The sequence below is a fragment of the Streptomyces sp. NPDC088124 genome, assembly GCF_040685895.1.
Classification (GTDB): domain Bacteria; phylum Actinomycetota; class Actinomycetes; order Streptomycetales; family Streptomycetaceae; genus Streptomyces.
Window position 1 is genome coordinate 1 of record NZ_JBFBJB010000004.1, and the last position, 57,339, is coordinate 57,339.

The following is a 57,339-nucleotide window of genomic DNA, read 5'->3' on the forward strand; positions in this document are numbered from 1 at the left end:
CCCGTCCAGGCGCCCGTTGCCCGGACCTCCTGGGTCCGGGCGGCGCGCCTCTCGTACCAACCTGCGTACAGCGGCCCACAGGGCTACTCGGCGGACGTGCCGCCCGACTTCGCCACCGGCTTGCGCAGCGCGATGTTCAGCTCGCGCAGCCGCGACTCGTCCAGCTGCGTCGGCGCGCCCATCATCAGGTCCTGCGCGTTGCCGTTGAGCGGGAAGGCGATCGTCTCGCGGATGTTCGGCTCGTCCGCCAGCAGCATGACGATCCGGTCCACGCCCGGGGCGATGCCGCCGTGCGGCGGGGCGCCGAGGCGGAATGCCTTGAGCATGCCCGCGAACTCGTGCTCCACCGTCTCCCGGTCGTACCCCGCGATCTCGAACGCCTTGAGCATCAGCTCCGGTTCGTGGTTACGGATCGCGCCGGACGACAGCTCGATGCCGTTGCAGACGATGTCGTACTGCCACGCCAGAATGTCCAGCGGGTCCTTCGACTCCAGGTCGTCCAGGCCGCCCTGGGGCATCGAGAACGGGTTGTGCGAGAAGTCGATCTTCCCCGTCTCCTCGTCCTTCTCGTACATCGGGAAGTCGACGATCCAGCAGAACCGGAAGACGCCCTCGTCGAAGTGGCCGGCGCGCTTCGCGGCCTCGACCCGTACCGCGCCCATGATCTTGGAGACCTCGTCGAAGGCGCCCGCGCCGAAGAAGACCGCGTGTCCCGGGACCAGCGCCAGCCGCTCCGTGAGGACCTTGACGTCCGTCTCCGTCAGGAACTTGGCGATCGGGCCCGCCAGCGCGCCGTCCTCGCCGACCCGGACCCAGGCCAGGCCCTTCGCGCCGTGCTCGACCGCGTACTCACCGAGGCCGTCGAAGAACTTCCGCGACTGCCCGGCCGTGTCCGGCACCGGCAGCGCCCGTACGTGCTTGCCCGCGAACGCCTTGAACTCGGAGCCCTCGAAGACGTCGGAGATGTCGACCAGTTCGAGGTTGGCCCGCAGGTCGGGCTTGTCGTTGCCGTATTTCAGCATCGACTCGCGGAACGGGATGCGCGGGAACGGCGAGGTGACATGACGGCCGCCGCCGAACTCCTCGAACAGCTCCGTCATCAGCTTCTCGATCGGCCGGAAGACGTCCTCCTGCTCGACGAAGCTCATCTCGACATCGAGCTGGTAGAACTCGCCGGGCGAGCGGTCCGCGCGCGCGTCCTCGTCGCGGAAGCAGGGCGCGATCTGGAAGTAGCGGTCGAAGCCCGAGATCATCAGGAGCTGCTTGAACTGCTGCGGCGCCTGGGGCAGCGCGTAGAACTTGCCCGGGTTCAGCCGCGAGGGGACGACGAAGTCGCGGGCGCCCTCGGGGGACGTCGCGGTGAGGATCGGCGTCGCCATCTCGTTGAAGCCGAGGGCGGTCATCTTGTGCCGGATCGCGGAGACCACGGCCGTGCGCAGCAGGATGTTGCGGTGCATGCGCTCGCGGCGCAGGTCGAGGAAGCGGTACTCCAGGCGCCGCTCCTCGTTGACCCCGTCCTCCGCGTTGACCGTGAACGGCAGCGGCCCGGCCGCGCCGAGGATCTCGACCTCGGAGACCTCGATCTCGATCTCGCCGGTCGGCAGCTCCGGGTTCACGTTCTCGGCACCGCGCGCGGAGACCGTGCCGTCGATACGGACGACGGTCTCCTTCGTGAGCTTCGACAGCTCGTCGTTGGCGGGCGTGCCCGGGCGGGCGACGAGCTGCACCAGACCGTAGTGGTCACGGAGATCGATGAAGAGGATGCCGCCCAGGTCTCGGCGATTGTGCAGCCAGCCGCTCAGCCGGACGTCGGCGCCGACGTCGGAGGCGCGGAGCTCGCCGCAGGTGTGGGACCTGTACCGGTGCATCGTCGTTTCATCCAGTCTTGGCAGTCGGAGTGGGCAGAGGCGGAGCGGGACCCCCGTGGCGTGCGCGACGCATGCGGGAGACATGCGCATGATGCGCCGGGCGCCACCGGTTGGCCAAACCGGTTTGGCCGAAACGGTTCGGGAAAACCGGTTCGGAAAAACCCGCTGGGCCATAACAGGCTACCGCCCGTGTCCGACACCGCCCTCAGTGGCGTTCGCTCCGCACATATTCATAAAGTGGGGCAATGCGAACCGAGGATGTCCTGGCCGCGATCGGGACCGGCCTGTGGCGCTGGGACCTCGCGTCCGGGGCGGTCACCCTCGACGCCCAGGCCGCCCGGCTCTTCGGCTGGCCCGCGGAGCCCCTGAAGACCACGAGGGCCGCGGTCCGCGCCCGCCTCCACCCCGTCGACTGGAACGAGATCGAGGGCGTCGTACGCCTCGCCGTCGCCGAGTCCACCCCCGCCGAGGTCCGGCTGCGCGTCATGGACGGCCGGAGCCGGGTGGTCCGTACGGTACGGAGCCGGGCCAGGCCCGTCGTCACCAGCCGCCCCGGCGGGGACGAGGAACTCGAACTGTTCGGTACGGTCCAGGAGGTCACCGAGCCGCGCCCGGGCACCGCCGGCGGCAGCCCGATCACCGGCGACTGGCGCCGCTCCCGCGAGGCGTTCCTGCTGGACGCGGGGCGGGCGCTGGCCGAGGCGCGCTCCACCACCGAGGTCCTGCGGGTCGCCGCGTCCCTCTCCATGCCCGGTTTCTCGCCGGACGGGCTCGCGGTCTTCGGCGTCTCCGGCAGCCGCTCCGGCGGTCCCTCGGGCCGGCGGCTGCGGATCATCGGGCACCACGGGCACGACGCCGCGGCCGTGGTCCCGTTCGAGGAGATGTCGCTCGACACCGACTATCCCGCCGCCGAGGCCATCAGGACCGGCCGCGCCATCTATCTGCCGACACCGGAGTCGTACGCGGACCGGTACCCCGCCACCTGGCAGTACGTGCGGCGCTTCGGCCGCCACTCCTGGGCGTTCATCCCGCTGATCGTGGCGGGCCGCACCCTCGGCACGTGGATGGCCGCCTTCACACACCGTGTCGTCTTCTCGCCGGACGAGCGCTCCGTACTGACGACGGTCGCGCGGATGCTGGCGCAGGCCCTGGCCCGCGCCGAGGCCACCGAGTCCGAGCACGAGCTGTCGATCGGCCTCCAGCGCTCGATGATGCCGCGGCTGGGACCGGACATCCCGGGGATGTCGATCGCGGCGCGTTACGTGCCGACCGGCGGCGGCCTCCAGGTGGGCGGCGACTGGTACGACATGATCCCGCTGCCGGACGGACAGCGCGACGACCGGTCGGGCGGACGGTTCGCCCTGGTCATCGGCGATGTGCAGGGCCATGACGTGCATGCGGCCGGGCTGATGGGACAGCTCAGGATCGCGCTGCGGGCGTACGCCGCGGAGGGGCACGGCCCCGACGCGGTGCTCTCTCGGGCCTCCCGCTTCCTGGCCGGGCTCCAGCACTACCCGGGGCCGGACGGCGGCGGCCCCCCGCACGGCACGGCCGGCGAGCCGGGCGGGCCGGCCGGGATCTTCGCGGGGGACGCGGAGTACGGCGGCGTCCCCGACGCCCTGCCCGGGCCGCGCTTCGCGACCTGCCTCTACCTGGAGGTCGACCCGGAGACGGGCACCCTCGACATCGCCCGCGCGGGCCACCCGGACCCGGTGATCCGCACGGCCGACGGCACCGCCGTCATCCGGCAGACCGCGGGCGGGCTGCCCCTCGGGATCGAGGCCGACTCCGACTATCCGACGACCCGGCTCCAGCTCGGCCCCGGTGAGCTGCTGATGCTCTGCACGGACGGGCTGATCGAGACGGGCGGGCACGACCTCGCGACGGGGTGGGCGCGGCTGCGCCAGGTACTGGAGCGGCCGACCGACGCCGCCGTGGCGGACGACGGCGCGGTGACGGACGACGGCCCGGTGACGGACGACGGCCCGGTGACGGACGACACGGACGACACCGCCGTGGCGGACGGCGGCGCCGAGCTGGAGCGGCTGGCCGACGCGCTGGTGCGGGCCGTGCACGGCCCGACCTCGCACCACACGACCGGACCGCTCGCCGACCGCCGCGAGGACGACATCGCGCTCCTGCTGCTCGCCCGGGACCGGGCGGCGCCGTCCTCCCGTACCGCCAGGACGCCCGCCCGCAGGACCGCGCTGACCATCGCGCAGGCGGAACCGGAGCGGATCGGGGACGCCCGGCGCCAGCTCCGTGACCTGCTGCACGACTGGGCGGACGCCGAGCAGGTGGACTCGGCGGAGCTGATGGTCTCCGAGATACTGACCAACGTGCTCGTCCACACGGACGGTGACGCGCTGCTGGTGACGGAGGCGCGGGGCGAGCGCGGAGCGCGCCGGCTGCGCATCGAGGTCGCGGACACCAGCGACGACCTGCCGCACCGCAGACGCCCCGGCGAGCTGGCGTCCAGCGGGCGCGGGCTGGTGCTGATGGAGATCCTGGCGGACGCGTGGGGGGTCGACCCGCGGGGCGAGGGGAAGTGCATCTGGTTCGAGCTCTACGAAGACGGCGGCGCGGACGGCGGAGGCGGCGCGGAGGAGCCGGAGGAGCCCGCGGCGTAACGTTCCCGCGCCTCGGAGAGGACCCCGAACGCGGCGGCCGTCAGCGGTACGGCGAGCAGCATGCCCAGAATCCCGGCGACGCTCGCGCCCGCCGTGATCGCCAGCATCACCACGGCGGGATGCATCTGCACCGTACGGCTCTGGATCATCGGCTGGAGCAGATGCCCCTCCAGCACCTGCACGGCGAGCACCACCCCGAGCGCCCACAGCCCGATCACCCACCCCCGGTCGACGACGGCGACCAGCACGGCGACGGCACCGGAGATCGCGGCGCCGAGGTACGGGATGTACGCGCCGACGAAGACCAGCGCCCCGAGCCCGACCGCGCCGGGCACCCGCAGGATCAGCAGGCCGACGGTGATGCAGACCGCGTCGATGAACGCGATCAGGGTCGTCCCGCGCATGAAGCCCTGGACGGCCCCGAAGGCGCGGCGCGCCATCACCTCCAGGGCCCGCCCGCCCGTGCCCGGGACGAACGCCCGCAGCGCGCGGGCGGCGCGGGACGCGTCCCGCAGGAAGAAGAAGACCAGCAGCAGCGCGAGGACCGCGGTGGCGATCAGCTCCCCGACGACGCTGATCCCGGTGAGGACACCGGAGGCGGCGGTGGCGCCGAACTTCCCGACGAGGTCCTTGGCGTTCTTCGCCAGATCCGCCAGCGAGGTCCCGGCGGCCCCGCCGAAGTGCCTGCTGATCTGCTCGCCGGCCTGGCGCAGCGAGGCGACGATCTGGTCCCCGGTGTCGACGAGCGCGCTGACGACGATGTACGCGGCGCCGCCGACCACGGCCACGATGGCGACACAGGTCAGGCCGGCGGCGAGCGACGCGTTCAGCCGCATCGCGACGAGCCGGCGGTAGAGGGGGCCGAGCAGGGCGGTGCCGAGCAGGGCGAGCAGGACGGGGGTGACGGCCGTCTTGAAGGTGACGCACAGCCAGATCGCGACGGCCCCGACCCCCGAGACCAGCAGCGCCACCCCGCACCACGCGGCGAGGCGCCGGGCGCTCTCGGGGAGGAGGGGTTTCGGCGGCGTCGGCACCCACCCAGCCGACCACGGCCGCCCGGTCCTGTCCTGCGCTGCCCCGCCGCCCGGGTGACGCGCCGTCACCCGGGCCGGCGAGGCGCCGCGGGCCGGGCCCTGCGGGCTTACACCTGCGGGCTTGCGCCTACGTGCTTACGCCTACTTGCTTACGCCTTCGCGGCGGGGACCACACCCAGGCGGCCCGCCTGGAAGTCCTCGAAGGCCTGCTTCAGTTCGGCGTGACTGTTCATCACGAACGGCCCGTAGTGCGCCATCGGCTCCCGGATCGGCTGCCCGCCGAGGAGCACGACCTCCAGGTCCGGCGTGTGCCCGTCCTGCGTCGTGTCGGCCCGTACGGTGAGCGAGCCGCCCGCGCCGAAGATCGCCGTCTGGCCCGTACCGACCGGCCGCCGCTCGGTGCCGACCGCGCCGCGGCCGGCCAGGACGTACGCGAGGCCGTTGAAGTCCTCGCGCCACGGCAGCGTCACCTCGGCGCCGGGGCGCAGCGTGGCGTGGACCATCGTGATCGGGGTGTGGGTGACGCCGGGGCCCTCGTGGCCGTCGAGCGCGCCCGCGATCACGCGCAGGAGCGCGCCGCCGTCGGGTGACGTCAGCAGCTGGACCTGGCCGCCGCGGATGTCCTGGTAGCGCGGGTCCATCATCTTGTCGGACGCCGGGAGGTTCACCCAGAGCTGGAGGCCGTGGAAGAGCCCGCCGGAGGTGACGAGGGACTCCGGCGGCGCCTCGATGTGCAGCAGCCCGGAGCCCGCGGTCATCCACTGGGTGTCGCCGTTCCGGATGGTCCCGCCGCCACCGTTGCTGTCCTGGTGTACGAACGTGCCGTCGATCAGGTACGTGACCGTCTCGAAGCCGCGGTGCGGGTGCCAGGGGGTGCCCTTCGGCTCTCCCGGGGCGTACTCCACCTCACCCATCTGGTCCATCATGATGAACGGGTCGAGGTGCTTGTAGGCGATCCCGGCGAACGCGCGGCGCACCGGGAAGCCCTCGCCCTCGAAACCGCTCGGCGCGGTCGTCACGGTCAGCACGGGGCGGGCCACGGCGTCGGCCGGAGCCGCCACCCGGGGCAGGGTCAGCGGGTTTTCGACGGTCACTGCGGGCATGACGGCCTCCTCAGGCTCTCGCTCCCAATTTAGTTGAACAGTGAACATCTGGCAAGCCGCGACGTATTCCCGGCCGCCTCCGGGGAGCGCGCCGACGTCAGCACGAAGGGCCCGTACCGATGCGGTACGGGCCCTGATTCCAGTCCGGGGAGCGGCGCTCAGCCGCGCGACGCACGGCCGCGCGGCGCTCAGCCGTACATGCGGCGCATCGCGAAGTCCACCATCTGCTCGACCGCCTTCGCGTCGAACACCATCCGGTGCTCACCCTCCATGTCGAGCACGAAGCCGTACCCCGTGGGCAGCAGGTCGATCACCTCCGCGCCGGTGATCACGAAGTACTTCGACTCCTTGCCCGCGTACCGCCGCAGCTCCTTGAGCGTGCTGAACATGGGGATCACCGGCTGCTGCGTGTTGTGCAGCGCCAGGAACCCGGGGTTGTCGCCCCGCGGGCAGTACACCTTCGACGTCGCGAAGATCTGCTGGAAGTCCTCGGCCTGGAGCGACCCCGTCGTGAACGCCCGCACGGCGTCACCGAGCGACGGAGGCGACGGTTCCGGATACAGCGGCTGCTCGCCGTACCCGCCCGCGCCCGCGCCGCCCATCGGCTGCTGCTGCGGGTGCGCGTACTGCTGCTGAGCGCCCATGTTCTGGTCGTAGCCGTACATGGACGCAAGAGTACTGAGGAATGGCGCCACCGGGGGCCCCGTCTACCGCGTCACATTGGCCCGCCGGCCCCCGGTACGGGGTTGCATCTTATTACCGATGGGTAGCATCATCGATAGCTACCAACCGGTACTGGCACACGCATGAGGGATCTGCCTCCTGCCTTCCCGATCCTTACGGAGTCGTCGCCATGGGGCACTACAAGTCGAATCTCCGCGACATCGAGTTCAACCTCTTCGAGGTCCTCGGGCGCGACAAGCTGTACGGGACCGGCCCGTTCGCCGAGATGGACGTCGAGACCGCCAAGAGCATCCTCGAAGAGGTCACCCGCCTCGCGGAGAACGACCTCGCGGAGTCGTTCGCCGAGGCCGACCGCACCCCGCCGGTGTTCGACCCGGAGACCAACACCGCGCCGGTCCCGGCCGCCTTCCGGAAGAGCTACCAGGCGTACATGGACTCCGAGTACTGGCGGCTCGGCCTCCCGGAGGAGATCGGCGGCACAACCTCCCCGCGCTCCCTGATCTGGGCCTACGCGGAGCTGCTGCTCGGCGCCAACCCGGCCGTCTGGATGTACTCCTCGGGCCCGGCCTTCGCCGGCATCCTCTTCGAGGAGGGCAACGAGGCCCAGAAGAAGGCCGCCGCGATCGCCGTCGAGCGGCAGTGGGGCTCCACGATGGTCCTCACCGAGCCGGACGCGGGCTCGGACGTCGGCGCGGGCCGCACGAAGGCCGTCGAGCAGGAGGACGGCAGCTGGCACATCGAGGGCGTGAAGCGCTTCATCACCTCCGGTGAGCACGACATGTCGGAGAACATCCTCCACTACGTCCTCGCCCGCCCCGAGGGAGCCGGACCGGGCACCAAGGGGCTGTCGCTCTTCCTCGTACCGAAGTACGAGTTCGACTGGGAGACCGGCGAACTGGGCGAGCGCAACGGCGTCTACGCCACGAACGTCGAGCACAAGATGGGCCTCAAGGCGTCCAACACCTGCGAGCTGACCTTCGGCGACCGCCACCCCGCCAAGGGCTGGCTGATCGGCGACAAGCACGAGGGCATCCGCCAGATGTTCCGCATCATCGAGTTCGCGCGGATGATGGTCGGCACGAAGGCGATCGCCACCCTCTCCACCGGTTACCTGAACGCCCTGGAGTACGCCAAGGAGCGCGTCCAGGGCCCCGACCTGGCGCAGTTCATGGACAAGGCCGCGCCCAAGGTCACCATCACGCACCACCCCGACGTACGCCGCTCGCTGATGACGCAGAAGGCGTACGCGGAAGGCATGCGCGCCCTGGTGATGTACACCGCCTCGGTGCAGGACGAGATCGCGCTCAAGGAGGCCGAGGGCGAGCCCGCCAAGGCGCTGCACGGCCTCAACGACCTGCTGCTGCCGATCGTGAAGGGGTACGGCTCCGAGCGGTCGTACGAGCAGCTCGCGCAGTCCCTCCAGATCTTCGGCGGCTCCGGGTACCTCCAGGAGTACCCGGTCGAGCAGTACATCCGCGACGCCAAGATCGACACCCTCTACGAGGGGACGACGGCGATCCAGGGCCAGGACTACTTCTTCCGGAAGATCGTCCGCGACCAGGGCCAGGCGCTGAACACCCTCTCCGAGGAGATCAAGACGTTCCTCGCGGTCGGCACGGGCGGTACGGAGCTGGCCCCGGCCCGCGAGGCGCTCGCCAAGGCCGCCGCCGACCTGGAGGCGATCGTCGGCGCCATGCTGGCCGATCTCACGGCGACGGACAAGGACGTCAGGAACATCTACAAGGTGGGCCTCAACACCACGCGCCTGCTGATGGCTTCGGGCGACGTCGTCGTCGGCTACCTGCTGCTGCGCGGCGCCGCCGTGGCCGTGGAGAAGCTGGAGACGGCCTCCTCCAAGGACGTCGCGTTCTACCAGGGCAAGATCGCGGCGGCGAAGTTCTTCGCGGCGAACGTGCTGCCGGGCGTCGCGACCGAGCGGGCGCTCGCCGAGTCCGTGGACAACTCGCTGATGGAGCTGGACGAAGCGGCGTTCTGAGCGGCTCCGCCACCCGGCCCCGGCAGGGCACCTCGTCGCGCGCCGCGCGGGAGGTGCCCTGCCGCACATGGTGCGAGAGGTGCCCTGCCGCACGTGGTGCGAGGGGTGCCCCGCGCGTGCGCAACGGGAGGCGCCCGGCGGGAGGCGCCTCCCGCGGCACTGGCAGGGCCGGTTGTCGGACCCCGTCGTTAGGGTTGAGGGCATGAGCACTTCCTCCCGCTTCGACCGCGGCCACACCGACGACCTCATGTCCTACCTCGCGGCCAGCCCGTCGCCGTACCACGCGGTGGCGAACGCCGCGGCGCGCCTGGAGAAGGCGGGCTTCCGCCAGGTGCGGGAGACGGACGCCTGGGACGGGGCGAAGGGCGGCCGGTTCGTGGTGCGCGGCGGCGCGCTCATCGCCTGGTTCGTCCCGGAGGGCGCCGAGCCGCACACCCCGTTCCGGATCGTCGGCGCGCATACGGACTCGCCCAACCTGCGGGTGAAGCCCCTGCCGGACACCGGCTCGTACGGCTGGCGCCAGATCGCGGTGGAGGTGTACGGCGGGACGCTGCTCAACACCTGGCTCGACCGCGATCTGGGGCTCGCGGGCCGGGTCAGCCTGCGCGACGGCTCGCACCGGCTGGTCAATGTCGACCGCGCGCTGCTGCGCGTCCCGCAACTCGCCGTCCACCTCGACCGCTCGGTCAACACGGACGGCCTGAAGCTGGACAGACAGCGGCACATGCAGCCGATCTGGGGCCTCGGGGAGGCCCAGGAGGGCGATCTGATCCGCTTCGTCGCGCGCGAAGTGGGCGTGACGGCCGAGGAGATCACCGGCTGGGACCTGATGCCGGGCGCCATCGAGCCGCCGTCGTACCTCGGCCGGGACCGCGAGCTGGTGGCCGGCCCCCGGATGGACAACCTGCTGTCGGTGCACGCGGGCACGGCGGCGCTGGCCGCGGTCTCGTCGGAGGCCGGCGCCGGCTCCGGCAAGCCGCTGCCGTACATCCCGGTGCTCGCCGCCTTCGACCACGAGGAGAACGGCTCGCAGTCGGACACCGGCGCCGAGGGCCCCCTGCTCGGCACGGTCCTGGAGCGTTCGGTGCTCGCCCGCGGGGGGACGTACGAGGACCGCGCGCGGGCCTTCGCCGGCACGGTCTGCCTGTCGTCGGACACCGGCCACGCCGTCCACCCCAACTACGCCGAGCGCCACGACCCGACGCACCACCCGCGCGCCAACGGCGGCCCGATCCTCAAGGTCAACGTGAACATGCGGTACGCGACGGACGGCAGCGGCCGGGCCGTGTTCGCCGCCGCGTGCGAGAAGGCGGGCGTGCCCTGGCAGTCGTTCGTCTCCAACAACGCCATGCCGTGCGGTACGACGATCGGCCCGATCACCGCCGCCCGCCACGGCATCCAGACCGTCGACATCGGTGTGGCCATCCTGTCGATGCACAGCGCGCGCGAGCTGTGCGGCGCGGACGACCCGTACCACCTGGCGAACGCGCTGGTGGCCTTCCTGGAGGGCTGAGCCCCGGTACGCGATCCGGGGACGTACGCGCCGCGGGAGTGGCCGCGCCGGTCAGGGGTACCCGAGTGGGCGAAGGAAACCCGGCACGACACGACTCCTGTGAAGAGGCGGGACCCATGGGCATAGGCGGATGCATCACACTCATCGCGGTCGGCGCGATCCTGACCTTCGCGACCGACTGGGAACTCGACAGCGTCAACCTGGACCTGGTCGGCGTGATCATGATGGTGGTCGGCATCATCGGCACCGCCGTCATGACCAGCATCGCCCGCCGCCGCAGGGCGGTCGTCACCCCGGTCGCCCCGACCGTCGTGGACCGGGACGACCGCTTCTGACCGGCCCCGCCGCGTCGCGGGGACCGACGCGTCGCGGGGGCCGACGCGTCGCGGGGGCCGACCGGCCTACGCGTCGAGTCCGGCGAGGACAAGCCCGAGACGGTTCGTCCCCGTGTCGTCGATCACGACCGGAACACCCCAGTCCTGCTGGTGGACATGGCAGGCCGGGTACTCGTTCAGCGGGTCGTCGTCGCAGGAGGCCGCCATCGCGGAGACGTGCAGCACCCCCTCCGGGACGCCGTCGGCCAGCACCAGATCGCGGCTGAGGTCCGTACCGGCGCCGCCGCCCTCCAGCAGCAGTTCCGGCGGGGTCGCCGAGACCAGCAGCCGGGTGGACGGGCCGTAACGGGTGTCGAGCTTCTGCCCGTTCGGCGCCGTGAAGACGACGTCCAGCCGCAGCGCGCCCGGCGCGACCTCGGTCGCCGCCCGCTGCGTACGGTGCGCGACGGACTCCACACGCACCGCCTCCTCGGGCAGCCGCAGCCGCGTCAGCCGGTGCCGCGCGGACTCGACCACCACGATGTCCTCGCCCACCAGGACGGCGTCGCTCGGCTCGCGCAGATCGGTGGCGAGCGTGGTCACCTCGCCGGTCACGCGGTCGTAGCGGCGCAGCGCGTGGTTGTACGTGTCGCAGACCGCGACCGAGCCGTCGGGCAGGGCGGTGACCCCCAGCGGGTGCTGGAGCAGGGCCTGGGCGGCGGCGCCGTCGCGGTGCCCGAAGTCGAAGAGCCCGGTGCCGACGGCCGTACGGACGACGAACCCGGCCCCGGCAGCGGCGGCGGCCCCGTTGTTGGCCCCGCCGTCCGTCTCGCGCTTCCGTTCCACCCACCGCAGCGCGCTGGTCTCGGAGTCCGCGATCCACAGCCGGTCCCCGGCCGCCGCGAGCCCGGACGGCTGCGCGAACCACGCCTCGGCGGCGTCCCCGTCCACCAGCCCCTCGTTGGTCGTACCGGCCGCGGCCTCGACGGTCCCGGTGGCCGGGTCGTACGTCCAGAGCTGGTGGACCCCGGCCATCGCGATCCACACCCGGTCCGCCCACCAGGCGACGTCCCACGGCGAGGAGAGGGCCACCTCCAGGGCGGGACCCGAGGTCGGCGCCCCCTGCCACCACTGCCGGCCGGTTCCGGCCACGGTCTCGATCGCGCCGCTGACCGGGTCGTACGTACGCAGCGCGTGGTTCACGGTGTCCGCGACGATCACCCGGCCGTCGGGCAGCAGCGCCAGCCCCTGCGGTTCGCTGAAGGTGTCCGGGCCGAAGCCGCGCTGCCCGCTCCCGATCCGCCGGACGACCGTCTCCCCGTCCGCGTCCAGCTCCACGAGCTGGTGCCGGGTCGAGTCCGAGACGAGCAGACGGCCGCCGGGCAGCTCCACCGCCTTCCCCGGGAAGCGCAGATCGCTCGCGACGGGCTCCGGCGGCACGTAGGGCCCGTCACCGCGCCGCAGCGTCCCCTTCGCGGCGTGCTCGGCCTCCAGCTCCGCCACCAGCTTCGCGAGGGCGTGCGCGTGCCCTTCCCCGGCGTGCTGGGCGACGACGTACCCCTCGGGGTCGATCACGACGAGCGTGGGCCAGGCCCGTACGGCGTACTGCTTCCAGGTCGCCAGCTCGGGATCGTCGAGCACCGGGTGGTGCACCTCGTACCGCTCGACGGCGTCGACCACGGCCTGGTGCTCGGCCTCGTGCACGAACTTCGGCGAGTGGACACCGATGATCACCACGGTGTCCCGGTGCTTCTCCTCCAGCTCCCGCAGCTCGTCGAGGACATGGAGACAGTTGATGCAGCAGAACGTCCAGAAGTCGAGGATGACGATGCGTCCGCGCAGGTCGGCGAGGGTGTAGGAGGTGTCACCCGTATTGAGCCAGCCGCCCTTGCCGATCAGCTCGGGGGCGCGCACGCGGGCGCGACGGGAGGGGGCGGGGATCGCGTCGTTCATGGTTCAAGGGTGCCACTTCCCCAGGGGTCACCTACGCACCACCCGTACGGGATCAGCGGTGCGGCGGGGTCTCCAGCCCGAGGCGGCGGTCCTTGAGCGCCGGGAACTGCTCGCGCGTCCGGGCGACCTTCGCCGGGTCCACCTCCACGGCCAGCACCTCCTCCGCCGCGCCCGCCTCCGCGAGCACCTCGCCCCAGGGGTCCACGACGATGCTGTGCCCCGACTGCTCCACCCCGGCGTGCGTACCGGCGCTCGCGCAGGCCAGGACGTACGCCTGGTTCTCCACGGCGCGCGCCTGCGCGAGCAGCGTCCAGTGCGGGCGCCGGCGCGCGGGCCAGCCGGCCGATACGACGAGCAGTTCGGCGCCCGCCCCGATCAGTCCGCGGAACAGTTCGGGGAAGCGGAGGTCGTAGCAGGTGGCGAGGCCGAGGGTGGTCTCCGGCAGCGGTACGGTGACGAGTTCGCCGCCCGCCTCCATCAGCGCCGCCTCGCCCTGGTCGAAGCCGAACCGGTGGATCTTGCGGTACGTACGGACGAGTTCACCGGCGGGGGAGATGACGAGCGAGGTGTTGAAGAGCCCGGCGTCCGCCGCCTCCACCACGGAACCGGCGTGCAGCCAGACCCCCGCGTCACGCGCCGCGCCGGACATCGCCGCGAAGGTCGGCCCGTCCGCCGGCTCCGCCTCCGCCGCGAAGGACTCGTACGCGAACGCACCGACCGTCCAGAGCTCCGGGAGGACCACGAGATCAGCGCCACGCTGTTCCCGTACCAGCGCGGCGGCGCGCTGCCTGCGGGAATCGACCGATTCGTCCGGGTCTACTGCGATCTGGATGAGCGAAGCGCGCACAGTACCACCGTCCTGGCATTCGGGCCGTCAACACGGGCCCTACGATCGTCACACGAAAGCACTGCCGGGGTGCCATCGGGCAGCGTAACTTAGCTGCCGAACCTCCCACGCAGCCCGCAGCCGCCGCCCGCCAGCAAGCAAGCCAGCCCGCGTACCGCAGAACCGCCGAGGGGTCCCGTGACCGTCCATCCCAGCCTTCAGACCTACGCCGATGCCTGGACCCACTCCATCGAGGCCATTAGCGAGCTGGTGCAGCCACTCGTCGAGGGCGAATGGAACCGGCGCACCCCGTGCCCCGGCTGGTCCGTGCGGGACATCGTCTCGCATGTCATCGGCCTGGACTGCGAGATGCTCGGGGACCCACGGCCGATCCACTCGCTGCCGCGCGACCTCTACCACGTACGGGACGACCACACCCGCTACATGGAGATGCAGGTCGATGTACGGCGCCACCACACCGCGCCGGAGATGACCGCCGAGCTGGAGTACACGATCATCCGCCGCAACCGGCAGCTGCGGAACGAGAACCGCGCGCCCGAGACCATGGTCCGCGCGCCGCTCGGCACCGAGCAGACCCTGGAGACCGCCATGCGGATGCGGGCGTTCGACATCTGGGTGCACGAGCAGGATCTGCGTTCCGCGCTCAACAGGCCCGGGAACCTGGACTCCCCCGGCGCCCTGGTCGCCCGTGACGTCCTGCTGTCCGCGCTGCCGAAGGTCATCGCCAAGGACGCGGGCGCGCCGCCCCATTCGGCGGTCGTCATCGATGTGAGCGGCCCGGTGGAGTTCCTCCGTACGGTCCGGGTGAACGCGGAGGGCCGCGGCTCGATCGACGGTTCGCCCTCGCTCGGCCCCGTCGTCACGCTCGCGACGGACTGGGAGTCGTACTTCCGGCTGGCGTGCGGACGGGTGCGGCCGGCGGCGATCGAGGACCGGCTGAAGCTGGACGGCGATCAGGAGCTGGCGGAGGCGATCCTGCGCAACTTCGCCGTCACCCCCTGACCGCTCGCGTCAGACAGGAACGTGCACGGCCTCCACCCGGCTCGCCACCAGCCGCTCGCGCTCGCGCCGCGCGCTGCGCGAGCGCAGCCGCAGGATCTGCGCGATCCCGATCGTCTGGAGGACGAAGACGGACGAGAACGCGATCCGGTAGTTGTCGTCGGTGGCGTCCAGCAGGACACCGACCGCGAAGAGCGTCGTCATCGAGGCCGTGAAACCACCCATGTTGACGATTCCGGAGGCCGTGCCCTGACGCTCGGGCGGGTTCGCGGGCCGGGCGAAGTCGAAGCCGATCATCGACGCGGGCCCGCAGGCGCCGAGGACCGCGCAGAGCGTGATCAGCAGCCACAGGGGGGCGCGCTCGCCGGGGTACGCGACGACCGCCACCCAGACCAGCGCGGTCGCCCCGACCGTGCCGAGGGCGAGCGGCAGCCTGGCCGCGTGGTGCCGGGCGATGACCTGCCCGTACACCAGCCCGACGACCATGTTGGAGAGCACGACCAGGGTGAGCAGCTCCCCCGCGGAGGCGCGCGACATGCCCTGCGCCTCGACGAGGAACGGCATCCCCCAGAGCAGCAGGAAGAACATCGCGGGGAACTGGGTGGTGAAGTGCACCCACAGCCCCAGCCGGGTGCCGGGCTCGCGCCAGGCCGCGGCGATCTGCTTCCGTACGTAGGTCGCGCCCGCGTGCTCGGCGGGCGGCGGCTCGTGCCCCTCCGGGTGGTCCTTGAGGAAGAACACGAGCAGAACGAAGACGACCACCCCGGCCAGCGCGCTGCCGGCGAACGTCACGGTCCAGCCGAGGGCGCCCAGGGCGCGCGAGATGAAGATGGTCGAGACGAGGTTGCCCGCCATCCCGAACAACGCGGCCACCTGCGCGATCATCGGTACGCGGCGGGCCGGGAACCAGCGGGTGCCGAGCCGCAGCACGCTGATGAACGTCATCGCGTCGCCGCAGCCGAGGAGGGCGCGGGCGGCGAGCGCCGTGCCGTACGAGGGGGAGAGCGCGAAACCGATCTGCCCGGCGGTGAAGAGCACGACGCCGAGGGCGAGCACCTTCTTCGTGCCGAGCCGGTCGACCATCAGGCCGACCGGTATCTGCATGCCCGCGTACACGAGCACCTGGAGGATCGAGAAGGTCGACAGGGCCGAGGCGTTGATGTGGAAGCGCTCGACGGCGTCGAGACCGGCCACGCCCAGGCTCGTACGGAAGATGACGGCGACGAAGTAGACGGCGACGCCGATGCCCCACATCCAGGTGGCGCGCCGGCCGCCGGGCGGATCTCCCGGCAGGGTCACGGAGACGGCGCTCACCAGTCGTCACCCCGGACCAGCACCTTGACGCGGCTGACGTGGCGGCGCACACAGGCGGCGGCGACATCGGCGTCGCCCGCCCGGATGGCTTCGAGCAGCTCGGCGTGCTCGGTGACGTTCTTGGCGATCCGGTCCGGATGCGCCTCCATCACGGCGACGCCCATCCGCAGCTGCCGGTCCCTGAGCTGGTCGTACAGCTTGGAGAGGATCTGGTTGCCCGCGTTGCGCACGATCTCGGCGTGGAAGCACCGGTCGGACACGGCGACGGCCCCGAGGTCCCCCTCCTCGGCCCGCTGCCGCTGCTCGTCCAGCAGCTCCTCCAGCCGCGCCAGGAACACCGCGGACGCCGGCACGGCCTTCCGTACGGCGTGCTCCTCGACCAGCAGCCGGGTCTCGACGACATCCGCGATCTCCTGTGCGGAGACGGCGAGGACGAGCGCGCCCTTCTTCGGATAGAGCTTGATCAGCCCCTCGACCTCCAGCTTGAGCAGCGCCTCGCGCACGGGCGTACGGGACACCCCGACGGCCTCGGCCAGCTCCCCTTCGGTGAGCAGTGTCCCGCCCTCGTAGCGGCGGTCGAGCACGGCTTCCTTCACATGGCTGTAGACACGGTCGGCGGCAGGCGGTTGTTTCAGCGGGGCGGCGGCAGCGGGCGGCATGCGCACATCATAGATACAACAGAGGTGCAACAGAAAACCCATTCCGCCATACGGACTCACACCCCCGCCACAACACGACCCCGCGCCCCCGCACGCCGGAGGAGCCCCTGCCCCCAAAGCCGGACAGCCTGCTCATAGGTTGATCCCATGGGACTCTTCGACAAGCTGACCGGAACCAAGCGCCCCGCCGACGGCGTCCCCCCGCATTCCGCCGCCGACCTCCACGCGGCTCTGCTCGCCCTCAACCACCCCGACGTCCCGTACGTCATCCGGGACGGCCACGAGGAGGGCGCCGACCTGCTGGCCGAGTGGCGCGTCCTGGACCCGGCGTGGCAGAGCTTCTTCGTCCGCACCCAGGTGAGCCGCGTCTTCCAGGTCCGCATGCGCCTGGTCCCGGAGAAGCCCGAAGTCCGCTCGCTCGACCAGCAGTACGAGGTCACCTGGGCCGGCGACACCCCCACCCTGACCCTCGCGGCCGGGGCCCGGCGCGGCCAGATGCAGACGGTCTCGAAGCGCTGGACGCTCGGCGGGAACAAAGACAACGCCCCCGCAGCGACCGAGACGTTCAGCTTCAACAGCGCCGACCTGAAGACCCCCCTGCAGGAAACCGTCCTGGGCGCGGGGTGGACCTGGCGCGGAGTCATCACCGGCAGGCTGTGAGGGCGCCGCCCGGTTGCAGCAGAAAAGGGCGCCCCTCGCCGAGGAGCACCCCTTCCGACCAGCGGCTGCGGTGGGTGCGGGATGTGAACCCAAGCTCCGAACCTTCCTAGGAAGGCGTTGATTGACGGACTGTCATCTGAGAAGGTTCACCCATGAGCAGAACGCCGCCGGGCACGGTAGGGCCCGGCCCAAAGCTCATCTACACGACGCCGCTGGAACGGTGGTCGTAGTGCCGACCATCAGCATCATCACGCCGGTCTATGACGGCGGCCACCAGTACTTGCTCGACGCGCACGCGTCCCTCTCGCAGCAGGAAATGCCACCGGGCTGGACGTGGGAGTGGATCGTCCAGGAGGACGGACGGACCCGCCGCCCCGGCGCACTCCTTCCCGCGGACGAGCGCATAAGGTACGCCGTCGGTACCCGCGGAGGAGCCGCCGTCGCTCGCACTCTTGGGCTGGCCCGAGCCACCGGTACTCTCGTGCGCGCGCTGGACGCCGACGACCTGCTTACCACCGGGGCGCTCGCGCGTGATATCAGCGAGCTGAAAGAACACCCGGACGCCGGATGGTGCATCTCCGGCTGTCTGGATCTACTGCCGGACGGGCGCCTGGCCGGCGGCCCGTATGACCCACCACCCGGCCCCCTCACCTACGAGTCGCTGCGCACCGCGTACGAAGAGGATCGCTTTCCCGTGGTGGGTACCCACCTGACTGCCCGCACCGGCCTCGTCCGAGCAGTGGGAGGGTGGCCGCCGCTACCGGCGCTTGAGGCTCTGGCTCTCGTGCTCGTATGCGCTGCCGTGGCTCCCGGTCGCATGCTCGGAACCCCCGGAGGCGTGTACCGGAAGCATGCCGCACAGACAACGGCGCAGCCTGAGTACCGCCACGAGGAAGAGTTCGCGACCCTTCGAGCAGCCATCATCTCTCGGCTCGACTCCCAACAGTTCGTGGGGTGGCAATGGCCCCGTTCCCAGAAGGACTGACGCCAGGGCGGACGATTTCCATCATGACGCCGATCCACTCCGCCCGAGTGGTGCACCTCCCGAGCGCATACGAGTCGCTCACTCACCGGACGCTGCCTGTCGGCCGGGCGTGGGAATGGCTCATCCAGGAGGATGGAGACGGCGTCAACGCTCAGGCGCGGGTACCGCGCGATCCGCGGATCCGAGTGGCGGCTCCCGACAGGGCGGCCCACATGTCGCCCGCACCGTCGCACTCGGAAGGTTCACCGGCGACCGGCTCCCCAGTGCCGGGAGCGCAGGCAACTCCTGGTACTCCAGCCGTAGATCGTGCTCTCGCTGGTCCGGGCGAGTGCGTAGGCGCCTGCGCCACCAGGTCCTGGGCGAAGTCGAGCGGTGTCCGGTTTTCGCCGATCCCGCTGCTTTGATGTGAGCCAGGGCAGTTGGGGCGTCGGTGCTCGGTGGTGCGCTGAGGCTGTGGTGGAGTCAGCCCAGCACTCCGGTGAGAGCGCGGGCGAGTACGGTGGCGAACCGGTCGCGGGAGGTACGTTCGAGCTGGGTGGCGGCAAGTACTGCGGCGATGCGGGGGTGGGTGCCGGCGTCGGCCACGTGACGCAGGTAGGAGGACTGGCGTTGGGCACCGGGGTCCGATGCAGCCAGTTCATTCTGGACGAACAGCGCGGTCAGCGCGTTCAGTACGGCGAATGCCTCGAGTTTGTGGGCGGGCTCGGCAGGGTGGTCGGCGAGTACGTCGAGTAGGTGCTCAAGCAGGTCGATGCCGTGCGGGCCGAGGCTGGGACGCGTAACGACCAGGACCGGCAGCCAGGGGTGGCGCCGCATGATCCTTCGGGCCTGGTGAGCGATCTCCAGGAGGTCCGCCTGCCAGTCGCCGCTCGGGGCGGGCAGGCGGTATTCGCGGGCGGTGCTGTCGATCATCAGGTCGAGCAGGTCGTCGCGGGTGGCGACGTAGCGGTAGAGCGAGGCGGCGCCGGTGCCCAGGGCCGCGGCGAGTCGGCGCATGGAGACGGCGTCGAGGCCCTCCTGGTCGGCCAGTTCCACTGCGGCGGCGGTGATTTCGGCCCGGCTGCGCTCGGCAGGGCGTCCGACCGGCGCCTGTTCCGGCCGCAGCCAGATCACTGGTTCCTGCTGTCCCGCCACTGTCACCTCCCGCGTTGCTCTCACCTTACCGTTCCGAGTACGGTGTTCGCGAACGATGTTTGCGATCGAGGAGAGGGAGTCGCAATGCCGCGCTTCGCCTACAACGACACAATCCAGATCGCCTTCGAAGACCTCGGCGGGGCGGGCGGCGACCCGCTGCTGCTGGTGATGGGACTGGGAACCTCGCGATTCTGGTGGCCGGACGCACTGGTGGACGAACTGGTCCACCGCGGCTTCCACGTCGTGGCCTACGACCAGCGCGACGCCGGCCAGTCCACACACCTGCCCGACCGCCGTGAAGGCCCACCGGTCGCAGCCCTACTCCGCCACGCACCCCCGGCCTACAGCGCCGAGGACCTGACCGACGATGCGGTCGCCGTACTCGACGCCCTCGGCTGGGAGCGCGCCCACCTTTTCGGCCACTCCATGGGCGGGCTCGTGGCACAGCGCACCGCGATCCGCCATCCCCGACGCGTGCACACTCTCACCACATCCTCGGCAGTGCCCAGCGACGTGAAGGGACTAGGTGTCCTGCGCTACCTGCGCTTGGCAACCGTGGCCCGTTTCGCCAGGTTGCATTACCCCGAGACCCCGCAGGGCAACCTGGCCCTGGCCCTGGCCATCGCCCGCATGACAGCCGCACCCGGCCAGCACATCGACGAGCACGACGTGCGTGAGTTCGTGGACAAAGAGGCCGCGCACCGGGTCGCCGGCTTCCGCGACCAGAAGGCACAGAGCCGCCAGATCGGTGCGAAGTGGCGCGGCGGCCCGCTCGCAAGAATCACCGCACCGACCCTGGTGCTGCACGGATCGGGAGACCCGCTGCTGCGCGTGTCCGCCGCACGCGACATCGCCGCCGCGATCCCCGGCGCCCGCCTCCGCACCCTGCCAGGCGTCGGCCACTTCCTCATCGGCGACATCTGGGCCACTTACGCCGACGAACTGCGTGCGCTCGCCGACCACGTCGACCACCAGCCACCCACTGTCTGTGAAGACTGAAGATCATGCGGTGGCCGCGGGTCACAACGCAGACCCTGCCCGCTGGCGGGAGGCGTTCGAGGTCCTGATGGGCCGGACAGCCGGCCGTTACACACGCGCCGAACCGCGCCGCCGTGTGCGGGACTTGGCGCTCGGGCTGCTGTCGGACCTGCCGCGCAAGAACTGCTGGAGCATCGCCGAGTGGGCCGGGAATACCCGTCCGGACGGCATGCAGCACCTGCTCGGCCGGACCAGGTGGGCTGCCGACGCTCTGCACGACGAGGACGCGGTGCTCGTCGTCGACAAGACCGGGGACGTGAAGAAGGGCACGCACACCATCGGTGTCCAGCGCCAGTACACCGGCACCGCCGGGAGGACCGAAAACGCCCAGGTCGCCGTCTACCCCGTCTACGCAAGCCGCCACGGACACGCGGCGGTGGACCGTGAGCTGTATGTCCCACGCTCGTGGACCACCGACCCCGACCGCTTATGTCCTCGCCGTCGCACGCTCCCACGAAGTCACCACCGGTGCCGGCAAGTTCCGCGCGGATACCCCAGCCGCGAAGGTACCGAAGCGGGCCTGGCAGAAGCTGTCGGCCGGGGCCGGCGCCAAAGGACACCGCTTCTACGACTGGGCCGTCATCGGCCTCGCCGAATCCCGGTCCGGCAGTCACCGCCTGCTGATCCGCCGCAACCGCACCACAGGTGAATTCGCCTACTACCGCTGCTGGTCACCGTCCCCGGTGCCCCCTGGCTACGCTGATGCGGGTCGCCGGATCGAGATGGCGAGTGGAGGAGACATTCCAGGCCGGAAAGGGTCTCGCGGGACTGGATGAGCACCAGGTCCGCCGCTTCACCTCGTGGTCCCGCTGGGCCACCCCGGCCATGCTCGCCCATGTCTTCCCCGCCGTCGTCCGCGCTGACAAACACGCCAGCCATCCCGCTCCGGACGGGCCGATCCCGCTCGCCTGCAACGAGATCCAGCAACTGACCGGCTCACCGTTAAGGTGCCGCTCATGTTCTTCCGCTGGGACTGGCTCCGGCCCGTACTGACCGCGCCGATCATGCCGACTCTCGGTATCCCCACCCTGACCCGACGCGGACGCGGCACCGTGAAGGTCTTCGCCTACGGGATCGGCAACGGCGTCGTCGAGGGGGCCGCCGAGCTGGCAGCCAAACTCGCCTCCGTACACGACGCGGCCAGCGCCCGAGTCGTACGCCCCCTCGGCCCCGACTCCACGCACCCGCGCGGCACCCGCGTCCAGCTGAAGGACTTCACCGCCGCCCCCTGCCCCGCCCCAGACGGCCCGGTCCGCCCCATCACCGACTGGCTGACCGCCGTGCAGGAGACCTTCGCCCCCTTCGCCAAAGACATGGCCGCCGACGGCCTGGCCTTCCTCCACACCCAGATGCAGGCGGGTAGGTGCGGCCCAGTTCTCGCCGCCGCCGTCGAGGACCGCATCGTGGGCGCCATCGGCCCCATGGAAGTACGCCCCGACGCGGCCGGATGCCCCCAGCTCATGCCCCAGTACTTCGCCGTCCTGCCCGAGGCACGAGGCCAGGGCCTGGGACGCGTCCTGTGGCGGGCCGCAATGCACTGGGGCCAATCCTGCGGCGCGGCCTACCAACTCCTCCAGACCGAGGTCGACGGCCCCTCCGACAGACTGTGCCAGTCCGAAGGACTGACCTCCCTCGGCTTCAGCCACAGCACACGGGCATAGCCACCAAGGTGCTTCGGCCCGTGCGCCGAGCAGGCTGCCGACCAGCAGGTTGACCGCGACGGGCCGGCGTGTGGGTATTTCGGCGGCCGAGACCGCGGCGAGGCGACCGAGCGCAGCGCGACCAGGACCATGACCAAGCCCATCGCTTGTTCGGGATGACGTCCGAGAGCGCGTTGAACCCGAACAGGCCGATCAACAGAGGCAGGCAAAACTCCGCGATACCCAACCCGATCATCCCGCCCGGAACGCCGACGCGAGAAGGCAGAAGGGGTGCCCCTGGTCGGAACACCCCTTCTGATCAGCACGTTCTCTGTCCTGTGCGGTGGGTGTGGGATTTGAACCCACGGTGACATCGCTGCCACGACGGTTTTCAAGACCGTCTGCATCCGTGAACGTCCGACTCTCTGACCTGCCCAGTTGCCGGGACTGCACCCCAGGGGTACTTCGCTGGCCCACACATGGCCCATGGCCTCTAATGGGCTACGCCCATAGCCGGCTGCAAAGAGTTCTATCGGCCGCCCCTCGCCCCCGGCGAAGCCCAGCGTCCCCGGTCACCCACACGGGCGAGAACGTTCACCGCAGGAACGCTTCCGCTTCCACCGGGCCTTCTCACAGACCGGTTCGGTGGATGTATGAGATGACGGTCAAGGTCTCCTCCTCGATGGTCCACGGCGAAGTGCAGTAGAGAACTCCTCCGGTCGCCGTCACAGGTTCGACGGAGCGATCCAGTTCGATGGAGTGGACGATCACAAGGGCGTTCTCTGGCGCGAACCTGCGCTGCCATTCGACCTCGGCCCGGGTCAGGATGATCTGGCTGCCGTCGGACGTGGTCCCCTTCACCTCTACGTGAAGCTTCTCGTCCCCTCGTGTCAGGTGCAGGTCGTACGGCTTGCTGGCGCCGACGTCCTTCACGGTCCATCCCTGGGCTTCGAAGTGCTCCGTGGCGAGCAGGACGCTGCGGTCCTCGATGGCCTTACGCTCGGCGGCGGTCATGAGGAACCCTTGACCGCCCCTGCGGGCGCTCCTGCGGTTCGCGGCGGTCGCCGCGCTCTGCGTTGCTTCTCGGACCTCCACCGGTAGGTCGCCGGGAATGTGGGTGGCGTCGTCCGCTGCCTTGTACAGGAGGCCTAGGAGCCGCGCCATGAAGAGCAAGTCTTGGCTCAGGACATCCGAGTTGGGGATGGCATCGCGTCGGTACTCGATGGCCAGGACGGTCCCGGGCTCGTAGCCCTTGCCGAGCTTCGTGCGAGCGTTGAGACGGATCTCCCTCAGCAAGTCAGCGCGCTCGCTGGCAAGGTGCTCGATGAGTGGGCGAGCCCAGTCGATGCGCTTCTTCAGGGCGGCGGGCTCTCGGGGCTTGAGCTCGCCAGCAATCCACTCGGTGGTGCCTTGCATGAGCGAGAGGTAGACGCGTTCACCGTCGGCGCTGAACAGATAGACGATGTACCAGCCGTCGGTCGCGCTCGGGGTTCTGCTCTTCGAATAGACGCGGGTCCATGCGACTTCAGACCTCTGGCCTGCCCCGTCCTTGCCCTCGACTCCGACATCGTCGAGAGGTATCTCAATGGCTACGGCGAGAGCCTCGGCATGCTCACGCAGCCAATCACGGATCTCGGTACGAACGACGACGCCACGGCGCTGCATGTCCTTGGTGTTCTTCGCCTGCCACACCTTCTGGAGGCCGAGCACCTCACTCAAGAGTTCATCCACGCCCGAACAGTAGCTACGCGCACTGACATCGGGCTGCGCAAGTCGATCTCGGATGCACTGCACCCCCGGCCGGGTGGGTGGTGGGTATGGACAGCGCGCTGCTGGCGCCGCGCGGCGTTTCCGCCGGCTGCCCTGGAGTGGCATCGGCGACAGCGGGGCGCTGTTCATGGAGTTTAACGGCCCAGTCCCTGGATCCGCTGGGCCGTCGTGCTGCCGAGACGCTTGCGTAGGCCGCTACGAGGCGAGATCAGCCCCGGAGTCGTTCTGCCCATCGATCTTTTTCTTGTCGGGAAGGTCAGGCGCTGGAACGGGGTCAAAATCCATCTCATCCACACGAACCCGCGCCCAGAACTGGCCGTCCAACGAGAACTTCGGTCGCGCATCGTCAGATGAGACAGGAACGAGACGGGTAGAGATCCATTCGCCCTTGACCGGTGCGGGCAATTCGAGCGCGCGGGCCGCGTGGGGGTGTGATCCTTGGTGCCCCAGCACGACGATGCCTCGTTGACGCAGCTGTATCCGTGCGTCGCGGGCTCGCTTCGGCGAGTCGTCCTGCTGAGCGACGGTCAACACCGTTTGGCGGCCGATGAGCCGATCCTGCACCTCAAGGAATAGCTGGTTCACCCGCTGCTGTCCCGATGAGGCTCGCCCAGGCCGTTTTGCACTGAGGATCCGCTTGCGTGTTTCGGGTTCCAGGTGAAGGAGCAAGTTCGTCGGAAGGTCTCTCTGGAGCCCACCCCAGAGCCAGTAGACATCGGACTTCGTGCTGGGATCGATCCTGCGCTTATTGTCTCGATTATAGGCGCGGACGAGTTCGCCATTCGCATCCGGCGCCTGCCTCCAGCGCAGGCGCTCATCGGTAACCCGAACTATGCCTGCGGCCCACTCGCTCTTGTCGTCGTTCATCCAGGTCAGGACTGCAACGTGGTTGGCACGGCCGCCACGGTCGCCGTGAGCAGCGCACAGATACATCTCCATCGGGATTTCCCAACCGCCGAGATCCTTGGAGAACTTGCAGTCGATGTCGAGCTCGGCGATGGACCAGTCGAGGTCCGCGCCGTTGTTGATGTCGAATTCCTTGGTGAGGTTCACCTCGACGGCCGTCCCGAGATACGTCTTCTCGGTCTTCGTCAGGTGCTGGTACGCCCAGCGCCCCGTCCGCCGGCCGTCAAGCAATTCGTCAAGGGAGTCACGTAGTGCCCATCGGAAGCGCTCCCGCGCCTCCGGCTGGTTGTGGAACCACTCCACAAACGGGGCAAGGTCATCGGGTACGGACTGCGTAAGCCCGGACTGGATCTGCCACTCGCGCGGCACCCTGCCCATGTCCCCGCGCGGGGGATCCCATGTGCGGAACGTATTGCGGCGCGAGTGCTTAGCCGCCAACGCTCGCGACTCCTGCATACCGGCCTGAGCGGCATCCTGCGGGAACGGCAAACCCATTTGTATCGTCACGCGTTGAAGTCTGACAGCAGGCACCAAGCCAAGTTCGACGAACCCCCACCACGGTCGGCACGATCGTCAAACAGCGGCAGGCGCATCCTGGACCGACCGGCGAACCGTCCACGTGTTAAGTCCCTGCAGGGCGTCCTCGCTGGGTTTGTCCCAGCCGAATGCGGCGCTGAGGATGTGCATGGCTAGCCGCGGGGGCACGGCATTGCCGATCTGCTGACCGACGTCACGTCCGGACCACGGGTAGTTGGTCGGAAATGTCTGAAGACGTCCCGCTTCGGAGAAAGAGAAGCGGTCGAGTTCGGAGCCGTCCAGGCCGACCACGCGGTTGCGGGAGATCTTCCCTGTGACCGTGGCGGACGGCTCTTCGGACCGCCTGCGGCCCCGGGCCTTCGGGTCGCCCCCAGTGCCATAGTTGGAGATGACCTCGAAAGCGGTCGGTCGGCTGACCACGTCGGCCATCGTCCGCCACGGCAACAGACTCGCGTCCCCGGAGTCTCGGGCTACGCCTTTGCGGTAGGTGCGGTGTGTCGCTGTTGGAAGCTTCACCCGGTCCTTGCCGTATCGGGCGACCAGGACTGCCCGCCGACGGGTCTGCGGTACGCCGAACGCTTCGGTGTGCAGAATGTCGCAGTCGACCTTGTAGCCCTCCCTTTCCAAGGCCTTCCCGTACTCCTTCCAGACCGGAAGTACGGCGGGCACCTGCTCAAGGACGATCGCCCGGTAGGGGCGGTCGAGCTTGTCGATGGCGTCGAGCGCCCAAATGAGAGGTTGCAGGACGAGGCCTGTCCGCTCGTCGTCCAGCTTGGCAAGGTCCTTCTCGATCTCTTCGCGGTCCTCGCGGGCAACGAGACGATCGACGAACCTCAGGACTTCTTCGAGGGCTCGGCGGCCCACGCCTGTTCCCGCGACGGTGAAGGTCTGGCAGGGAGGACCGCCGGCCAACACGTCAGCCTCGGGAAAGTCGGACGGCCCATACATGCGAACATCGCCCTCGGCGGTCGCCAGACCTGCGGCCCGGCGGGTAGTGCATGCCGCCGAGTCCCATTCGATGCCCACCGTAGGAACACCAAGCGTCTCCGCTGCCACGTCGAGCCCGCCGGGGCCGGCGAAGAGGTCCACGATTTTGGTGGGCTGCACTCGGGTCTCCAGATGTGTCGTTACGGGGCGACGGTGCTCCGAGCTCGGTGAGCCCGGTTGCCCGCTCTGACTGTCGCTTGCCGGCGACCATGCAGCGTACCGCGAGGCACGGACAGGAAAGCCTCATGCTCTCGTGGGGTCACCCCGCCGTGCCCCCGGTGCTCTCGTGGGGTCACCCCGCCGTGCCCCCGGGCTCCCGCGCAACGACGAGGACCCGTCCCCTGTTGCTGTTCTACCCACTCGCTTTCCAACTGTCCGCGCGGCCGTACGAGGGCGTTCGTAGGGGTTCGCGGGGCTGGTCAGAGGGGGTGCGCGTACGGTGGCGGCCGTCGGCGCACTGGAAAAAGATCAGGACAACGAGCGGCTCAGAGTCGAGGTCTCACGAGAGGGGACTGCTCATGATTCAAGCTGTGGCTGAGCCGGTGCGTCGCTCGGGCGCCGGGGCGCTACGACCTGTGGTGCCGTCTCAGGAGTCACGGGTGTCCATCCACCTGCAGTGGATTCGACCAGTTCCAGGAAGTCCTTGTGTGCTCGCTTGGTGGAATCAAGCACCTCGTGCCATGTTTTTCGAGTCACGTTGGGGTCGTTCTCAAGCGATGAGATTGATACCTCGTCGAGGCGGTCAATGCTATCGACCACAAAGGTCAGCCTACGGTAGGGAAACTGGCGTCCCAGCTCGGGGTTATCGTCGAGGAACTTGCGCAATGAATGGAGATATCGCATTGCGTTCAGGAATTCTGCGTCGGTCAGCTTATAGCCGAGCCTCTTGATTTCTACGATCCAGAGAACCCCTGAGTCGTGAAGCAGCACAAAATCAGGCTCTTTCGCCTTCCGTTCGATCGCTGTGGTGTTGATTTCGATGCTGTACTTCTTGGCGTACCAAGCTTCGAAACTCGCTCTGACTCGTTTTAGGGACTCGTTCATGCCCAGCGGCGTCCACTCGGGAGCCAGGAGCCACGGCGCCTGCTCGATTAGCTCTTGGAGTGGCCTCTCCAGAGTTCTTCCATCGGAAATCAGCGCCTCCAGCTTTGCCACAACCTCCAGCCGTTCGGCTGCTACCTGACCCAGAGAATACATTTCCGCTATGTGTGCCTTCTGGAAGAGGTCCATGACGGCATCCACGGTGGTTTCGGTCGTGTCGGCCACTTCCCGGAGTGCCTGGAGAAGGCTTCGATGTGGGCCGAGGGACATTGCTAGATTGCTGATACGTTCCACATGTTCAGGATTTCGGAGTGAGTCATTGTCCGTATCTCTAACGAGGAGAGCAGCCGCTTCTTTAACGGAGTCTCTGTAAACCGGGTCTGCTGGCGCTGCTTCGATCAATCTCTGTTCCAGGCTTGACGTTTCCATGAAGAAGCGTGTCTTTGCGCGCCGAATATGTTCTTCGCTGCGCTTCGCGAGCTCCTTCATCAGCGCCTGACCCCACTGGCTCAGAGCTTCTCCTAGGTCAGAAGACCAGATGATGTCTTGCCTATCAGATCTGACTAGATCCTCGTCCTCATCCAGCCATTCGGCGTGGAGCTCACCCACAATGGAGCTTCGCAGTTTGAACTCTCCGGTGAATCCCGTGGCAATTCCGAAATCCATCGTTTGTGCCACGAACTTTCCGCGTGCGTAGATTCGCACGCCAGCCATGTTGGAATCCTTGTAGGATTTCTCGCTGTATGCGACGTATCCGGTTACCGGGAGGAAGGATGATTCGAATGGTACGGGTCTATCGGTGAGCTCAATCCTAGTTCCCTCCAGTAGATCAATCTTGAGTTGTCCAAGTGTAAACTGATCGGTCAAAGATGAAGAATTTTTCACACATACTCGCCAGTCGGCACGTTCAAGGCCGAATCGTGCAGCGAGTTGCCTATTCAGCTCTTCCTTGCTGGGGACGCGCTTACGCGAGAAGTTCCTCAACTTGATCGTGGTTCCGTGGTCCTCAGACCATGTGCCGTCCAGCTCACCAATCTCGGGATGATAGTTCTTTTCCGTGTCTGCAAGCATGTCGGTAAGGTTGAGGATTAAATGCGAGGTGCGATATCCGTTCTCGGTCTTTTCGCCACCAGCAGAGACGACCTCCACAGTTTTGCAGATGCCGAATGGGGCGAGTTTTCCGATGCCCTTTCTGCCCATCACGGGGCGGTTCTTGCCTCGGGATTTATCGCTACCCGTTCGGGTGCGCCTGTCTGCGCCAACGGTCAGGTAGTGCTGATTAATCTCGGAAGGGGTCATCCCGTGGCCATTGTCGGAAATTGTGATTTCGTATTGCGCGGAGAGGTTGGGCGCCTTGGGGTCGAAGAGGAAAGCTCCCCAAGGCACTGTGACAGTGACGTCTTCTGCATCCGCGTCGTACGAGTTGGCAATGAGTTCAGCCAAGACGGCCGAAACGCGGTCGTAGAGTTTGATGCCGAGCTTGTCGATCGTGAGCCGGCTGATGCGCATCGTGTAGACGTGTGCAGACTCGCTGCTGGGTGAGTCCGCTGCTGACTGCTCAGGCCCGGCGAGGGCGGGCATGGGAAGCTGTTCCGGCTGGTTCGACGGGTCCGACATCAAGTCCCCCTGGTCCGGCGGCAGTGAATCAGACATTCTGCATGATGTGTCGTCAGCTTGACTAGGGTGCATGCGGGTTGCAGGGGGCGCGAACCATGGTCATGAGGCGCAACGTTGAGCTAACATCCAGCCGTGACGAAGCCAACTGCCATCGACCTCTTCGCAGGAGCCGGCGGAGCCACCCAGGGCCTCGTGGGGGCTGGCTTCTCTGTCCTAGGCGCGGTCGAGAACGACTCTGATGCGGCTGCAACACACGCCAAGAACCATCCAGGTTCCCATCTGTGGGAAGCGGATATACGCTCGCTACAGGCTTCCGCAATGCGTAGGCAGTTGGGGTTGGCCCCGGGCGAATTGACACTGTTGAAGACGTGTCCCCCTTGTCAGGGATTTTCGTCGCTTGCGTCTGGCAAGGGGCTGACTGACCATGAGCGTAACGATCTCGTTTTGCATACAGTCAGATTCGTGCGCGCGCTAATGCCGCAGTCCGTTCTATTGGAAAATGTTCCCGGACTAGGGAAAGATACGCGTCTCCAAAGCGTGCGGGATTCGCTTCGATCTCTTGGTTACGTCTCGATGGTTTACCGGTTCGAGGCATCCGATTTTGCTGTGCCGCAACGTAGGCGTCGTCTAATCATGCTCGCTGTCAGAGGGAAGAGACGGATCCTCCCTCAAGATATTACCGAGGTAATTCCCGACCTGCGCGGTTCTGTGTCGGTCAGGGTCGCATTCTCCGAACTGGAAGCGGCTAAGAGGGTGGATGACCCCCTTGATCGCTATCGGAAAAGTTCTGACAAGGTTAGGCGTCGCATTGAGTCGATCCCTATTGGCGGGGGGCGCCTAGACCTGCCGGAGGAGCATCAGCTCGATTGCCACAAGAAGGTTGGCGCGAAGCATGCCACCGCTTCGTACGGCCGCATAAAGTGGGATTCTCCTGCGTCAACGATGACCACCCGCTGTACTACTCCCGCTTGCGGTACGTTCGTTCATCCGGAACAGCATCGCGGCATCACGCTGAGGGAAGCTGCTACATTGCAGACCTTTCCGACGGACTATGACTTTCAAGGCGACTACGGGTCAATTGAGCGACAGATCGGAAATGCCGTGCCTGTCCGTATGGCAACCGTTCTTGGAATGGCTGTGCGGCGGACGCTGAATATTTAATCCGAGCCAATTGCCGTGCAGAAATATCCAGCAGGTAGGTGAAATCACGACCGGTGAGTCCTTGCTTGGAGGTCGCGCCCGTCTTCCGTGTGTACGGTTCAGGAAGGGAGGAACCCTGGCTTCTCCCTTCCTAGATCTTGCAGGTGGTTCAGGTAGTCCTGGGCAGCCGGTTCGGTGCTGTAGCGCTGCCTCATAACGGCTGCGAGTTCTCGACTGGTCATGATCAGGGACGGGACGGACTGACGCTCGCCCTGAAGAGCGCGTCCGCCGTGGATAAGGGCTTGTTCGAGGTCGCCCTCTCGCGCTGCGGTGACCCCCAGAGTTACCCGTGCTTCGGCGTTCCGCATGGGTGACCGCTCTGTGCCGTCGAAGTCAGTTCCCGCACGCAGAACCTCATCCGCGAGTGTCCGCGCAAGTTGGTTCTCCCCCACCAGTCGGTAGCAGTCCATCGCGTAGAAGTCGAACTTCGCGGGGTCGACAACAAAGTGATTGTCTAGGTTCTCGGGATACGGCATTCCCTCAAGCAGTTGGCGCCCCTTGTCGAGGGCCACCTCAACCTGCCGGCGGTCCCCGAGTCGCGCCCATGCCTTGGCTTCCTGCCCGGCGAGCTGTACGGCGACGCCATGGTGTGTTGCGGTCTCTGCCCCGGCTTGCGCTGCCGCGATGACCCCGCGGTAGTCGCCGGTCGTGAGGGCGAACCATGCCCGCATCTCGTGTGCCCACCCCGCCACCTCGGAGTGGTCGGACTCGGTCGCGAGCGAGAGAGCGGCACGCCGCGTTGACTCAGCCGCGTGGCGGTCACCCGTGTCGTACTCGACACAGCCGACCAACAATGCGAGCCAACCCGACAGCGCGAGCACCTCGCGATGCTGGGCAAGCGTGAGGCTCTTCGTGTGCAGGTCGACAACGCGGCGAAGCCACTGCCGACCCTCGATAAGAAGTTGGGCACTGGGCATGAACGGGTACTCGGAGCAGAGGCGGTCCGTGGTGATCCTTAGCGCATCGAGCGTCGCGCTGTCGACATCGGACCGGTTCAGGCGGCTCACGATCTCTAGAGTCTCCATCCCGCTCGCGGCCAAGATCTCCTTGTCCCCGTCCCGGCGGGACGGGGCAGGGAAGAGCGCGTGCGTCACCGTGCCGAACGTGGCCGCGATGATCGGTTGGTAGAAGTCGTTCGGTGCCTGGCCGGACTCCCAGCGCTTCCACTGGCGAATCATGCTGTCCTCTGCCGGCAGCTCCGTGGGGGCGTGCGCACGCAGGGCCCGGACCGCGTCACGCTGTGACCAGTCACGCGCCTGTCGTTCGGCGGCAATACGTCGCGCCCATGCGGGCCTGTCGTCAGTCATGCGCCCTCCGATGAGTGCCTCTACTCCGAGTCTCGCGCGCGGGCCAGGGGGACAGGGAAGGGGACAGGGGGGTGTCACCGGACATGTCCCTACCTCCCTTTCGCCGTCCCCTGGCTGTCACTTACCTCACACACTCCGTTACTCCCATGCTGGTTGCAGATCAAGCGCCACCTGGTACGGAGCGGCTTTCCAGCGCTTCGAGTCGTTCGGACAACGCTTTGAGTTGGGAGCGGATTTCCTTGATGTCATCACGTACGTCGCCGCCCGGGGTAGACCCGTCACTGACGAAGTTGCCCAGGTTCCCCGCCGACACGATCAACCCCTCGGTACGGAGTGCGGCTAGCCCGTTCTGGATGGTCTGGCTGGCGTACCCGAAGCGGTCCATCAGCTCTCGCTGAGTGGGGAGCTTCTCCCCCGGCTTCATCTTCTTGATGTCGTCGCGGAGCGCGTCCGCGACCTGCACCGCCTTCGGCTTGGGCCCTCCTGTGACAGTCATGCCTTGAGGGTACTCACCACAGCGAACTAGTACGCATCACCTCGCATGGGTTGTGCACCACAGCAGACTAGTGCAAGCTAGTCATCAAGCGATCGCCCCGATCTAAAGAGGGGAGTCGCTTGACCTGCACTAACGCCCGGAGGAAAGCCCGCAGGGGTGAGTACGAGGGAAGCGGTCGTTCCTTGACAACTGAATCGTGTGCCGCTCCAGCCACCTGCACTCGGGTGGTCGATGGGGCCGCCTCCAGCCCGGGATGTTTACGGACTAGGGAGGCCGTCTCCGGCCCTGACAAGGGCTCGGGAGACCGCCGGAGTGATCCGGCCGCACGCTGCCGCGTCGTGGGTTACGTGGTCCGGGGCAACCAACCTCCCCGGGGCATCAAAAGGGGCGCTGTCCACCGAGTCACCCGGGGGTGGGCAGGGGCCGCACAGTCTGCGCGGCCAGTGGTCACCCGGCATCACCAGCTTTTTCACCTGGAGGTTCGCATGATCCGCCGACATACGCCGGCGCCGTCGTGGATCGACACGGCGGCGCCGGTACGCCTTACCGCATGACCAGCCGCGTAGGACTGCCCCGGGCCTGATGTCCGGGGCGTCTGGCGTGGTTCGACCTGTCTCCGCGGCGCTCCGAGCGCTTCGGCCGGTTGCCTGATCCACCTGGACGCGTGCCGGGTGGTGAGGGGGAGCCGGAGAGGACTCCGTGCACCACGCAGAACGGCCCCGTCCCGGCGTTGCACCGCCGGAAACGGGGCCTGAGACCGCACCCCTATACGCGTAGGAGGGCGATCCTGTGATGGATCGTAGTCACGTACAGCCCCTGTCCGCACCGGCGGCCGATGACAAGCCGCCGCTTCCCGTACGTCGGCCCGGGGCGAGCAATCCCCCCAAGCCCCGCGCGGCGTTCTCCGTGCTGCTGGCCGGGTGGTCGCTGTGACGGACGCCGAACGCGCTGAGCTGGCCCGCAAGGTCGCGGAAGCCAACCGCCGTAGCCGCAACAACGCCGGGAAGAACGGCTGACGCTCAACTGCCCCGATGGTCGCAGGCCGGGTTCGACTCCCTGCCGGGGCACTCCACCCACGAACGGCGAACGGCCCCGGGTTGCCTCCCGGGGCCGTTCTTCGGGCCGTTCCACCTGCTAGGGAGAGCACGACCCATGAGAATCATCGTTGCCGGTCACACGGCCGTTACGCCGGATGAGTTCGTAGAACTGGCGCTCGGTACGCCCCTCGATCTGTGGTTGGGGGTGGAGGGCGAGAGCGAGATGGAGCGGGCCGCGCGTATGGACGCGGCGCGGGACATCCTCGCGGAGGAGCCCGGCCTGCTCGACCGGGTGTCGCAGGTCGCCGCGCAGGCGATCGAGGCGTACGCCCCGGAGCTGTTCCGCCCGGTCCCGCTCTCCGTCTCCCGGGCCGCCGCCCGGCGCCGGACACGTGCCGGCGGGGAGGTAGCGGCATGAGCGACCTGGAATCGAGCCTCACGGCCGCGCACGCGGAGGTGAAGGCGGAGATCGCCCGGACCGACTCCAAGACGTCGTTACTGCTCGCCTTCGTCGGCGCGCTGCTGGCCGGTGTGTGGACGGTCGCCAAGGATGTCCACCTCCCCGTGGCCGCGCTTGTGGTCGGCGGCGCGGGTGTCGCGCTGCTGATCGCTGTGGCAGCGGTGTTGCTGCGCGCGGTCCGCCCGAACATGTCCGGCGCGGCCGTCGCCGGTTTCCCGCTGTGGGCGACGCTCACGGCCGAGGAGATCCGGGAGCGGCTGGTCGAGGACCGACGCGGGGAGGACATCGCGAACCTCTCCCGGATCGCCGTCCGTAAGTTCGCCGGTCTGCGGTGCGCGGTCGATCTGACGCGCGCGGCCGGTGTGCTGCTGATCGTGGCCGCTGTGATCGCGGTGGGGGGTGCGTTGTGAGCGAGGCTCTGACGGCTCTGGCCGCTGCTGTTCCGCTCGCGGCTGGCTGGTCTCTGCACAGCACGTTCCTGCGCCGCCGCATTGAGACCGCGCGGCGCGACCCGCTGACCGGGCTGCCGACGCGGGACGCGTTCACCGAGTGCGCGACGCGGATCCTGGCCGGTGGCCCGAGCGCGGTGTACCTGATCGATCTGGACCGGTTCAAGGAAATCAACGACGCTCACGGCCACGCGGCCGGGGACGCGGTCATCCGCGCCACCGGCGGGCGGCTCGATGCGTGGGCCCGGTTCAACGAAGGGCTGGCGGGGCGGTTCGGCGGGGATGAGTTCGCCGCCGTCGCCCCCGCCCGCAGCCTCCCCGAACTCCACTGGACGCTGCGCGAGCTGACCCGCTCGCTCACCGGCCCGGTCGATGTCGACGGCCACCAGCTGGCGGTCGGCGCGTCCATCGGTGCCATCAGGGCCACCACCGCCACGGGCGCCGAGGGTCTGTCCGTGTTGCTGCGGGCGGCGGATGAGGCGATGTACGGGGCGAAGCAGACCGGCGGCGGATGGCAGATCGCCACTGACCCCACCCCGGCGTGCGGGACGGCGAACGGCCGTCGCGACGGCCGGCCGGGCACCACCCACACGCGGACGGAGGACCTGGCATGACTGCCACCCTGGTACTGAATGATCTGGCGGTTCCGCTGCGGGCGCTGCGGATGCTGGCGGTCGACTTCCCCGACCTGCCCGCCGTCGAAGCGCAGATGTCGCCCATCTACCCAAACCGGCTCGACCTCGGCCTGCATGACGACCTGGCCGCGTTCGAGATGTGGCGGACGGCCCTCGGTATCCCGGGCGAGGTGGTCACCTTCCACCAGGAGCCCGGCGGCACCTCCATGTGGCTGAACTGTCGCACCGAGTACGCGGGGGCGGACCTGCATCTGACCGGCTTCGGCCGTCTGCCGCAGACCGCCCTCACGTTGAACGAGGTGGGGTCATGAGCGAGACCGTCGCGCGGCGGGAGGTCCCGCCGCTGACCGGCCCGGAGCAGGGCCTGATGGGTCTGGCCGCGCTGGCGGCGGCCGGGGTCGGCGCTCTGGGGCTCGCGTCGTCGTTCAGCGCGGTGTCCGAGGCGGCGGCCCGGTGGGACTTCGCCTCGCCGTGGATGCTGCCGATCGGGATCGACATCGCGATCCCGGTGTTCACCGCCGCCAACCTCCTGCTGATCCGCATGGACATGCCCCTCGCCTGGGTGCGGTTCGTGCCCTGGATCCTCACGGGGGTGACGTGCTGGCTGAACATCGCGGCCGGTACCTCGCTGTCCGCGAAGGTCGCGCACGCGACGATGCCGCTGCTGTGGGTGGTGTTCTCCGAGATCATCGCGCACGTCTACGCGGTGCGGATCGGCGCGGCCACCGGCAAGCGGATGGAGAAGATCCGCCGCTCCCGCTGGCTCCTCGCCTTCCCCTCTACCTTCGCCCTGTGGCGCCGGATGACCCTGTGGGAGATCACCTCCTACGGTGACGCGCTGGCCCGCGAGCGGGAACGCCAGTTGGCACGGGCCGACCTGCGCGAGCGGCACGGCCGCCGCTGGCGGTCGAAGACGCCCCGCCGCGAACGCGTCCTGCTGAAGTTGGGCGAACTCACCCCCACCGACACCACCCCGACCACCCCAGGAGCAAACCAGGATGAAACATTCCTGGCTACCGTAAATCAGTCGGGGTCTGACCTGGGAGAGTCGACCCCCGCATCCACCGCCCCCACGGGCGAACCGCCCGCCGCCGAGTCGACCGACCCCACCCCGGCAGTCGAGCCGGTGACACCGGTCGACGCGGCGCCCGTAGTCGAGTCTCCCGGGCCGGTTGAGTCGCCCCCGGCGACCCGACCGGAGAAGCCCGCCCCCGCCCGACCCGCGCGCCGAGCGTCGACCGGCCGCGTTCCCGAGTCGGCCCGTACTCCCCGCCCGATCCGCACCCGGGATCAGCTTCTGATTGAGGCCCGGACCGCGACAGCCGGTTGGCCGGATGCCGAGTTGACCGGTGAGGCGATCCGGAAGGCGGTCCGTACGTCGTCCGCGAACGGCCGGATGCTGCGGGACGCGCTGCGTGCCGAGCGCGGCGAGCCGGATCCGGGTACTGAGGCGACGGCCGCGTAATGGCCGGCCGGTTCTGGGACCCGGACGGGACCCGGCACGGCGGTATCCCCACCTACCCGTTCCGCCTCGCCCCGGAGGGACTGGCCACGCGCCGTCAACTCCGCGCGGCGGGACTGCGGCCGGGCGGCCAGGACATCGCCGCCCAACTCCTCTGGTACTCCAGCCGCTACCGCCGCAAGGGCCGTTCCCCGGTCCGCGTCGCCTACCTCTACCGCATCGACCGCGCCCTACCGGTCCGGCCGATGACACCCGCGAAGTGGGCCGCGCTCGCCAAAGCAAACACCGCCCGACGCATCTGCACCGAGTGCCGCACGGACGCCGGATACGTCGTCCCGACCTCGCTCGGCATGTGCGTGACCTGCCACGACTCCGAGGAACGGCGCGCTGCGTGATCCGGAGGGGGACAAAACGTACCCCTCGGCAAAGAGGTACGGACTGTACCCCTTACCTCCCAGTAGAGCCCTCACCATCTGTGCACCGGGTCCGGCCGTCCGACCTTCCACAGCAAGCCGGCCGGACCCTTCGACTCCCGAAGGAGTAGGTACATCGTGACCGAGAATCCTGTGTTCGGGCCCCCGGAACCGCCGGAGAGCCCCGACGGACCGACAGCGGACGTGCTGCCGTTCCAGCTCAAGAAAGACACCAACCCGCCGCCCGCCGTCGAAGCGGCGGCCGTGGGAGTGGTGAAGCCGGGCGAGTGGGAGGCCGAACTCCCCGACGACGATCCCGAAACCGAGGGCCTGACCGAGGGCGCCCCGGTCGATCCGCCGCGCGAGGTCTACCCGCCCTCGGTGGCGGAGTGGATGGAGGCCAAGGACAAGACCCGTCTGCCGGTGCTGCCGAACTGGGTCAAGCTCCCCGACCAGCGCCGTGCCGTACGCAAGTGGGCGCTGCGGCACTACTCGGCGGTGGCCGGCTACCACGCGGTGCGCCTGCCCTGCATCTACACGCCCAAGGTCCTTTGGTACTCGCCCCGCGGTGCGTGGCGGTGGTCGGCGGCGGTGGGCCGGTGGGTGTTCGACGCGGAGGGCAAGGGCCTGCGGCTGGCCGCCGTGGCAGCCGAGGACGCGGGCGAGTACCTGAAGCTCTCCCGTCAGCGCAACGACCGCGTGCGCCTGCGCGGGATCGTGGCCACGCTGGCCGGGTTCGTCGGTCTGGCCGCCGCCCTGACCCTGTATGTCATGGCGCCGTCCTGGCTGCTCATGCTGGCCATGGCCACGCTGACGACCACGCTGGGTGTGGTCGGGGCGCCGGCGGACCGGCCGCTCATCGACATGGCAAAGGTGACGTTCCGCAAACGGCGCCTGTCCTCCGACATCGTCATCCGCGCCCACGAAGCAGCCAAGCTCACCAGCAAAGACCAGTCCATCGCCTTCCCCCAGCCGATCGGCCGGGACGGCGACGGGTGGCGCGTGGTGGTGGATCTGCCCTACGGCAAGACGTTCGAGGACGCGCTGAACGCCCACGGCCGGCTCGCCTCCGGCATGGACATTGCCCCCACTCAGCTCTTCCTCGACAAGGACGAGACGAGCGGCCGGCGGGTGTCGTACTGGATCGCCGACCGTGACCCCCTCGCCGTCCCATCGGGGAAGTCCCCGCTGCTGGGAGCGACACGGGTGGACTTCTGGAAGCCGTTCCCCTGGGGCGTGGATGAGCGGGGCAACCCGGTCATGGCCACGATGCTGTGGCTGTCCCTCCTGGTCGGCGCCGTGCCCCGGCAGGGCAAGACGTTCTCCGCGCGGACGATCGCGCTGGCCGCCGCGCTGGACCCGTACGTCAGGTTGTACGTGTTCGACGGGAAGGCATCGCCGGACTGGCGCAAGTTCGCCCTGGTCGCCCACCGGATCGGGTTCGGGATCGTCCCGAAGAACGGGTTCGACCCCGTCGGGCATCTGCTCACCTCACTGCGGGAGTTGAAGGCGGACGTCGAGGACCGCTACCACCGGCTCTCGGAACTGCCGCTGCACATCTGCCCGGAGGGCAAGCTCACCCCGGAGATCAGCCGGGACCGCAAGCTGAACATGCCCCTCACCCTGTTCGTCGTGGATGAGGTGCAGGAGTACTTGCAGCACCCGGAGCACGGCAAGGAGATCCTGTCCCTGCTGGTCTACCTCGCCCGGGTCGCCCCGGCCGTCGGCGTGAGCGTGATGACGTCGACGCAGAAGCCGGACGACAAGGCGTGCCCCTCCGAGCTGCGTGACCAGCACCAGGCCCGGTTCGCGCTGCGGGTGGGCGCCTACCAGGTCTCGGACACCATCCTCGGCGCCGGCTCCTACAGCGAAGGCTTGGACGCGTCCAAGCTGCTCAAGTCCCACAAGGGTGTGGGGCTGCTCAAGGGCATGTCGGACGACTCCGGGATCGTGCGGACCTACCTGGCCGACGGCCGCGACGCGGAGCGCATCCTCACCCGCGCCGCCGCGCTGCGCGAGGCCGAGGGCACGCTGTCCGGCGACGCGGCCGGCGAGGCCCCGGCGCCGGAGACGTCCGCGACGGTCCTGGACGACGTGGCGGCCGTCCTCGGCAAGGGCGAGGCCAAGGTGTGGTCCGAGACCATCGTGGACCGCCTCGCCGACCTGCGCCCGGACGTCTACGGGCCGTGGGCCGAACTGGAGCCCAAGCCCAAGGCCGAAGCGCTCACCGCCGCGCTCAAGCCGTTCGGCGTGGCCACCGACCAGATCAGCCGGCGCATCGAGGGCAAGCAGGTCAACAAGCGCGGCATCAAGCGCGATGACCTCGCCGCCGCGATTACGCAGCGCAACGAAAAGCGGGACGCCGGATAGGTCCTCGCGACCCGCTACCGGTAGCGGCACCCGTCGCTACCGGTAGCGACCCTGCTAGCGACCCAAACCACGCTTGATCAGGTCGCTAGCGGCTAGCGGCCCACCTGCGGAAACCCTTCAAACACCCCCTGGAAGGCACCTGATGAGCCTTGTCCTCGTTGCTGTCGCCTGCCTGTTCATCGTCACGTTCGGTTACATCGTCAAGTGCTGGTTGAGCCCGTTCGGGGACTGCCGCCGCTGCGACGGCATGGGCCACGACCTCACCACCGACCGCAAGGGACGACCCAAGCGCGGCCGGGACTGCCGCCGCTGCGACGCCACCGGCAAGCGCATACGCGCCGGCCGCTGGATCTACCACCGCGCCGCACGCACCTACCGCGCCGGCACCCGCTGACCAACCCTCGGAGACGCCCGTGACCCTGACCATCCCGCTCGTACTGCTCCTCGCCGCCGTCCTCGCCCTGCTGCTGCGCTTCCGCGCGCTCGGTGCCGGGGCGGCCGTCGCCGCCGCGCTCTTCGGCTTCTACCTCGCCGGCACCACAGCGAGCGACACCGTCAACGAACTCGTCACCGCCGTCACCGGCGCACTCACCGGTATCGGCCGATAGAACCGGGAGACCAGCACGTGAACGAACCCACCGCACACCGTCCCGTGCCCGTGGACATCCACCACCCCACCCCGATCACCGGCACGCACACCGCGCCGCTCGTACCCGTACAGCCCGACACCGTGCCCACCGTGGCGAGCATCGTCCTGCCCGACGGCCGCATCGTCACCGGCTACGCGATCGAACCGACCAAGACCGCACCGGCCACGGCCAAACCGGCCGTATCTCGTACCGCGCTGAACGTCGCGCTCGGCGGGATCGGGTTCCTCGCGGTCAGCTGTGGGCTGCTCATGCTGACCACGTTCATCGCCGCACTCGCCGCGCTCATCCAGCAGCTCATCATCCTCGCCGCCGTCATCTTCGGCGGCTGGATCGCCGTACAGGTCCTCGGCAACCGCGACACCAGCGGCGGGACCACGGTGAACATCCGCAAAGCCGTCATCAAGCGCAACCACTTCCACCGCTGACAAGGGAGAACACCCCTCGTGCTCCGACTGCGCATCAGCGTCACCGACTGGCCCCGCCGGGCCCTGATCCTCACCGACATCCCCCGCCCCCGCTGCCCCGACTGCGACGGGTACGGCGGGATCGATGAGCACTACGTCGACGGCGAAGGCGAGTACGCCGGAACCAACTCGTACCCCTGCCCCTGCTGGAACCACAACCGCCGCTGGACCCTGCTGCCCCTCCCGCGCCTGCCCCGCCGCCGCGCGGCGGCGCCGGACCCGTGGGCGGCCGGCGGGTACAGCGACGAACCGCCTTTCTGAGAGGGCCTCATGGACACCGTCAACATTGCGCACCGCGAAGGAACCGCGGGGCCGCTCGCCGACGCCACCGCCGCCTACACGTCCACCTGCACCAGCCGGACCGGCATCGCTCTGGTCGATGGCATGGGGCATGACGCGGACATCGTCCGCTTGGCGCCGATGCTCGCGGAAACGGCCGCCCGCGTCGGCGCCGGACGCGGCGCTCTGGCCGGGCTGCTGTCGGCTGGACTGCTGGTACACGACCCGGGCCCGGACGCGGTCGGGGTCCTTGCCGTGACGCGGGAGGACGGCGGCACCGAAATCGTGTGGGTCGGGGACTGCCGGGCCTACCACTGGGACGGCACCGTTCTCCAGCAACTGACGACAGACCACAACCTCGCGGCCTACTTGTCGAAGGCGGCCAGGGAGCAGGGTGACGTGCCCGTGGCGGCACTGGCCGAATTCGTTGGCGTCACGCTGGGCCTGGCCGTGCCCGCGACCGTTCCCTACGTCTCGGTCCCGGCCGGAGGACTCCTGATCCTGACCACCGACGGCGTGCACGACCAAGTCCCAGCGGACGTGATGGAAAGCCTGGTCCGCGAACACGAGGCGGCCCCGCAAACTCTCGCCGAATCGCTCGTGGCCGCCGCCCGCCCGGACGCGGACGGCTACCGCGACGACGCCACCGCCGTCGTCATCGCCGTACAGCTCCACGCCTGACCGACAGCACGACCGAGGGCGGCCCCCGTCTCGCCAAAGCCTGGGGCCGCCCTCATCCACCCAACTCAACAGTGGAGGTCCCCAGCATGACTCAACCCACCTTGATCCGGCGAGTACCCGATGGCCGGCCGCGTCTGCTTGACGCCTTCTCGTGCATCGGCGGCGCGACCCGGGGCTATCAACTCGCCGGTTTCCACGTCACGGGCGTGGACGTCCGGCCGCAGCCGGACTACTGCGGTGACGTCTTCCACCAGGGCGACGCGATCGACTTCATCCGGGCCCACGGGCATGAGTTCGACTTCATCCACGCGTCCCCGCCCTGCCAGGGTGAAGGCGCCCCGGCCAAGGGCACCAACGCGGCGCGCAACGCCCGCGCCAGCCGCACGCACCCCCGGCTCATCGTCCCGACCCGCGCCGCGCTGGACACGGTGGGTCGGCCGTACGTCATCGAGAACGTGGCCGGCTCAGAGGTCCGTAAGGATCTGCGGCTGTGCGGGGAGTCGTTCGGGCTCGCCGTGCTCATGCACCGGTACTTCGAACTGAGCGGCTGGACCACCATGCAGCCGGCCCACCTCCGGCACCGGGGACGGGTGCGCGGGTGGCGCCACGGCGAGTACTTCGACGGCCCGTACGTCGCCGCCTACGGCAAGGGCGGCGGCAAGGCCACCGTGGAGGAGATCCGCACCGCAAAGGGCATCGACTGGTCCACCGACCACTTCAACCTCCGCGAGGCCCTGCCCCCCGCCTACACCCGGTGGATCGGACGCGCCTACCTCGCCGCCACGGCGGCGCCGGAGGTGGCCGCATGAGCGCGATGCCGGAAGTTCTGCGGTCGGCGCTCGCGCTCGCCGGGGCCGGTGTTCCGGTGCTGCCGCTGCGGGCGGGCAAGCTCCCGTTCGGGAACTGCCGCACGTGCGCCAAGAACCGGTGCGGCGGGCGGCCGAACATGAAGACGCCGGGCTACTGCCGGTGCGCCGCGCCGTGCCACGCGTGGGCCGCCGCCACCATCGACCCGCACATCCTCAACTCGCCCGCGTGGGCGACGGTCTGGCGCGAGGCGGTGGCGGTCGCCTACCACCCCGGCGGGGCCGGCCTGACCGTGGTCGACCTCGACCACGCGGCGGCCGTCGAATGGGCCCGCGCCACCCTGCCGCCCACCCGGGCCGTGCCGACGACGCGCGGGGAGCACTGGATCTACCGGGGCGCCATGCCGTCCGCCAACGGTGTCCGGCCCGGGGTGGATGTGAAGTCGTCCATGTCCTACGCCCGCTACCTCGGCCCCGGCACCGGCACCATCACCGCTCTGCCGGACGTGGTGCGCGCGCTGATCGTGAGGGAGCCCGCCCCGGTCCGGCCGGTGCGCGCCGCCACCGTGCCGGCCGGGGGCGGCCGGTGTCCGCACCGCACCCCCGTCTACCTGGAACGCGGGATCGCCATGGCAGTGCAGCGGATCACCACCGCCACCACGACCGTACACGCCACGGTGTTCGGCGCGTTCCTGGCCGTGCTGTCCACGCATGGCCGGTGCGGCTGCCTCACCGAGGACCACACGACCCGGCTCTTCGCCGCCGCGCAGGCCAAGGGCGAGACCCTGCGGCACTGCACGGACGCGTGGACCAGCGCCCGCACCCGGTTGGGACTGTGACCATGTCCGACGATGACAAGAACCCCGCCCGGCAGATCATCACCGACTACGCGCAATCGCACTTCCGGTACTTCCGCACCGCCGACGGCACCGTCTACGCGCAGCGCAACGGCCACCCCGTGGCCCGCCCGATCCGCTCGCAGGGCACCACGGGCAGCCACCGGCAGGAACTCATGGTCGGCCTCTTCCGCGACGGGATCGGCGTGTTCAACGGCACCGCCATGAAGGAAGCACTGGACCTGATCGAAGCACTCGCCCTGACCGAGGACGTCCAGCCCGTACACATCCGCGTCGCCCCCGGATTCGACGGAGCGACCTGGCTGGACCTCGGCCGCTCCGACGGGCAGTCCGTGCGCATCCACCCCACCGGCTGGGACATCCGCGTCCCCAACCCGCAGGAAGTCTGCTGGCGGCGCACCCAGCTCACCGGGGAACTCCCCCTACCCGCCCGGGACACCAACGGCAAGGGCATCGATCTGCTGATGCGGCTGTGCAACTTCGCCAGCGCGGAGACGGAGTGTCTGGCCATCGCGTGGCTGATCGGCTGTCTCGGGCCGTCCGTGCCCGTCCCCGCCCCGTTCCTCACCGGCCCGCAGGGCGCGGGGAAGTCAACCGGCGGGCGGATGCTCGTGCGGATCATCGAGGGCATGACCGGGGACCTGCGCCGGGCCCCGAAGGATGAGGAGAACCTGATCGCGGCCGTGGCGGCGGGGTGGGTGACCGCGCTGGACAACCTCTCCCACATGACCCCGGACCTCTCCGACGCGATGTGCTGCATCGTCACCGGGGCCGAGAGCGTCAAGCGCGCCCTGTTCACCGACGGGGACGTCTTCCGCGTCGGCTACCGCCGCCCCCTGCTCCTCACCGGAATCGACGTCGGCGTCATCCGCCCCGACCTCGCCGAACGGCTCCTTCCTCTGCGGCTGGAACGGCCCCGCGTGCGGCGGACCGAGGCGGAACTGTGGGCGGACTTCGCGGAGGTGCTGCCCGTCATCCTCGGCTCGCTGCTGGACCTCACGGTTCAGGTGCGTGCGGCTGAGGCGGACATCCCGACCGACCTACGGATGGCCGACTTCGCGCACCTGTGCGCGCAGCTGGATGCCGCCACCGGGCTGGGGGCGCTCGCCGCCTACCGGGCCAGTCTGGACGACCTCAACGACGACGTGATCGAGGGCGACCTATTGGCGCAGACCGTGCTCAAGCACGCCGCCAGTATCGATCCGGGCACCGAGCAGCGGATGACGTCCGCCGAATGGCTGCACTGCCTCACGGGCCTCTATGCGGGTGAGGACTTCCGTCCCCTGCCCAAAGGGTGGCCGACCACCGGCAAGGTGCTCTCAGACCGCCTCAAGCGCCTTCAACCCACCCTCGCCGCCCGGGGCGTCCTCATCGACTGGGGCCGCACCAAGACATCCCGCTACATCGAGATCGCCGCGTCGGCCGTCGCACCTCCCCCGCACGAGCAGGAAGCGGCCTTCTGACCGCCCGGCACCCCACCCGCTTGGACAAGCAAGAGGAGCACCAAGGGCAAGATCACGCCCGGGGGTGCTCCTCTTGCAGTTCGGCGCATGCGCCGCCGGTGGTCGCGCCGCGAAGCGGCTCCTTCTCCACGCCCTGAGCCGCGCACCACAACAGACACCACCCCCTCTTTGTCCGAAGTAGAGAGACGCTGCGTCACCTGCGTCACCCACACCCCGCAAACGGCGTGTGGCCTGCCGAAACAGCGGTGACGCAGACGGCCGATTCCTGCGTCACCCCGCGTCACCCGCGTCACCCGGTGACGAACGGCTACGTCACCGGGTGACACACCCCCGCGCCCTGCGTCACCACAAAACCGCAGGTCAGAAGCACGAATGACGCAGATGACGCAGGTGACGCAGAAATCCGCACCTCGGACAGGCGCGAGCACTAGAAAGCCATCCCCCGCCCGATCGCCCCATCACGCTTTCTGAGGAGTCACACCGTGGCACGCCCCCAGATGCTCAAGCTCCCCGATGTCCTCACCGAACTCGATATGAGTCGCGCCGCCTTCTACCGCCTGCGCGCACGAGGTAAGGCGCCGCGTCTCCTCAAGCTCCCCAATGGCCAACTCCGTATCCGTCGATCCGATCTGGACAACTGGTTGAACGGTTGCGAAGACGTCGCCTCCTGACCTGACCGCCGGACAACCGAAGAACAGAGGGGCCCGCCGTACGCGGCGGGCCCCTCCCCTCATGGGGAGAGACATGCTCACGTACGACGTAGACATCTGGTCGATCAGGCAGCGAAAGGGACGACCCAAGCCTTTCGAACTCCGGTGGAAAGTCGGGGCCAAACCTCACTCGCGAAGCTTCAAGCTCAAAGTTCAGGCGGATGGTCGGCGCTCCGAGTTGATGGCGGCGCTCCGCGACCGTCAGCAATTTGACGAGGAATCCGGCCTACCCGCTTCCGAGTTGGCTGCACTGAATACGCCGACTTGGTACGAACACGCTAATACGTACGCGCTCATGAAGTGGCCCGGTGCCGCAGCAAAGCAACGGGCCAGCATCGCTGAGGGGCTCGCTGTGGTTACCCCGGCCCTGGTCACCAATACGCGCGGTGCCCCCGACCGGAAGGTCTTGCGTCGCGCCCTCTACACCTGGGCTTTCCGTGGCGTGACTGACGAGAAAGACGACGTCGTCTGCCGTCTCGACATCGAGTCACCGCCGGCGGATGTGCGCTCCGCGCTCGACTGGTTGGCCAAGAACTCGTTGAAAGTCACCGCGCTGGAAGAGCCCGACAGGCTCCGTCCCGCTCTTGAAGCACTGTCCCGGAAGCTTGACGGCAACAAGGCTGCCGAGAACACCGTGAAGCGCAAGCTCATGGTGTTCAGCAACGCGCTCCGGTACGCGGTGGAGGAGAAGGGATACCTGACCAGGAACCCTCTGCTACGGGTCGACTGGTCACCGCCGACGACGGATGACGAGGTGGACTTCCGCTACGTCCCCGGCCCCGCGCTCGCCCGTCGGCTGCTGGAAGCGGTGAAGGGACGGGGGCAGCGTGGCGAGCACCTTGAAGCATTCTTCGGCTGCATCTACTACGCGGCAATGCGTCCTGGTGAGATCGCCTCACTCAAGGACACAGACTGTCGTCTCCCTCCGGACACCGAGGGGTCCGCTGAAGAATGGGGAGAGCTTCTGTTGGAAGAGAGTCGGCCGGAGGTGGGCTCCGGATGGACCGACGACGGAGAGTCGTACGAGAAGCGTGGACTCAAGCGGCGGGCGCGCCGCGCCACTCGCTCGGTGCCCGCGCCGCCCGCGTTGGTTCGCTTGCTCCGGGAGCACAAGCGCCAGTTCGGCACGGCCCCCGACGGTCGACTGTTCCGGGCAGCGCGAGGCGGACGTATCCGTTCCACCGAGTACTGCGAGGTGTGGAGCATGGCCCGAAGCGAGGTCCTGACCGCTGCCGAGGTGGAGAGTCCACTCGCTGAAGTTCCGTACTCCCTGCGGCACGCTGGGGTCTCCCTATGGATCAAGGCGGGTGTTGACCCCGTCGAAGTCGCACGGCGGGCGGGACACAGCATCGCCGTGCTCTACCGCTTCTACGCGAAGATCTTGCACGGTGCCCAGACGCGATCCAATCAGCTCATCGACAAGGAGCTGAGCAGCGATGATGACGGGTGATCCTGGCCCACACATGGCCCACACGGGCTGATCAACACCGGGATTCACGCGTACGAGGTGAGACAGGGTGAACACAGGGAAGGCGTCTCCGAACCGGAGACGCCTTCCCTGACCTGCTACTTCTCTGACGTGGCGGTGGGTGTGGGATTTGAACCCACGGTGACATCGCTGCCACGACGGTTTTCAAGACCGTTCCCTTAGGCCGCTCGGGCAACCCACCCGCGCCCCGCCCACCAGCGGCGGAGCGGCTACAGCCTACCGGGCCCAGCCGGCCTCCGGGGTCGTTGGCCCGTCCCTGGCTCGCAGGCTGGGAATGTCAGCCGTAGGCCATGGCCATGCCCAGCAGCAGTGCAAGCGGGAGCAGGGCGATACCGAGTGCGGCACCGGCGGCCAGCATGCGCGGTACGCGCAGGGAGAGACGGTGTGGCAAGAGCCAGGCGACGGCGAGCGATACTCATGGCTGCCTCGTACTGGTGAGCGTCATACGTTCCAGGGTCCGCAGGCCAGGGCGTTCTCACCGGGAACGGATGATGCGCCATTCACTCAGGTCTTCATCCCAGGACACCTCGATCGCGCCTCCCATGGCCTGTCGGATCGCGGCGAAGTCGAGCGCGGCAAGTTGCCGAAGTGCCTCATCGGAGACGTGCGTCGAGATCCGCAGCACCACGCCGTCGGCTCCTGGCCGTTCTTCCGGACCGCTGTCCGGGGGCGGGGCCGGTGCGCGGCGGAGCGCTCTGGCCCATCGGTGGATCACGGCGCGTGCCGCCTGGTAGCTGTCCTCGCCCGCCTTGGTGATCAGCGTCTGGAGGAAGGGGACCAGCGCGCCCGCGAGCACCGCTGTCGTGACGACTTCCACCGGCCCGCGGGTGGGGTGCCGACGCTTGTACTCATCGACTTCGGCGAGGAACGCGTCCGCCTCCACCCCCTTACCCAGGGACAGCAGGTTGGCCGCCCTCTTGTGCGCGACGCGCGGCTGTCTGTTCGCGTAGTCGATCGGTCGAGACCGCTCGGTCAGAGGTCGTCGCTCAATGGAGCCGGGTGAGTCGTCGCCGTAGTAGGCCCGCCGGTACCACGTCTCCGCTTCCTCGCGCGCACCACGGGCCGCGAGCAGATCGCCCAGTGCCTCCGCGGCCGACAGCACGTCGTAGCCGCCGTCGGTCGCCAGCGCGGCCAGCCGGTACCAGCCCTCCGCCTCACCGTTCCTCCCAGCGTGGGACAGGAACTCGGCCATCATGAACTTGCTCGGGCTCTCGCCCTCCGGCTCCTGTTCGGCGGTGGCACGGAACCATGGCTCCGCCTCCGCCGGAGTGCCCTGGCGTAGCCGGGTGACCGTTTCCGCGTCAGTGACCCGCCCGAGCGCGTGCAGTTTGCCGACCAGGCCCTGCCCGAACGGCTCGCCGTTCCGGACTCCGTACCAGAACGCGTCCTCGTTCGCCTGATGACCCACCAGCGATCAGCCTCCCGTTGCGCGATACCCGCTGCCTCGCTCGATGAGCCTAGGGCCATGCCGTGCGGCTCAGTCGGTGACCGGGTAGTTCCACCGCACGTACGAGAGCGCCCGTGCCCGCGCCTCCACCACCGCCATGCGTGCGGCGCGCTCCGCCGGGTCGGTGTGGGCCGCCTGGCCGGTCGCCCTGCCGGGCCACTTGCGGTGGAGGAGTCCCGTCTCGGCCGAGAACCAGCCTCGGCTGACGGAGCCCAGTGCGAGGAGCAGCCCGGTGTCCTCCGAGGCCGGGAGGGCCATCCAGCCGCCGAGGGCGAGCACGAGGTGGCGGCGGGCGAAGAGTGTTGCCGGGTGGACCGGGGCGCGGTAGTCGTACGCCGCCCAGTGGTCCAGTACGGTGCCGCGCTCCAGCGGGCCCGCGTCCGGGTCGCCCGGGAAGCCCGCCATGGAGCCGTCGGGCAGCAGATCCAGCACCCTCGACGTCGCCCAGCCGATGGTCGGGTCGGCTTCGAGCGCGGCCAGGTCACGGGCGAGCGCCCCCGCCGTCAACTGGTCTTCGGCGTCCAGGACCTTGACGTACTCGCCGTCCGCCACCGCGAGCGCGAGCGTACGGGCGGTGCCCGGGCCGCCGGGGCGGCCCTGGGTGAAGGTCACCCTCGGATCGTCGGGGACGTACGGGGCGACCTCGTTGCTCCGGCCGTCCTCCTGGATCAGCCAGTGCCACTCCCACCCCTCGGGCAACTCCTGTGCGCGGAGGGACTTGTACGCGTCCGGCAGGAAGCGCGCGGACGGGGCATGGACGGCGGTAATGACGACGACACGCCGCCGCACGGCACTCACCGCCTTTCCAGGGGCGTGGTGAACAGCATCTCCGTGCGGTCACCGGCAAGCGTGACGTCGGACATCTCCACGACCCGGTCGTTGACGTCGTACGACGTCTTCCGGAGCAGGAACACCGAGGTGCCGGGCGGCAGTTCGAGCTCCTCCGCCTCTTCCGGCGTCGACGGGCGGGCGGTGAACCGCTCCTCGATACGGTCCAGCTCGATCCCGACCGAGAGAAGCTGGTTCTGCGTGCCGCCGGGCCACGGTTCGTTGGCCGCGTCCAGAAGCCTCGGGTTCGACTCGACCAGCGCGCGGACGAGGTACGAGGTGACCAGCGCGAACGGCGCGGTCCCGGCGGCGTACCGAGTGCGATACGTACGCTCCACCAGGGCGGTTCCCTCGGGGACGCCGAGTGGGTCGGCGAGCCGCTTGTCCGCCGTGGTCTCGCGGTACGACGCGTGGAAGACGAGATCGTTGACGTCAAGGCCGGTGTCGTGCTCGGTGGAGCCCGTCCGCAGTCGTTGCGCCTTCGGCTGCCGGGCCCGGTCCTTCTCCCACTGATGACGTCGATTCGTGCGCAGCACCTTCGTACGGGCTGTACGGACGACGTCGCAGCGGTCGTGCCGCTTCGCGATCAGCCCCTCGTCCTTCTCGGCCATGGCTGCTCACCGTCCCTGTCGGGCGACAGCACCAGCGTACGACTCGTGAGGAAGTCCTGCCGGGTTCGGAGGGATGGACCGCGGGAGGCCCGGCTCCGGTCGGCCGTGCGAGGATGTCGGATCAGCCGTCGGTCACGGCACCTCGGGTTCGCGTGGGATTCATGGGATTCAGCGGAGAGGCATTCAGGATGGGCAGCCCCGGCTCGGACGTTCTGGACACACTTGGCCGTGGGTACGTGCGCGATGCTCCCGGCTCGTTCGGGAAAGGGTGGCTCGCCGCGCGGTGGGTGAATCCCCGGTTGGGGGACCATCCGCGGCAGCGTGTCGTGGAGACCCGGTTCGGTGCCCGGTTCGCCGTTGACACGCAGGACTTCATCCAGCGCTACCTGTACATCTTCGGGATCTGGGAGCCGCACATCACGCGGTGGCTGCAGAGCCGGCTGAAGCCGGGGGACGCGTTCGTCGATGTCGGCGCGAACATCGGGTACTACAGCGTTCTCGCGTCGGGCCTCGTCGGGAGCACGGGCCGGGTCGTGGCCATCGAGGCGTCGCCCACCTTCCACGAGCGGGTGGTGCGGCACATACGGCTCAACGACTGCCGCAACGTACGGGCCGTCAACGCCGCCGTCTCCGACAGCCGGAGGGCGGTGACCTTCGTGCTGGCCAGCTCGGCGAACATGGGGGCGAACAGCATCGTTCCGTACGACGGGCCGGCCGAATCGTCCTTCGAGACCGAGGCCGTTCCGCTGACGGAACTGCTGGAGCCCGACGACATATCCCGCGCGCGGGTCATCAAGATCGATGTCGAAGGGGCCGAGGGGGCCGTCGTACGGGGCATGGCGCCGCTCCTCGACCGGCTACGGCCCGATGTGGAGATCGCGGTCGAGGTGGCCCCCGGGCGTATGGCCCAGCTCGGTGACTCCGTCGAGGAACTGCTGACGACGATGCGCGACCACGGCTTCCACACCTACCGCATCGACAACGACTACCTGCCCGACAGCTATCCCCTGGCGATCCGCAGTACGTCGGTCGTTCCCGAGCGGTGGCGTGGATCCGTCCTCGGGCAGCAGTGCGACCTGATCTTCTCCAGGGTCGACGCCGAGGCGCTGGGCTGACGCACTGAGACCCCGGCGCCCGGCCGCTCGTCTCCGGTCACGGGCCGGACGGTGCCCGCTGGTCGCGGGCACCGTCCGTGCTGTAGTCCTGGAGGACAGGCGGTCAGCTTTCGCCTTCGCGTTCGCCCAGGGTGACTTCGGCCGTGGACTCCTTGCCGTCGCGCTTGTAGGTGAGCGTGACCTTGTCGCCCGGCTTGTGGGCCCAGATCTGGCCGATCAGGGTCGGGCCGCTGTCGACCGGAGTGTCGTTGAACTTCGTGATGACGTCACCCGCCTTCAGGCCCGCCTGCGCCGCCGGGCCGTCCGGGGAGACCGCGGGGGTTCCGCCCTCACCGTCGGCGGCGATGGTGGCGCCCTCTCCCGTATCGGTCATCGTGACCGTCGCGCCGATCACCGGGTAGACCGGCTTGCCCGTCTTGATGAGCTGCTCCGCGACGTTCTTCGCCTGGTTGATCGGGATGGCGAAGCCGAGGCCGATCGAGCCCGCCTGGGACTGGCCCAGGCCGCCGCTGCCCGCCGACTGGATGGCGGAGTTGATGCCGATGACCGCGCCCCGCGCGTCCAGCAGGGGGCCGCCGGAGTTGCCGGGGTTGATCGACGCGTCGGTCTGGAGGGCGCTCATGTACGAGCTGCCCGAGCCTGATCCGGAGCTGTCGCCCGAACCGTCCCCGGAGGCGACCGGGCGGTTCTTGGCGCTGATGATGCCCGTCGTCACCGTGTTGGAGAGGCCGAACGGCGCGCCGATCGCGATCGTCGTGTCGCCGACCGCGACCTCTTCCGAGTTGGCGAGAGGGAGGGGGGTGAGGCTGGAGGGAGCGTTCTTGAGCTTCACCACCGCGACGTCGTAGCCCTGGGCCCGGCCGACCACCTCGGCGTTGTACTTCTTGCCGTCGGAGAAGGTCGCGGTGAGGTCGCCGCCGTTGGCCGCGGAGGCCACGACGTGGTTGTTGGTGAGGATGTGGCCCTGCTTGTCGTAGATGAAGCCGGTGCCCGTGCCCCCCTCGCCGTTGCCGCCCTTCGCCTCGATCGTGACGACGCTCGGCAGCGACTTGGCGGCCACCGAGGCCACCGTGCCCGCGTCGCGCTTGACCTCCTTCGGGGCGTCCGCCGCCGAGACGGTGGTCGAGCTCGCGGAGCCGTTGTCGTTGTTCTCCGCCGCCCAGTAGCCGATCCCGCCGCCGACCCCGCCCGCGACGAGCGCGGCCACGAGCACGGCGGCGATCAGCCCACCCCCGCGTCCGCGCGGCGGCTTGGGTTCGAGGCCGGGCGCCGGCGCGCCCCAGACAGGGCCGTCACCGCCGCCCCCGTAGGCGGGGAGTGCGGGCGGGGGCGGCGGCCAGCCGGCGTCCACGGGGCCCGCCGCGGTGGGCCGGCCCACCGACGCGCCGACGGGGACGGGGCCAGGGGGCGGCGCGGGCGACGCGGGGGCCCCGTACTCCGGCGGCGGGTAGGCCGCCGCGGCAGGGGCGGGGGCAGGGGCGGCGTACGGGGGCTGGGGGGCGTGGTCCGGCTGGGGCGCGTGGCCTGACTCGGGTGCGTGGGCCGGCTGCTGCGGCGGTGCGCCCGCCGGCCGCTCCGGGTCGGCGCTCGCCGGCTGCCCGCCCGTGGACGCCGGGGGTGTGGGCGCCGGGCCCGGCCGCGGGTCCGTGGAGCCGGACGCGGCCTCTCGCGGGGCGGACGCGGGTGTGCCCTCGGGAGCGGCATCCGGTACCGGAGGTACGGACGGGACGGAGGGGCCCGCGGTGCCCTCGTTCTCGGTGCTCACAGCTCTTTCTCCTCGGTTCCACTCGGTCTTCGGCCAGAGTCCGCTGTGCAAGTGTCTGCGGTCAGCTTTTCCCACAGCACGTCAGACCACTGTAAGCAGGACCTGTGCATCTGCCCGTCCATCTTTACTCCGGACATTACGGACGGTTCCGGAGGGGCTCCGCGAAGAACCCCGCAAGGACCCCGGAAGGACCCCTTCGAACACCCGTCTACCCTGCCACGATGACACCATGACGCGGTGACCCAAGCACGACAGCACAGCATCCAGGTCGTCGCCCACCGCGGAGCCTCGGAGGACGCCCCCGAGCACACCCTGGCCGCGTACACGAAAGCCATCGAGGACGGCGCGGACGCCCTTGAGTGCGATGTACGTCTCACCGCCGACGGGCACCTCGTCTGCGTCCACGACCGGCGCGTCAACCGCACCTCCAACGGGCGCGGCGCGGTCTCCGCCCTGGAGCTGGCCGATCTCGCGGCGCTCGACTTCGGCTCCTGGAAGGACAGCGAGGAGAGCCCGGACTGGCGGGACCCGGAGCTCACCTCCGTACTGACGCTGGAACGGCTCCTCGAACTCGTCGCGGACGCCGGCCGCCCCCTCCAGCTCGCCGTCGAGACCAAACATCCCACCCGCTGGGCCGGCCAGGTGGAGGACCGGCTGCTGCACCTGCTGCGCCGCTTCGGCCTGGACACCCCCGGTGACGCGGAGTCGCGCGTACGGGTCATGAGCTTCTCGGCGCGTTCCCTGCACCGGATCGCGAACGCCGCGCCCCAGCTGCCGACCGTCTACCTCATGCAGTTCGTCTCGCCCCGGCTGCGCGACGGAAGGCTGCCCGCCGGCGCGCGGATCGCCGGGCCCGGGATGCGCATCGTCCGTAACCATCCCGGCTACATCACCCGGCTCCAGCAGGCGGGCCACCGTGTCCACGTATGGACGGTGAACGAACCGGAGGACGTCGACCTCTGTGTACGTCTCGGCGTCGACGCGATCATCACCAACCGGCCCCGCCAGGTGCTCTCCCAGCTCGGCCGGGCCGTCTGAACATCCCCCTCCCCGAACACCTCTCGCATACGAACGGTTACGGGGAGTGCACCGGCGCGTTCCTGGCTTGTTCGGTCGGTACGAGTGCGCCAAAGGCCCTTGCCGGGCCGGTTTCCGCGTCAGGCCCCCGGGGCATTCACACGGTGGCGTGGGGCAAAGGAGGTCTCGGGGGTGGCGTTTGTGGTGACACAGGAAGTACCCACGTCTTCTTGCATGGCCGTGCCCCACGGCCCTGCGGGCGTGGGGCAGGCGCGGCACCGTATGCGGGAGCAGCTGAGCCGCAGCGGGGTGTCGGAGTCGGTCGTCGACGATGCCGTACTGATCCTTTCCGAACTCGTCAGCAACGCGTGCCGGCACGGCAGACCGTTGGGGCGTCCGGAGACCGGCGACGGCGACATCCGCGCGGAGTGGCGCGTCGACAAGGCGGGGCGGCTGACGGTCGAGGTGACGGACGGTGGCGGACCGACCCGGCCGATTCCGGCCACACCCTCGGTCACGGCCCGTGGCGGCCGCGGACTGAACATCATCTCCTCGCTCGCGAAGGAGTGGGGCGTACGGGACAGCGCGACCGGTGAGGTCACGGTCTGGGTGATCGTCACCGAGGGGCACCGACACGAGGACTTCGCCACCCGCGTCTCGGCCCCCGGCGTGACGGGGCTCGACGACCTTGAGGACCTCGACGCCCTGGAAGACCTGGAGGACCTCGACGATCTGGACGGCCTCGACGGGCCGACGGGCCGGAGGGCATGGACCGGCTGGCGGGCCTGAGCGGGCCTGAGCGGGCCGGAAAGCCCGGGAGCCCGGAAAGGCTCGACGGGACCCCGTGGCGCACCCGAACGGAGATGCCGCTGCCATACGCCCGTACGGGTTCTCCGTACGGGGTCGGCCACCCTGCGCGCTCCCCGTGGACTCCACCGGGGGCGTGTGGGCCCCGTACGGCCCGGCCCTGTCCGAGCGGGGCGCTAGGCTCGGCCGACACCGCATCGCCGTTCACGGGAGAAAGCCACCATGGCCAAGAAGCGCCCCCAGACGAAGGCCGCGAAGGCTCAGCTCAAGGACGGCCCCGTCCCGGTGGTGGGGGCCCGTGAACCCTGCCCGTGCGATTCGGGCCGCCGTTACAAGGCGTGTCACGGCCGCGCCGCCGCGCACGCCGTCACCGAGCTGGTCCAGCGGCCCTTCGAGGGCCTGGCCGGTGAGTGCGACTGGGTCGCGCTGCGCGAGCTGGTGCCCGCGGCCACCGCCGAACTGACGCTCAGGGACGGGCTGCCCGAGGGCGTGCCGTCCGTGACGCTCGCGACGGTCCTGCCGATGGCCTGGCCCGCGCTGCGCCGCGACGACGGCTCCGTGCTGCTCGCCCTCCAGAACGACACGTCGTCCGGCGATCTGAGCCGCGATCTCGCCGACACGCTGCGGCGCGCCCTCGCCGCCGAGCCGGGCCGGCCGGTGGCCGCCCACCGGGTGCCCGCCGACGGTCCGCGCCTCCAGGACCTGCTGGACCCCGCGGCGCCGTTCGCGCCGGTCGTGCACTCCGGGTTCGAGTTCTGGGTGCCGGACGCGGAGAACAGCTCGGCGGAGGTGACCGCCTCCCTGGAGCGGGCCAACGCCGCCGCCATCCCGACCGCCCTGCTCTCCGGCACGGACGCCGCGTACTGGTGCGAGACGCCGGAGAAGAACCACCTCCGCTGGGTCATGCCGTACCCCGAGGAGAAGCTGCTGGACGCGCTGGCGCGGCTGCACGCGGCGGGCACGTCGAGCCTCGGCGAGGGGACCCGGCTGGTCGGTTCCTTCCGGGCGCACGGCCTCACCGTCCCGGTGTGGGACCTGCCGAGCGCGATGGGTGCGGAGGAGTGCGAGAAGCCCGCCGCGGAGTTCGCCGAACGGCTGGCGACGGCCCTCGCCGACGACGCGCCGCTCACGGGAGAGGAACGCCGGGCGCGCGGTGGGCTCACCAACCGCCAGGTGACGCTGAGCTGAGCCGGGCGACACCCCCGGAGGGGTTGCGATCCCAAAGGGTTCCACGGAAGTCCACAGAAGTTCACAAGAGTTCGGTGATACCAGTCACACCTCGCTCTACCGGCCAGTAATTCGTTGTCTGAATACGCCGGATCGAATTTGCTAACCGCCGATCTCTTGTTACCGTTCTAGAAGCCCGGTCGCTGGTGCATCCCCCGTCGCCAGCGACCGGGCGTCCGCGTTCCCGGTCCCGGCCGATCCGTCCGCCTTCGGGTCAACGGACGTCAGGACCCGAGGAGTTGCTTCCCGAGCGCAGCAGCAGGGGCCCGTCGTCCGCGCCGGCCCCGTCCTCCCCCGGCGCCGCGAACTCGGCCATCGCCAGATAGCCGGAGCGCTTTCCCCGGAACGGCTCACGCGATGTTTCACAGGTCGCCGGTTCGTCGTCCGCCGCGATCGCGCAATACGTCTGTACGGTGCGCCCGCGCGGGCCCATCAGGCTGAGTACGGCGAGCAGTTCACCGCCCGTCGCATTGCGATAGTAAGCACGGGCCCAGATCTGCCCGCCCTCGGCGACCCCGCCGGAAGCGGCATCGTCCACGGTGCCGGTGTCGGAGGCGACACCGCCGGACAGGACACACGTCTGCGCCTCGACACCCGCGGGGGAGGCGACTTCAGGCCCGCATCGTTCGACGGTCCGCTCCGCCGGAGCCGCGGGATCCGCGGAATCTGCGGGATCCGCGGAGTCCGCCGGATCCGTACGCGCCCGCTCCGTACGCCGCGCGTCCGTAACGGGTGGTGCGGAGGCCCGTACGGGGACGGTGGCGCCCTCCGGGGCGGTGGCGGGACCCGAGCCGGGCGGGGGGCCGCCAGGGCCCGCGAGAGGGCCGGGGGCGCCCGCGGAGGCCACCAGGGGCAGCAGCGCCGCGCACACCACTGCGGCGGTGAGCCCGAAAATGCGGAGATTCATGGTGGGCCGAAGATAGCGGCGCGACGGGCCGCCCAGGGACGCCTCGCGGCCACTTCCCGGACAACTGGGCCCGGCTCACACCCGTACGAGTGATGCGGCCGGCCCGCGCACGACGGGACAGCCCGGGTTCCCTTCCGGTCCGGGCCGTCCGGCCGAGGCTCCGGCGGGTTCAGTACGCGAGCCTGCTGCCGCCGTCGGGCGCGCCGGTGCTCGCCTCGACCAGCGCGTCCACGACCGCCTCCACATCGGGCAGCCACGGCGCCGCGGAACCCGCCAGGGGCTCCCGCTCCCAGCGGACCTGCCCGCCCGCGGCCTCGGACGGCGGCAGGACGAGATAGCCGCCCTCCCCGTGGAACCGCAGCGAACTGGGCACCCAGTCCTTGGCGTAGAGCAGCTCGCCGAGCTGTTCGAGGGTGTACGGGGCCACCATCAGCGACCAGCGCGTGGGCGTCGCCACGACCGGGCCGAGCCGCATGCCCATCCGGTCCAGCTCCACCAGCGCCCGCGCGCCGGCGACGGCCGGCAGGCTCACCGCGCAGGGCGCCGCGCCGCCGGTGGCCAGGACGATCGGGGCCGTGGGCCGGTTCTCCCACCACCAGCGCACCATGCGCGCGTCGGCGGTCGCCGCGAGCAGCCCTGGATCGAAGGGGTGGGCGCCCGGTACGACGCATTCCGGGTCGGGGCAGGCGCACCCCCGGCCGCGGGTCCCGCGTCCGCCGGCCGCCTTGAGTCCGGCGCCGGGGAGTACGGGCCAACCCCAGTCCGAGGCGCAGATGAGCGCCGCGTCGAGCTGGGCAGGACTCTTCTTGCTCCCCTTGCGCCGGAGCCGGAGCCTGCGTCGCCTTCCGAGGATCTCGCGCATGAGCGCTCGTTCCTTTCCGTTGAACGCCGAGGTCCACATGACACCGACACCCTGTGCGCATGTCCGTGCATGTGTGTGCATCACTTCACCGTGCGTACATCCAGCGCTCTGCCGCCCCCTGCCCGAGGCACCGACAGTCCTTCCTGGTCCGCGGTGCGGGGCACCGTACCTGGACCGATCACGGACGGTCGTCGTTACTTCTTCGGTTCGTCGCTTCGTCGCGTGGTCTGAACGGGGTGGAACGTGTGGCGAGGAGTGGCGTGCGCATGGCGCTTGCTGTTCCGCTGTCGCGTGTC

The 57,339-nt window shown here is 69.4% G+C and carries 52 protein-coding genes, 2 tRNA genes and 2 pseudogenes; 33 read left to right on the forward strand and 23 right to left on the reverse strand.

Translation table 11 applies throughout. The annotated features are described in order from the left end of the window. Positions 1-83: 83 nt before the first annotated feature. Complete coding sequence (gene aspS / locus AB0P17_RS03930) at positions 84-1,868, reverse strand: aspartate--tRNA ligase (protein ID WP_365807343.1); 1,785 nt, start codon at positions 1,866-1,868, stop codon at positions 84-86. Between the two features lie 245 nt (positions 1,869-2,113). Here aspS and AB0P17_RS03935 point away from each other — a divergent pair, with 245 nt between their 5' ends. After that, positions 2,114-4,498, forward strand: a complete 2,385-nt coding sequence (locus tag AB0P17_RS03935) for a SpoIIE family protein phosphatase (protein WP_365807345.1) — start codon at positions 2,114-2,116, stop codon at positions 4,496-4,498. Here the strand turns inward: AB0P17_RS03935 and AB0P17_RS03940 are convergent. The 3 genes from AB0P17_RS03940 to AB0P17_RS03950 all read right to left on the reverse strand — a co-directional run bounded on the left by AB0P17_RS03940 (position 4,435) and on the right by AB0P17_RS03950 (position 7,300). Continuing rightward, on the reverse strand, positions 4,435-5,532 hold the full coding sequence (locus AB0P17_RS03940; protein ID WP_365807346.1) for an AI-2E family transporter: 1,098 nt from the start codon (positions 5,530-5,532) through the stop codon (positions 4,435-4,437). The genes AB0P17_RS03935 and AB0P17_RS03940 overlap by 64 nt on opposite strands. Before the next feature lie 149 nt (positions 5,533-5,681). Then, positions 5,682-6,635, reverse strand: a complete 954-nt coding sequence (locus AB0P17_RS03945; RefSeq protein WP_365807348.1) for a pirin family protein — start codon at positions 6,633-6,635, stop codon at positions 5,682-5,684. Between the two features lie 188 nt (positions 6,636-6,823). Further along, entirely contained in the window at positions 6,824-7,300 is a 477-nt protein-coding gene (locus AB0P17_RS03950) for an SseB family protein (RefSeq protein ID WP_365807350.1), read from the reverse strand. A 188-nt stretch (positions 7,301-7,488) separates the two neighbouring features. Here AB0P17_RS03950 and AB0P17_RS03955 point away from each other — a divergent pair, with 188 nt between their 5' ends. The 3 genes from AB0P17_RS03955 to AB0P17_RS03965 all read left to right on the forward strand — a co-directional run bounded on the left by AB0P17_RS03955 (position 7,489) and on the right by AB0P17_RS03965 (position 11,163). Then, complete coding sequence (locus AB0P17_RS03955) at positions 7,489-9,315, forward strand: acyl-CoA dehydrogenase (RefSeq protein ID WP_365807352.1); 1,827 nt, start codon at positions 7,489-7,491, stop codon at positions 9,313-9,315. Positions 9,316-9,517: 202 nt separating this feature from the next. After that, a complete protein-coding gene (locus AB0P17_RS03960; protein WP_365807354.1) occupies positions 9,518-10,828 on the forward strand; it encodes a M18 family aminopeptidase in 1,311 nt (436 codons plus the stop codon). A 116-nt stretch (positions 10,829-10,944) separates the two neighbouring features. Beyond that, positions 10,945-11,163 carry a DUF6458 family protein gene (locus AB0P17_RS03965; protein WP_365807355.1) on the forward strand — a complete coding sequence of 73 codons (219 nt, stop codon included), beginning with the start codon at positions 10,945-10,947 and terminating at the stop codon, positions 11,161-11,163. 66 nt (positions 11,164-11,229) lie between these two features. Here AB0P17_RS03965 and AB0P17_RS03970 read toward each other — a convergent pair whose 3' ends face one another. Next, positions 11,230-13,095, reverse strand: a complete 1,866-nt coding sequence (locus AB0P17_RS03970; protein ID WP_365807357.1) for an NHL domain-containing thioredoxin family protein — start codon at positions 13,093-13,095, stop codon at positions 11,230-11,232. A gap of 52 nt (positions 13,096-13,147) precedes the next feature. Beyond that, a complete protein-coding gene (locus tag AB0P17_RS03975) occupies positions 13,148-13,942 on the reverse strand; it encodes a carbon-nitrogen family hydrolase (RefSeq protein ID WP_365807359.1) in 795 nt (264 codons plus the stop codon). 177 nt (positions 13,943-14,119) lie between these two features. On the opposite strand from AB0P17_RS03975, the gene AB0P17_RS03980 reads away from it, so the two are divergent. Beyond that, a complete protein-coding gene (locus AB0P17_RS03980) occupies positions 14,120-14,944 on the forward strand; it encodes a maleylpyruvate isomerase family mycothiol-dependent enzyme (RefSeq protein WP_365807361.1) in 825 nt (274 codons plus the stop codon). A 9-nt stretch (positions 14,945-14,953) separates the two neighbouring features. Here the strand turns inward: AB0P17_RS03980 and AB0P17_RS03985 are convergent, their stop codons facing one another. Beyond that, positions 14,954-16,195, reverse strand: coding sequence for an MFS transporter (locus AB0P17_RS03985; protein WP_365807673.1), 1,242 nt, complete (start codon positions 16,193-16,195; stop codon positions 14,954-14,956). A gap of 56 nt (positions 16,196-16,251) precedes the next feature. After that, positions 16,252-16,914, reverse strand: coding sequence for a GntR family transcriptional regulator (locus AB0P17_RS03990; protein ID WP_365807363.1), 663 nt, complete (start codon positions 16,912-16,914; stop codon positions 16,252-16,254). Between the two features lie 147 nt (positions 16,915-17,061). Here AB0P17_RS03990 and AB0P17_RS03995 point away from each other — a divergent pair, with 147 nt between their 5' ends. Continuing rightward, the gene (locus AB0P17_RS03995; RefSeq protein WP_365807365.1) at positions 17,062-17,574 is read left to right on the forward strand and encodes a hypothetical protein; all 513 of its coding nucleotides are present in this window, start codon (positions 17,062-17,064) and stop codon (positions 17,572-17,574) included. A 229-nt stretch (positions 17,575-17,803) separates the two neighbouring features. After that, positions 17,804-18,559, forward strand: a complete 756-nt coding sequence (locus tag AB0P17_RS04000) for a glycosyltransferase (RefSeq protein ID WP_365807366.1) — start codon at positions 17,804-17,806, stop codon at positions 18,557-18,559. Positions 18,560-19,021: 462 nt separating this feature from the next. Here AB0P17_RS04000 and AB0P17_RS04005 read toward each other — a convergent pair whose 3' ends face one another. Continuing rightward, on the reverse strand, positions 19,022-19,693 hold the full coding sequence (locus AB0P17_RS04005; RefSeq protein WP_365807368.1) for a TetR/AcrR family transcriptional regulator C-terminal domain-containing protein: 672 nt from the start codon (positions 19,691-19,693) through the stop codon (positions 19,022-19,024). 84 nt (positions 19,694-19,777) lie between these two features. Here AB0P17_RS04005 and AB0P17_RS04010 point away from each other — a divergent pair, with 84 nt between their 5' ends. The 3 genes and pseudogenes from AB0P17_RS04010 to AB0P17_RS04020 all read left to right on the forward strand — a co-directional run bounded on the left by AB0P17_RS04010 (position 19,778) and on the right by AB0P17_RS04020 (position 22,392). After that, positions 19,778-20,692: an alpha/beta hydrolase gene (locus AB0P17_RS04010; RefSeq protein WP_365807370.1), complete on the forward strand. Its 915-nt coding sequence runs from the start codon at positions 19,778-19,780 to the stop codon at positions 20,690-20,692. Positions 20,693-20,759: 67 nt separating this feature from the next. Beyond that, positions 20,760-21,661, forward strand: a pseudogene (locus tag AB0P17_RS04015) (transposase); the annotation flags it as partial. A gap of 26 nt (positions 21,662-21,687) precedes the next feature. Further along, entirely contained in the window at positions 21,688-22,392 is a 705-nt protein-coding gene (locus AB0P17_RS04020; protein WP_365807372.1) for a GNAT family N-acetyltransferase, read from the forward strand. Positions 22,393-22,715: 323 nt separating this feature from the next. Here the strand turns inward: AB0P17_RS04020 and AB0P17_RS04025 are convergent. From AB0P17_RS04025 to AB0P17_RS04045, 5 genes are all read right to left on the reverse strand, one after another. Then, positions 22,716-22,827: transfer RNA gene (locus AB0P17_RS04025), tRNA-Ser, on the reverse strand. A gap of 174 nt (positions 22,828-23,001) precedes the next feature. Beyond that, positions 23,002-24,102: a DUF3578 domain-containing protein gene (locus tag AB0P17_RS04030; protein ID WP_365807374.1), complete on the reverse strand. Its 1,101-nt coding sequence runs from the start codon at positions 24,100-24,102 to the stop codon at positions 23,002-23,004. Between the two features lie 234 nt (positions 24,103-24,336). Beyond that, positions 24,337-25,554: a NaeI family type II restriction endonuclease gene (locus AB0P17_RS04035; protein ID WP_365807375.1), complete on the reverse strand. Its 1,218-nt coding sequence runs from the start codon at positions 25,552-25,554 to the stop codon at positions 24,337-24,339. A 66-nt stretch (positions 25,555-25,620) separates the two neighbouring features. Further along, positions 25,621-26,691 carry a DNA cytosine methyltransferase gene (locus AB0P17_RS04040; protein WP_365807377.1) on the reverse strand — a complete coding sequence of 357 codons (1,071 nt, stop codon included), beginning with the start codon at positions 26,689-26,691 and terminating at the stop codon, positions 25,621-25,623. Positions 26,692-27,087: 396 nt separating this feature from the next. Continuing rightward, positions 27,088-29,265, reverse strand: coding sequence for an ATP-binding protein (locus AB0P17_RS04045; RefSeq protein WP_365807378.1), 2,178 nt, complete (start codon positions 29,263-29,265; stop codon positions 27,088-27,090). Positions 29,266-29,361: 96 nt separating this feature from the next. On the opposite strand from AB0P17_RS04045, the gene AB0P17_RS04050 reads away from it, so the two are divergent. Next, positions 29,362-30,390, forward strand: coding sequence for a DNA cytosine methyltransferase (locus AB0P17_RS04050; RefSeq protein WP_365807380.1), 1,029 nt, complete (start codon positions 29,362-29,364; stop codon positions 30,388-30,390). A gap of 98 nt (positions 30,391-30,488) precedes the next feature. On the opposite strand, the gene AB0P17_RS04055 is transcribed toward AB0P17_RS04050, so the two are convergent. Then, positions 30,489-31,736 carry an XRE family transcriptional regulator gene (locus AB0P17_RS04055; RefSeq protein WP_365807382.1) on the reverse strand — a complete coding sequence of 416 codons (1,248 nt, stop codon included), beginning with the start codon at positions 31,734-31,736 and terminating at the stop codon, positions 30,489-30,491. Between the two features lie 160 nt (positions 31,737-31,896). After that, complete coding sequence (locus AB0P17_RS04060; protein WP_365807384.1) at positions 31,897-32,232, reverse strand: winged helix-turn-helix domain-containing protein; 336 nt, start codon at positions 32,230-32,232, stop codon at positions 31,897-31,899. A 789-nt stretch (positions 32,233-33,021) separates the two neighbouring features. Here AB0P17_RS04060 and AB0P17_RS04065 point away from each other — a divergent pair. The 18 genes from AB0P17_RS04065 to AB0P17_RS04150 all read left to right on the forward strand — a co-directional run bounded on the left by AB0P17_RS04065 (position 33,022) and on the right by AB0P17_RS04150 (position 46,418). Continuing rightward, a complete protein-coding gene (locus AB0P17_RS04065) occupies positions 33,022-33,165 on the forward strand; it encodes a hypothetical protein (RefSeq protein WP_365807386.1) in 144 nt (47 codons plus the stop codon). A 219-nt stretch (positions 33,166-33,384) separates the two neighbouring features. Continuing rightward, positions 33,385-33,687 (forward strand): hypothetical protein, encoded by a 303-nt coding sequence (locus tag AB0P17_RS04070; protein ID WP_365807387.1) that lies wholly within the window; start codon positions 33,385-33,387, stop codon positions 33,685-33,687. Beyond that, positions 33,684-34,139: a Pycsar system effector family protein gene (locus AB0P17_RS04075; RefSeq protein ID WP_365807389.1), complete on the forward strand. Its 456-nt coding sequence runs from the start codon at positions 33,684-33,686 to the stop codon at positions 34,137-34,139. Before AB0P17_RS04070 ends, AB0P17_RS04075 begins: the two co-directional genes overlap by 4 nt. Then, complete coding sequence (locus AB0P17_RS04080) at positions 34,136-34,792, forward strand: GGDEF domain-containing protein (protein WP_365807391.1); 657 nt, start codon at positions 34,136-34,138, stop codon at positions 34,790-34,792. Before AB0P17_RS04075 ends, AB0P17_RS04080 begins: the two co-directional genes overlap by 4 nt. Further along, positions 34,789-35,124: a hypothetical protein gene (locus AB0P17_RS04085; protein WP_365807393.1), complete on the forward strand. Its 336-nt coding sequence runs from the start codon at positions 34,789-34,791 to the stop codon at positions 35,122-35,124. The genes AB0P17_RS04080 and AB0P17_RS04085 overlap by 4 nt, the downstream gene beginning before the upstream one ends. Then, positions 35,121-36,278 carry a DUF2637 domain-containing protein gene (locus tag AB0P17_RS04090; protein ID WP_365807395.1) on the forward strand — a complete coding sequence of 386 codons (1,158 nt, stop codon included), beginning with the start codon at positions 35,121-35,123 and terminating at the stop codon, positions 36,276-36,278. The genes AB0P17_RS04085 and AB0P17_RS04090 overlap by 4 nt, the downstream gene beginning before the upstream one ends. Continuing rightward, the gene (locus tag AB0P17_RS04095; RefSeq protein ID WP_365807396.1) at positions 36,278-36,670 is read left to right on the forward strand and encodes an RRQRL motif-containing zinc-binding protein; all 393 of its coding nucleotides are present in this window, start codon (positions 36,278-36,280) and stop codon (positions 36,668-36,670) included. The genes AB0P17_RS04090 and AB0P17_RS04095 overlap by 1 nt, the downstream gene beginning before the upstream one ends. Before the next feature lie 156 nt (positions 36,671-36,826). Further along, a complete protein-coding gene (locus AB0P17_RS04100; protein ID WP_365807397.1) occupies positions 36,827-39,058 on the forward strand; it encodes a cell division protein FtsK in 2,232 nt (743 codons plus the stop codon). A gap of 142 nt (positions 39,059-39,200) precedes the next feature. Continuing rightward, positions 39,201-39,452, forward strand: coding sequence for a hypothetical protein (locus tag AB0P17_RS04105; RefSeq protein WP_365807398.1), 252 nt, complete (start codon positions 39,201-39,203; stop codon positions 39,450-39,452). A gap of 19 nt (positions 39,453-39,471) precedes the next feature. Then, positions 39,472-39,666 (forward strand): hypothetical protein, encoded by a 195-nt coding sequence (locus tag AB0P17_RS04110; RefSeq protein ID WP_365807400.1) that lies wholly within the window; start codon positions 39,472-39,474, stop codon positions 39,664-39,666. A gap of 17 nt (positions 39,667-39,683) precedes the next feature. Continuing rightward, entirely contained in the window at positions 39,684-40,133 is a 450-nt protein-coding gene (locus AB0P17_RS04115) for a hypothetical protein (protein WP_365807402.1), read from the forward strand. Between the two features lie 18 nt (positions 40,134-40,151). After that, positions 40,152-40,433, forward strand: coding sequence for a hypothetical protein (locus tag AB0P17_RS04120; RefSeq protein WP_365807403.1), 282 nt, complete (start codon positions 40,152-40,154; stop codon positions 40,431-40,433). A gap of 9 nt (positions 40,434-40,442) precedes the next feature. Further along, positions 40,443-41,132 (forward strand): SpoIIE family protein phosphatase, encoded by a 690-nt coding sequence (locus AB0P17_RS04125; protein WP_365807404.1) that lies wholly within the window; start codon positions 40,443-40,445, stop codon positions 41,130-41,132. 86 nt (positions 41,133-41,218) lie between these two features. Continuing rightward, complete coding sequence (locus tag AB0P17_RS04130; RefSeq protein ID WP_365807406.1) at positions 41,219-41,941, forward strand: DNA methylase; 723 nt, start codon at positions 41,219-41,221, stop codon at positions 41,939-41,941. Further along, positions 41,938-42,777: a bifunctional DNA primase/polymerase gene (locus AB0P17_RS04135; RefSeq protein WP_365807408.1), complete on the forward strand. Its 840-nt coding sequence runs from the start codon at positions 41,938-41,940 to the stop codon at positions 42,775-42,777. Before AB0P17_RS04130 ends, AB0P17_RS04135 begins: the two co-directional genes overlap by 4 nt. A gap of 2 nt (positions 42,778-42,779) precedes the next feature. Then, a complete protein-coding gene (locus tag AB0P17_RS04140; protein WP_365807410.1) occupies positions 42,780-44,258 on the forward strand; it encodes an ATP-binding protein in 1,479 nt (492 codons plus the stop codon). A gap of 482 nt (positions 44,259-44,740) precedes the next feature. Next, positions 44,741-44,929: a helix-turn-helix domain-containing protein gene (locus tag AB0P17_RS04145; RefSeq protein ID WP_365807411.1), complete on the forward strand. Its 189-nt coding sequence runs from the start codon at positions 44,741-44,743 to the stop codon at positions 44,927-44,929. Between the two features lie 73 nt (positions 44,930-45,002). Then, on the forward strand, positions 45,003-46,418 hold the full coding sequence (locus AB0P17_RS04150; protein WP_365807413.1) for a site-specific integrase: 1,416 nt from the start codon (positions 45,003-45,005) through the stop codon (positions 46,416-46,418). Positions 46,419-46,548: 130 nt separating this feature from the next. Here AB0P17_RS04150 and AB0P17_RS04155 read toward each other — a convergent pair. The 4 genes from AB0P17_RS04155 to AB0P17_RS04170 form a co-directional block, all read right to left on the reverse strand. After that, positions 46,549-46,638, reverse strand: a tRNA-Ser gene (locus tag AB0P17_RS04155). Positions 46,639-46,932: 294 nt separating this feature from the next. Then, positions 46,933-47,865, reverse strand: coding sequence for a hypothetical protein (locus AB0P17_RS04160; RefSeq protein WP_365807415.1), 933 nt, complete (start codon positions 47,863-47,865; stop codon positions 46,933-46,935). Between the two features lie 69 nt (positions 47,866-47,934). Then, entirely contained in the window at positions 47,935-48,693 is a 759-nt protein-coding gene (locus AB0P17_RS04165) for a glycosyltransferase (RefSeq protein ID WP_365807675.1), read from the reverse strand. Between the two features lie 5 nt (positions 48,694-48,698). Further along, complete coding sequence (locus AB0P17_RS04170) at positions 48,699-49,343, reverse strand: UTRA domain-containing protein (protein WP_365807416.1); 645 nt, start codon at positions 49,341-49,343, stop codon at positions 48,699-48,701. Between the two features lie 188 nt (positions 49,344-49,531). On the opposite strand from AB0P17_RS04170, the gene AB0P17_RS04175 reads away from it, so the two are divergent. Continuing rightward, complete coding sequence (locus tag AB0P17_RS04175; RefSeq protein WP_365807677.1) at positions 49,532-50,458, forward strand: FkbM family methyltransferase; 927 nt, start codon at positions 49,532-49,534, stop codon at positions 50,456-50,458. Positions 50,459-50,561: 103 nt separating this feature from the next. On the opposite strand, the gene AB0P17_RS04180 is transcribed toward AB0P17_RS04175, so the two are convergent. Continuing rightward, the gene (locus AB0P17_RS04180) at positions 50,562-52,223 is read right to left on the reverse strand and encodes a trypsin-like peptidase domain-containing protein (RefSeq protein ID WP_365807418.1); all 1,662 of its coding nucleotides are present in this window, start codon (positions 52,221-52,223) and stop codon (positions 50,562-50,564) included. A gap of 237 nt (positions 52,224-52,460) precedes the next feature. Here AB0P17_RS04180 and AB0P17_RS04185 point away from each other — a divergent pair, with 237 nt between their 5' ends. From AB0P17_RS04185 to AB0P17_RS04195, 3 genes and pseudogenes are all read left to right on the forward strand, one after another. Then, positions 52,461-53,261 carry a glycerophosphodiester phosphodiesterase gene (locus AB0P17_RS04185; RefSeq protein WP_365807420.1) on the forward strand — a complete coding sequence of 267 codons (801 nt, stop codon included), beginning with the start codon at positions 52,461-52,463 and terminating at the stop codon, positions 53,259-53,261. Positions 53,262-53,345: 84 nt separating this feature from the next. Then, positions 53,346-53,957, forward strand: a pseudogene (locus AB0P17_RS04190) (ATP-binding protein); the annotation flags it as partial. Positions 53,958-54,269: 312 nt separating this feature from the next. Further along, positions 54,270-55,235, forward strand: a complete 966-nt coding sequence (locus AB0P17_RS04195) for a DUF5926 family protein (RefSeq protein WP_365807421.1) — start codon at positions 54,270-54,272, stop codon at positions 55,233-55,235. Between the two features lie 253 nt (positions 55,236-55,488). On the opposite strand, the gene AB0P17_RS04200 is transcribed toward AB0P17_RS04195, so the two are convergent. After that, on the reverse strand, positions 55,489-56,181 hold the full coding sequence (locus tag AB0P17_RS04200; protein WP_365807423.1) for a hypothetical protein: 693 nt from the start codon (positions 56,179-56,181) through the stop codon (positions 55,489-55,491). Between the two features lie 169 nt (positions 56,182-56,350). Further along, the gene (locus AB0P17_RS04205; RefSeq protein ID WP_365807424.1) at positions 56,351-57,043 is read right to left on the reverse strand and encodes a bifunctional DNA primase/polymerase; all 693 of its coding nucleotides are present in this window, start codon (positions 57,041-57,043) and stop codon (positions 56,351-56,353) included. Positions 57,044-57,339 lie beyond the last annotated feature (296 nt).

Bases quoted from the DNA above. Each gene is read 5' to 3' on its own strand.
- aspS (WP_365807343.1), bottom strand. From the start codon at position 1,868: ATGCACCGGTACAGGTCCCACACCTGCGGCGAGCTCCGCGCCTCCGAC.
- AB0P17_RS03935 (WP_365807345.1), top strand. From the start codon at position 2,114: ATGCGAACCGAGGATGTCCTGGCCGCGATCGGGACCGGCCTGTGGCGC.
- AB0P17_RS03945 (WP_365807348.1), bottom strand. From the start codon at position 6,635: ATGCCCGCAGTGACCGTCGAAAACCCGCTGACCCTGCCCCGGGTGGCG.
- AB0P17_RS03950 (WP_365807350.1), bottom strand. From the start codon at position 7,300: ATGTACGGCTACGACCAGAACATGGGCGCTCAGCAGCAGTACGCGCAC.
- AB0P17_RS03955 (WP_365807352.1), top strand. From the start codon at position 7,489: ATGGGGCACTACAAGTCGAATCTCCGCGACATCGAGTTCAACCTCTTC.
- AB0P17_RS03960 (WP_365807354.1), top strand. From the start codon at position 9,518: ATGAGCACTTCCTCCCGCTTCGACCGCGGCCACACCGACGACCTCATG.
- AB0P17_RS03965 (WP_365807355.1), top strand. From the start codon at position 10,945: ATGGGCATAGGCGGATGCATCACACTCATCGCGGTCGGCGCGATCCTG.
- AB0P17_RS03970 (WP_365807357.1), bottom strand. From the start codon at position 13,095: ATGAACGACGCGATCCCCGCCCCCTCCCGTCGCGCCCGCGTGCGCGCC.
- AB0P17_RS03985 (WP_365807673.1), bottom strand. From the start codon at position 16,195: ATGTGGGGCATCGGCGTCGCCGTCTACTTCGTCGCCGTCATCTTCCGT.
- AB0P17_RS03990 (WP_365807363.1), bottom strand. From the start codon at position 16,914: ATGCCGCCCGCTGCCGCCGCCCCGCTGAAACAACCGCCTGCCGCCGAC.
- AB0P17_RS03995 (WP_365807365.1), top strand. From the start codon at position 17,062: ATGGGACTCTTCGACAAGCTGACCGGAACCAAGCGCCCCGCCGACGGC.
- AB0P17_RS04010 (WP_365807370.1), top strand. From the start codon at position 19,778: ATGCCGCGCTTCGCCTACAACGACACAATCCAGATCGCCTTCGAAGAC.
- AB0P17_RS04020 (WP_365807372.1), top strand. From the start codon at position 21,688: ATGTTCTTCCGCTGGGACTGGCTCCGGCCCGTACTGACCGCGCCGATC.
- AB0P17_RS04045 (WP_365807378.1), bottom strand. From the start codon at position 29,265: ATGTCTGATTCACTGCCGCCGGACCAGGGGGACTTGATGTCGGACCCG.
- AB0P17_RS04055 (WP_365807382.1), bottom strand. From the start codon at position 31,736: ATGACTGACGACAGGCCCGCATGGGCGCGACGTATTGCCGCCGAACGA.
- AB0P17_RS04060 (WP_365807384.1), bottom strand. From the start codon at position 32,232: ATGACTGTCACAGGAGGGCCCAAGCCGAAGGCGGTGCAGGTCGCGGAC.
- AB0P17_RS04070 (WP_365807387.1), top strand. From the start codon at position 33,385: ATGAGAATCATCGTTGCCGGTCACACGGCCGTTACGCCGGATGAGTTC.
- AB0P17_RS04075 (WP_365807389.1), top strand. From the start codon at position 33,684: ATGAGCGACCTGGAATCGAGCCTCACGGCCGCGCACGCGGAGGTGAAG.
- AB0P17_RS04085 (WP_365807393.1), top strand. From the start codon at position 34,789: ATGACTGCCACCCTGGTACTGAATGATCTGGCGGTTCCGCTGCGGGCG.
- AB0P17_RS04090 (WP_365807395.1), top strand. From the start codon at position 35,121: ATGAGCGAGACCGTCGCGCGGCGGGAGGTCCCGCCGCTGACCGGCCCG.
- AB0P17_RS04095 (WP_365807396.1), top strand. From the start codon at position 36,278: ATGGCCGGCCGGTTCTGGGACCCGGACGGGACCCGGCACGGCGGTATC.
- AB0P17_RS04105 (WP_365807398.1), top strand. From the start codon at position 39,201: ATGAGCCTTGTCCTCGTTGCTGTCGCCTGCCTGTTCATCGTCACGTTC.
- AB0P17_RS04125 (WP_365807404.1), top strand. From the start codon at position 40,443: ATGGACACCGTCAACATTGCGCACCGCGAAGGAACCGCGGGGCCGCTC.
- AB0P17_RS04130 (WP_365807406.1), top strand. From the start codon at position 41,219: ATGACTCAACCCACCTTGATCCGGCGAGTACCCGATGGCCGGCCGCGT.
- AB0P17_RS04135 (WP_365807408.1), top strand. From the start codon at position 41,938: ATGAGCGCGATGCCGGAAGTTCTGCGGTCGGCGCTCGCGCTCGCCGGG.
- AB0P17_RS04140 (WP_365807410.1), top strand. From the start codon at position 42,780: ATGTCCGACGATGACAAGAACCCCGCCCGGCAGATCATCACCGACTAC.
- AB0P17_RS04150 (WP_365807413.1), top strand. From the start codon at position 45,003: ATGCTCACGTACGACGTAGACATCTGGTCGATCAGGCAGCGAAAGGGA.
- AB0P17_RS04170 (WP_365807416.1), bottom strand. From the start codon at position 49,343: ATGGCCGAGAAGGACGAGGGGCTGATCGCGAAGCGGCACGACCGCTGC.
- AB0P17_RS04175 (WP_365807677.1), top strand. From the start codon at position 49,532: ATGGGCAGCCCCGGCTCGGACGTTCTGGACACACTTGGCCGTGGGTAC.
- AB0P17_RS04195 (WP_365807421.1), top strand. From the start codon at position 54,270: ATGGCCAAGAAGCGCCCCCAGACGAAGGCCGCGAAGGCTCAGCTCAAG.
- AB0P17_RS04200 (WP_365807423.1), bottom strand. From the start codon at position 56,181: ATGAATCTCCGCATTTTCGGGCTCACCGCCGCAGTGGTGTGCGCGGCG.
- AB0P17_RS04205 (WP_365807424.1), bottom strand. From the start codon at position 57,043: ATGCGCGAGATCCTCGGAAGGCGACGCAGGCTCCGGCTCCGGCGCAAG.